This window comes from Curtobacterium sp. VKM Ac-2922, assembly GCF_022815645.1.
Lineage (GTDB): Bacteria > Actinomycetota > Actinomycetes > Actinomycetales > Microbacteriaceae > Curtobacterium.
In genome coordinates, this window is sequence record NZ_JALGRO010000007.1 from 1 (window position 1) to 56586 (window position 56586).

55 protein-coding genes and 1 tRNA gene (1 of these 56 only partly in view) are annotated in these 56586 nt (G+C 71.6%); 18 read left to right on the plus strand and 38 right to left on the minus strand.

Features of this window, described 5'->3' with window-relative positions; all coding sequences use genetic code 11:
• Window positions 1–520 precede the first annotated feature (520 nt).
• The 15 genes from tyrS to infC form a co-directional block, all read right to left on the minus strand.
• Window positions 521–1837 (minus strand): tyrosine--tRNA ligase, encoded by a 1317-nt coding sequence (tyrS, locus tag MT346_RS09400; RefSeq protein ID WP_243562806.1) that lies wholly within the window; start codon window positions 1835–1837, stop codon window positions 521–523.
• A 109-nt stretch (window positions 1838–1946) separates the two neighbouring features.
• Window positions 1947–2606, minus strand: coding sequence for a DNA-3-methyladenine glycosylase (locus MT346_RS09405; protein ID WP_243562808.1), 660 nt, complete (start codon window positions 2604–2606; stop codon window positions 1947–1949).
• Window positions 2603–4072: an argininosuccinate lyase gene (argH, locus tag MT346_RS09410; RefSeq protein ID WP_243562809.1), complete on the minus strand. Its 1470-nt coding sequence runs from the start codon at window positions 4070–4072 to the stop codon at window positions 2603–2605. The genes MT346_RS09405 and argH overlap by 4 nt, the downstream gene beginning before the upstream one ends.
• A gap of 139 nt (window positions 4073–4211) precedes the next feature.
• Window positions 4212–5408, minus strand: a complete 1197-nt coding sequence (locus MT346_RS09415; RefSeq protein ID WP_243562810.1) for an argininosuccinate synthase — start codon at window positions 5406–5408, stop codon at window positions 4212–4214.
• A 26-nt stretch (window positions 5409–5434) separates the two neighbouring features.
• Window positions 5435–6361: an ornithine carbamoyltransferase gene (gene argF, locus MT346_RS09420; RefSeq protein WP_243562811.1), complete on the minus strand. Its 927-nt coding sequence runs from the start codon at window positions 6359–6361 to the stop codon at window positions 5435–5437.
• On the minus strand, window positions 6358–7584 hold the full coding sequence (locus MT346_RS09425; RefSeq protein ID WP_308221885.1) for an acetylornithine transaminase: 1227 nt from the start codon (window positions 7582–7584) through the stop codon (window positions 6358–6360). Before MT346_RS09425 ends, argF begins: the two co-directional genes overlap by 4 nt.
• A complete protein-coding gene (gene argB / locus MT346_RS09430) occupies window positions 7581–8621 on the minus strand; it encodes an acetylglutamate kinase (RefSeq protein ID WP_243562812.1) in 1041 nt (346 codons plus the stop codon). Before argB ends, MT346_RS09425 begins: the two co-directional genes overlap by 4 nt.
• The gene (argJ, locus tag MT346_RS09435) at window positions 8621–9772 is read right to left on the minus strand and encodes a bifunctional glutamate N-acetyltransferase/amino-acid acetyltransferase ArgJ (RefSeq protein WP_243562992.1); all 1152 of its coding nucleotides are present in this window, start codon (window positions 9770–9772) and stop codon (window positions 8621–8623) included. Before argJ ends, argB begins: the two co-directional genes overlap by 1 nt.
• 62 nt (window positions 9773–9834) lie before the next feature.
• Complete coding sequence (locus MT346_RS09440; protein WP_243562813.1) at window positions 9835–10932, minus strand: N-acetyl-gamma-glutamyl-phosphate reductase; 1098 nt, start codon at window positions 10930–10932, stop codon at window positions 9835–9837.
• A 74-nt stretch (window positions 10933–11006) separates the two neighbouring features.
• Window positions 11007–13499 carry a phenylalanine--tRNA ligase subunit beta gene (pheT, locus tag MT346_RS09445; protein WP_243562814.1) on the minus strand — a complete coding sequence of 831 codons (2493 nt, stop codon included), beginning with the start codon at window positions 13497–13499 and terminating at the stop codon, window positions 11007–11009.
• Entirely contained in the window at window positions 13499–14539 is a 1041-nt protein-coding gene (gene pheS, locus MT346_RS09450; RefSeq protein ID WP_243562815.1) for a phenylalanine--tRNA ligase subunit alpha, read from the minus strand. The genes pheT and pheS overlap by 1 nt, the downstream gene beginning before the upstream one ends.
• Before the next feature lie 90 nt (window positions 14540–14629).
• A complete protein-coding gene (locus tag MT346_RS09455) occupies window positions 14630–15478 on the minus strand; it encodes an RNA methyltransferase (RefSeq protein WP_243562816.1) in 849 nt (282 codons plus the stop codon).
• Window positions 15479–15573: 95 nt separating this feature from the next.
• Window positions 15574–15960, minus strand: a complete 387-nt coding sequence (gene rplT, locus MT346_RS09460) for a 50S ribosomal protein L20 (RefSeq protein ID WP_243562817.1) — start codon at window positions 15958–15960, stop codon at window positions 15574–15576.
• Between the two features lie 28 nt (window positions 15961–15988).
• Complete coding sequence (gene rpmI / locus MT346_RS09465; protein WP_017887976.1) at window positions 15989–16183, minus strand: 50S ribosomal protein L35; 195 nt, start codon at window positions 16181–16183, stop codon at window positions 15989–15991.
• Window positions 16184–16244: 61 nt separating this feature from the next.
• Window positions 16245–16916, minus strand: coding sequence for a translation initiation factor IF-3 (gene infC, locus MT346_RS09470; protein WP_243562818.1), 672 nt, complete (start codon window positions 16914–16916; stop codon window positions 16245–16247).
• A gap of 284 nt (window positions 16917–17200) precedes the next feature.
• Between infC and MT346_RS09475 the strand changes: the two genes are divergently transcribed.
• On the plus strand, window positions 17201–17566 hold the full coding sequence (locus MT346_RS09475) for a DUF1844 domain-containing protein (protein ID WP_243562819.1): 366 nt from the start codon (window positions 17201–17203) through the stop codon (window positions 17564–17566).
• Window positions 17567–17699: 133 nt separating this feature from the next.
• Here the strand turns inward: MT346_RS09475 and MT346_RS09480 are convergent, their stop codons facing one another.
• Complete coding sequence (locus MT346_RS09480; RefSeq protein ID WP_243562820.1) at window positions 17700–19001, minus strand: phosphotransferase; 1302 nt, start codon at window positions 18999–19001, stop codon at window positions 17700–17702.
• 136 nt (window positions 19002–19137) lie between these two features.
• Between MT346_RS09480 and MT346_RS09485 the strand changes: the two genes are divergently transcribed.
• The 3 genes from MT346_RS09485 (at window position 19138) to MT346_RS09495 (ending at window position 23462) form a co-directional block, all read left to right on the plus strand.
• Window positions 19138–20226, plus strand: a complete 1089-nt coding sequence (locus tag MT346_RS09485; protein WP_243562821.1) for a MaoC/PaaZ C-terminal domain-containing protein — start codon at window positions 19138–19140, stop codon at window positions 20224–20226.
• 82 nt (window positions 20227–20308) lie between these two features.
• Complete coding sequence (locus tag MT346_RS09490; RefSeq protein WP_243562822.1) at window positions 20309–22180, plus strand: glycoside hydrolase family 2 protein; 1872 nt, start codon at window positions 20309–20311, stop codon at window positions 22178–22180.
• Window positions 22181–22244: 64 nt separating this feature from the next.
• Complete coding sequence (locus tag MT346_RS09495; protein ID WP_243562823.1) at window positions 22245–23462, plus strand: mannosyltransferase family protein; 1218 nt, start codon at window positions 22245–22247, stop codon at window positions 23460–23462.
• Between the two features lie 200 nt (window positions 23463–23662).
• Here the strand turns inward: MT346_RS09495 and MT346_RS09500 are convergent, their stop codons facing one another.
• The 6 genes from MT346_RS09500 to galU form a co-directional block, all read right to left on the minus strand.
• Window positions 23663–24715 (minus strand): amidase domain-containing protein, encoded by a 1053-nt coding sequence (locus tag MT346_RS09500; RefSeq protein ID WP_243562824.1) that lies wholly within the window; start codon window positions 24713–24715, stop codon window positions 23663–23665.
• 54 nt (window positions 24716–24769) lie between these two features.
• Window positions 24770–25180, minus strand: a complete 411-nt coding sequence (locus MT346_RS09505) for a VOC family protein (protein ID WP_243562825.1) — start codon at window positions 25178–25180, stop codon at window positions 24770–24772.
• Between the two features lie 163 nt (window positions 25181–25343).
• Window positions 25344–25419: transfer RNA gene (locus MT346_RS09510), tRNA-Ala, on the minus strand.
• Between the two features lie 51 nt (window positions 25420–25470).
• A complete protein-coding gene (locus tag MT346_RS09515) occupies window positions 25471–26583 on the minus strand; it encodes a hypothetical protein (RefSeq protein ID WP_243562826.1) in 1113 nt (370 codons plus the stop codon).
• 107 nt (window positions 26584–26690) lie between these two features.
• Window positions 26691–27350, minus strand: coding sequence for a GNAT family N-acetyltransferase (locus tag MT346_RS09520; RefSeq protein WP_243562827.1), 660 nt, complete (start codon window positions 27348–27350; stop codon window positions 26691–26693).
• 88 nt (window positions 27351–27438) lie between these two features.
• Window positions 27439–28329: a UTP--glucose-1-phosphate uridylyltransferase GalU gene (gene galU, locus MT346_RS09525; RefSeq protein ID WP_243562828.1), complete on the minus strand. Its 891-nt coding sequence runs from the start codon at window positions 28327–28329 to the stop codon at window positions 27439–27441.
• A gap of 122 nt (window positions 28330–28451) precedes the next feature.
• Between galU and MT346_RS09530 the strand changes: the two genes are divergently transcribed.
• The 3 genes from MT346_RS09530 (at window position 28452) to mscL (ending at window position 29962) form a co-directional block, all read left to right on the plus strand.
• Window positions 28452–29036, plus strand: coding sequence for a 5-formyltetrahydrofolate cyclo-ligase (locus MT346_RS09530; RefSeq protein ID WP_243562829.1), 585 nt, complete (start codon window positions 28452–28454; stop codon window positions 29034–29036).
• Window position 29037: 1 nt separating this feature from the next.
• Window positions 29038–29388 carry an FmdB family zinc ribbon protein gene (locus tag MT346_RS09535; protein ID WP_243562830.1) on the plus strand — a complete coding sequence of 117 codons (351 nt, stop codon included), beginning with the start codon at window positions 29038–29040 and terminating at the stop codon, window positions 29386–29388.
• Between the two features lie 73 nt (window positions 29389–29461).
• Window positions 29462–29962, plus strand: coding sequence for a large conductance mechanosensitive channel protein MscL (gene mscL, locus MT346_RS09540; RefSeq protein WP_243562831.1), 501 nt, complete (start codon window positions 29462–29464; stop codon window positions 29960–29962).
• A gap of 127 nt (window positions 29963–30089) precedes the next feature.
• Here the strand turns inward: mscL and MT346_RS09545 are convergent, their stop codons facing one another.
• Together MT346_RS09545 and MT346_RS09550 are read right to left on the minus strand one after the other, a co-directional pair.
• Window positions 30090–30680, minus strand: a complete 591-nt coding sequence (locus MT346_RS09545; RefSeq protein ID WP_243562832.1) for a CDP-alcohol phosphatidyltransferase family protein — start codon at window positions 30678–30680, stop codon at window positions 30090–30092.
• A gap of 310 nt (window positions 30681–30990) precedes the next feature.
• Window positions 30991–34671: an AAA family ATPase gene (locus MT346_RS09550; protein WP_243562993.1), complete on the minus strand. Its 3681-nt coding sequence runs from the start codon at window positions 34669–34671 to the stop codon at window positions 30991–30993.
• A 316-nt stretch (window positions 34672–34987) separates the two neighbouring features.
• Between MT346_RS09550 and MT346_RS09555 the strand changes: the two genes are divergently transcribed.
• The 4 genes from MT346_RS09555 (at window position 34988) to MT346_RS09570 (ending at window position 38776) form a co-directional block, all read left to right on the plus strand.
• The gene (locus tag MT346_RS09555; protein ID WP_243562833.1) at window positions 34988–35860 is read left to right on the plus strand and encodes a CoA ester lyase; all 873 of its coding nucleotides are present in this window, start codon (window positions 34988–34990) and stop codon (window positions 35858–35860) included.
• 9 nt (window positions 35861–35869) lie between these two features.
• Window positions 35870–36316: a DUF6264 family protein gene (locus MT346_RS09560; protein ID WP_243562834.1), complete on the plus strand. Its 447-nt coding sequence runs from the start codon at window positions 35870–35872 to the stop codon at window positions 36314–36316.
• Window positions 36317–36613: 297 nt separating this feature from the next.
• On the plus strand, window positions 36614–37864 hold the full coding sequence (locus MT346_RS09565) for an FAD-dependent oxidoreductase (RefSeq protein ID WP_243562835.1): 1251 nt from the start codon (window positions 36614–36616) through the stop codon (window positions 37862–37864).
• A gap of 33 nt (window positions 37865–37897) precedes the next feature.
• Window positions 37898–38776: an aldo/keto reductase gene (locus MT346_RS09570; protein ID WP_243562836.1), complete on the plus strand. Its 879-nt coding sequence runs from the start codon at window positions 37898–37900 to the stop codon at window positions 38774–38776.
• Between the two features lie 73 nt (window positions 38777–38849).
• Here the strand turns inward: MT346_RS09570 and MT346_RS09575 are convergent, their stop codons facing one another.
• The gene (locus MT346_RS09575) at window positions 38850–39314 is read right to left on the minus strand and encodes a hypothetical protein (protein WP_243562837.1); all 465 of its coding nucleotides are present in this window, start codon (window positions 39312–39314) and stop codon (window positions 38850–38852) included.
• 103 nt (window positions 39315–39417) lie between these two features.
• Here MT346_RS09575 and MT346_RS09580 point away from each other — a divergent pair, with 103 nt between their 5' ends.
• Window positions 39418–40395, plus strand: coding sequence for an NAD(P)H-quinone oxidoreductase (locus tag MT346_RS09580; protein ID WP_243562838.1), 978 nt, complete (start codon window positions 39418–39420; stop codon window positions 40393–40395).
• 125 nt (window positions 40396–40520) lie between these two features.
• Here MT346_RS09580 and MT346_RS09585 read toward each other — a convergent pair whose 3' ends face one another.
• From MT346_RS09585 to MT346_RS09615, 7 genes are all read right to left on the minus strand, one after another.
• Window positions 40521–41267, minus strand: a complete 747-nt coding sequence (locus tag MT346_RS09585; protein WP_243562839.1) for an amino acid ABC transporter ATP-binding protein — start codon at window positions 41265–41267, stop codon at window positions 40521–40523.
• Complete coding sequence (locus MT346_RS09590; RefSeq protein WP_243562840.1) at window positions 41264–42124, minus strand: amino acid ABC transporter permease; 861 nt, start codon at window positions 42122–42124, stop codon at window positions 41264–41266. The genes MT346_RS09585 and MT346_RS09590 overlap by 4 nt, the downstream gene beginning before the upstream one ends.
• A gap of 65 nt (window positions 42125–42189) precedes the next feature.
• Entirely contained in the window at window positions 42190–43044 is an 855-nt protein-coding gene (locus MT346_RS09595) for an ABC transporter substrate-binding protein (RefSeq protein WP_279396920.1), read from the minus strand.
• A gap of 119 nt (window positions 43045–43163) precedes the next feature.
• Window positions 43164–43640: a cupin domain-containing protein gene (locus MT346_RS09600; protein WP_243562841.1), complete on the minus strand. Its 477-nt coding sequence runs from the start codon at window positions 43638–43640 to the stop codon at window positions 43164–43166.
• Window positions 43641–43676: 36 nt separating this feature from the next.
• Window positions 43677–44969, minus strand: a complete 1293-nt coding sequence (locus tag MT346_RS09605) for an amidohydrolase family protein (RefSeq protein ID WP_243562842.1) — start codon at window positions 44967–44969, stop codon at window positions 43677–43679.
• A complete protein-coding gene (locus MT346_RS09610; protein ID WP_243562843.1) occupies window positions 44966–46669 on the minus strand; it encodes an adenosylhomocysteinase in 1704 nt (567 codons plus the stop codon). Before MT346_RS09610 ends, MT346_RS09605 begins: the two co-directional genes overlap by 4 nt.
• A 20-nt stretch (window positions 46670–46689) precedes the next feature.
• Window positions 46690–47637 carry a PrsW family intramembrane metalloprotease gene (locus MT346_RS09615; protein WP_243562844.1) on the minus strand — a complete coding sequence of 316 codons (948 nt, stop codon included), beginning with the start codon at window positions 47635–47637 and terminating at the stop codon, window positions 46690–46692.
• Window positions 47638–47719: 82 nt separating this feature from the next.
• On the opposite strand from MT346_RS09615, the gene MT346_RS09620 reads away from it, so the two are divergent.
• From MT346_RS09620 to MT346_RS09645, 6 genes are all read left to right on the plus strand, one after another.
• Complete coding sequence (locus MT346_RS09620) at window positions 47720–47983, plus strand: glutaredoxin family protein (RefSeq protein ID WP_243562845.1); 264 nt, start codon at window positions 47720–47722, stop codon at window positions 47981–47983.
• Window positions 47984–48052: 69 nt separating this feature from the next.
• Window positions 48053–48910, plus strand: coding sequence for an amidohydrolase (locus MT346_RS09625; protein WP_243562846.1), 858 nt, complete (start codon window positions 48053–48055; stop codon window positions 48908–48910).
• Between the two features lie 82 nt (window positions 48911–48992).
• Window positions 48993–49841 carry a fumarylacetoacetate hydrolase family protein gene (locus MT346_RS09630; RefSeq protein ID WP_243562847.1) on the plus strand — a complete coding sequence of 283 codons (849 nt, stop codon included), beginning with the start codon at window positions 48993–48995 and terminating at the stop codon, window positions 49839–49841.
• Window positions 49841–50632, plus strand: a complete 792-nt coding sequence (locus tag MT346_RS09635; protein ID WP_243562848.1) for an SDR family NAD(P)-dependent oxidoreductase — start codon at window positions 49841–49843, stop codon at window positions 50630–50632. Before MT346_RS09630 ends, MT346_RS09635 begins: the two co-directional genes overlap by 1 nt.
• A gap of 82 nt (window positions 50633–50714) precedes the next feature.
• On the plus strand, window positions 50715–51392 hold the full coding sequence (locus MT346_RS09640) for a FadR/GntR family transcriptional regulator (protein WP_243562849.1): 678 nt from the start codon (window positions 50715–50717) through the stop codon (window positions 51390–51392).
• A gap of 113 nt (window positions 51393–51505) precedes the next feature.
• Window positions 51506–51781: a GlsB/YeaQ/YmgE family stress response membrane protein gene (locus MT346_RS09645; protein ID WP_243562850.1), complete on the plus strand. Its 276-nt coding sequence runs from the start codon at window positions 51506–51508 to the stop codon at window positions 51779–51781.
• 102 nt (window positions 51782–51883) lie between these two features.
• Here MT346_RS09645 and MT346_RS09650 read toward each other — a convergent pair whose 3' ends face one another.
• The 6 genes from MT346_RS09650 to MT346_RS09675 form a co-directional block, all read right to left on the minus strand.
• Complete coding sequence (locus MT346_RS09650; RefSeq protein ID WP_243562851.1) at window positions 51884–52834, minus strand: aldo/keto reductase; 951 nt, start codon at window positions 52832–52834, stop codon at window positions 51884–51886.
• Entirely contained in the window at window positions 52831–53151 is a 321-nt protein-coding gene (locus MT346_RS09655; RefSeq protein ID WP_243562852.1) for an L-rhamnose mutarotase, read from the minus strand. The genes MT346_RS09650 and MT346_RS09655 overlap by 4 nt, the downstream gene beginning before the upstream one ends.
• Window positions 53151–54476 (minus strand): alpha-L-fucosidase, encoded by a 1326-nt coding sequence (locus MT346_RS09660; RefSeq protein WP_243562853.1) that lies wholly within the window; start codon window positions 54474–54476, stop codon window positions 53151–53153. Before MT346_RS09660 ends, MT346_RS09655 begins: the two co-directional genes overlap by 1 nt.
• A 22-nt stretch (window positions 54477–54498) precedes the next feature.
• A complete protein-coding gene (locus tag MT346_RS09665) occupies window positions 54499–55314 on the minus strand; it encodes a carbohydrate ABC transporter permease (protein WP_243562854.1) in 816 nt (271 codons plus the stop codon).
• 94 nt (window positions 55315–55408) lie between these two features.
• On the minus strand, window positions 55409–56383 hold the full coding sequence (locus MT346_RS09670) for a carbohydrate ABC transporter permease (RefSeq protein ID WP_243562855.1): 975 nt from the start codon (window positions 56381–56383) through the stop codon (window positions 55409–55411).
• Between the two features lie 107 nt (window positions 56384–56490).
• Window positions 56491–56586, minus strand: the 3' portion of a protein-coding gene (locus MT346_RS09675; protein WP_243562856.1) for a sugar ABC transporter substrate-binding protein. It continues 1140 nt past the right edge of the window; only the last 96 of its 1236 coding nucleotides appear in the window; its start codon lies beyond the right edge, outside the window — the gene reads right to left on this strand; it ends in the stop codon at window positions 56491–56493.

Below are 56586 nucleotides of genomic sequence, written 5' to 3' on the forward strand. Positions count from 1 at the left end.
ACAAGTGGAACGCCACGGGGTCAATAAATTGGCATTGACAATGTGCACGCTGTTGAGTTCTCAAGGACCAGACGCACTCCCCACTCGACCCCACGAAGAGGTTCCGCCAGAGAGGCATTCGTTCTTGGTTCGACCACCGGTGTTCGTCGACCCAGAGTCTGGGTCAGTGGCTCATCCCGAGGGAGAGAACCGGTGGAGTAGTCATCCTAGGCGTCGGAGCCGTCCAGCGCAAGGCCGGAGCTGATCTCCTGTGGAGGATGGTCCCACTTGAGGGCCGACGTGCTCTGGGCTTTCGCTCCAGCCGCTCCGCCGCACCTTTGGGGTGACGAGAGGAAACATTACGGGCGGGGGCCGGGTAGCGCCAACCCATGCCACATCCCGGGCGTGTCGCATCCTGCAACAGGTCCGAGCACGCAGGCATCAGGCCCGAGCGAGCAGGCACCAGGCCCGGGAACGCGACGACGCCCGGCGCCGCGGTGCGTGGGCACTGCGGGAACCGGGCGTCGTGGACGGGGACGGGTCAGCTCGTGAGGGTCACACCGGCCAGGGTCTTCTTGCCTCGGCGCAACACGACCACTCCCCCGGGCAGGGCGATCTCCGCCAGCACGGCGGTCGGGTCGTCGGCGCGGGTGTTGTTCACGTAGACCCCGCCCTGGTCGATCGCGCGACGGGCCTCGCCGAGGGACTTCACCAACGCGGTGTCGACGAGCGCCTTCGCCAGGTCGGCGTCGGGCGTCAGGGTCACCGACCCGGGGAGTTCCGCGACGGCCGCTCGGAGCGTGGGACCGTCGAGCGCCGCCAGGTCGCCGTTGCCGAACAGGGCCGCCGACGCATCGATCGCCGCCTGGGTCGCGTCGACGCCGTGCACGACGGACGTGACCTCGTACGCCAGCGTCCGCTGCGCTTCGCGCCGGAACGGTTCGTCAGCCACCACCTGTTCGAGCCGTTCGATCTCGGCACGGCTCAGGAACGTGAACTGCCGCAACCGGGCGATCACGTCGGCATCGGTGGTGTTGAGCCAGAACTGGTACATGGCGTACGGCGAGGTCATGTCGGCATCGAGCCAGATGGCGTTGCCCTCGCTCTTGCCGAACTTCGTGCCGTCCGAGTTCGTGATGAGCGGCGTCCCCATCGCGTGCACGGTCGCACCCTCGGCACGCCGGATCAGCTCGGTGCCCGACGTCAGGTTGCCCCATTGGTCGGACCCACCCGTCTGGAGCGTGCACCCGTACTGCCGGTACAGCTCGCAGTAGTCCATCCCCTGCAGGATCTGGTAGCTGAACTCGGTGTAGCTGATGCCCGAGTCGGAGTTCAGTCGCGCTGCGACCGCGTCCTTCTTGAGCATCGAGTTCACGCGGAAGTACTTGCCGACGTCGCGCAGGAAGTCGATCGCGGACATCGGCGACGTCCAGTCGAGGTTGTTGACCAGCCGCACGCCGTTGTCACCGTCGGGACTGAGGAAGCGCGACACCTGTTCCTGCAGCCGACTCACCCACGTGGCAACGGTCTCGCGCGTGTTCAACGTGCGTTCGGCCGTGGGCCGGGGATCGCCGATCAGGCCGGTCGACCCCCCGACGAGCGCCAGGGGCTTGTGGCCAGCGAGCTGCAACCGACGCATGGTCAGCAGCTGCAGCAGGTTGCCGCAGTGCAACGACGGCGCCGTCGGGTCGAACCCGCAGTAGTACGTGATCGGCGCACCGTCGAGAACCTCTTGCAGCGCGGTCTCGTCGGTCGAGACCTGCACCAGACCACGCCAGCGCAGTTCGTCCCACACCGAGGCGAAGGTGGGGTCGTTCTGCTGACGCGTCAGGACATCGGGAGCGGTATCACTGGACACCCGCCAATCGTAGCGGGGACCCACCGGCCCGGAGGCTCCCTGCACGGTGGGCCCCCGCCGCCGGTTCCGGCGCGACGCGCCAGCGGCGGGCCGGCCGTGCCGGCGCGGATCAGTCGAGGGCGCGTGGGTGCCGTCGGTACGCCGACACCGTCGGCTCGTCCCGCAGGGCGAACCGCCACGGGAAGGCGGTGCCGCCGGCGATGCCGGCCACGCCCGTACGCGGCGTGCGCAGGATCGCGGGGTCGGACGCGAGCTCGTCGAGGACCGCAGCCGGCCCGACGGCGCCGAGCCGGGCCTCCAGACCGGGTGCCAGGGTGAGTCGGAACGGTCCGGTGCCGTCGACGATCGACGTGCCGTCGTCCTCGCCCAGGACCGCCCCCGCCGCGCTGCCCAGGTTGCCCGGGCCGCGGGCGAGCTGGACGTCGGACACCCCTGGGCGTCGGGAGCGTGCGAGCGCGATGCCGTCGACGACCTCGGCCCCGCGCAGCAACGATCCCGACGACGTGCCCTGTGGCCCGCTCACCACGTTGATGCAGGTGTGGATGCCGTACGAGCGGTAGGCGTAGAGCGTGCCCGGCGGACCGAACAGGTGCCGGTTGCGCGGGGTCGGCCCGCGGTGGCCGTGCGAGCCCGGGTCACTCGCGCCGGAGTACGCCTCGACCTCGGTGATGCGCAGCGTGACGCCCCGGCCGGACAGGGTCGCGCCGAGGAGCGCCGGGGCACTGATCGGCGCGAGTTCGGCCAGCACCCCGAGCAGCGCGTCGTTCACCGCGTGAAGGGGGCTCCGGCGGCCAGGTCGTGCACGCGCTGGGTCAGGCCGGCGAGCTGTTCGGCGACCCGGTCCGGTGCGGTGCCGCCGGCACCGGTGCGGGACGAGACGCTGCCCTCGATCGTCAGGACGGCGCGCACACCGGGCGTCAGATGCTCGGAGACCGCGGCGTACTCGTCGTCCGTCGGGTCGTCGAGCTCGATGCCGCGCTGTTCGCAGTACTGCACGAGCGCGCCGGAGACCTCGTGCGCGTCGCGGAACGGCACCCCCTGGCGGACGAGCCACTCGGCGACGTCGGTCGCCAGCGAGAACCCCTGGGGCGCCAGCTCGGCCATCCGGTCGGTGTCGAAGGTCAGCGTCGCGATCATGCCCGTGAACGCCGGCAGCAGGACCTCGAGCGTGCCGACGGAGTCGAAGACGGGCTCCTTGTCCTCTTGCAGGTCGCGGTTGTACGCCAGCGGCAGGCCCTTGAGCGTCGCGAGCAGGCCCGTCAGGTTGCCGATGAGCCGACCGGACTTGCCCCGCGCGAGCTCGGCGATGTCGGGGTTCTTCTTCTGCGGCATGATGCTCGACCCGGTCGAGAACGCGTCGTGCAGCCGGACGAAGCCGAACTCCTTGGTGTTCCAGAGGATGATCTCCTCGGCCAGACGCGACACGTCGATGCCGATCTGCGCGAGGACGAACGCGAACTCGGCCACGGTGTCGCGGCCGGCCGTGGCGTCGATGGAGTTCTCGGCGGGTCGGGCGAACCCGAGCTCGTGGGCGATGGCCGTCGGGTCGAGTCCGAGCGAGCTGCCGGCCAGGGCACCGGCGCCGTACGGGCTGACGCCGGCGCGACCGGCCCAGTCGCGCAGCCGTTCGAGGTCGCGCACCAGGGGCCAGGCGTGCGCGAGCAGGTGGTGTGCGAGCATGACCGGCTGCGCGTGCTGCAGGTGCGTGCGGCCGGGCATGATCGCGCCCGGGTGCTCGCTGGCCTGCTGGCTGATGGCGTCGACGAGGTCGATCACGAGGTGTCCGATGCGCCGACCGTGGTCGAGCATGTGCATCCGGCCGAGGGTCGCGATCTGGTCGTTGCGGCTGCGTCCGGCGCGGAGCTTGCCGCCGAGCGCGGGCCCGACGTCGGCGATGAGCAGCCGTTCGAGCGCGCCGTGGACGTCCTCGTCGGTGTCGTCGGGCTGCAGGGTGCCGTCGGCGTGCGCCGCGTCGAGACGGTCGAGGCCCGCGAGCATCGACTCGAGCTCGTCAGCGGTCAGGTAGCCGGCGGTCTGCAGCGCCCGGGCGTGGGCACGCGAGCCGGCCAGGTCGTACGGCGCGAGCTGCCAGTCGAAGTGGGTGGACCGGGACAGGGCGGCGAGCTCGGGGCTCGGCCCGTCGGCGAACCGGGCGCCCCACAGCGCGCCCTGGTTGGTGCCGTCGGTCTTGGTGTGCTGGGGCTCCGGCCGGGAGGCCCCGCTTGCGTCCGTCATGTCGTCCTGCGTCGTGTCGTGGGCGGTCTGGTTCGTGGGTCGCGCGGAGCGTGGGTCGCGCGGAGCGTGGCGGAAGCGGGTCGGGCCTCCGGACCGGTCCGGACGTCGCGACCAGCGGGTCGCGCCGTCCGGGGTCGGCTCAGTTCGCCAGGTCGCGGCGTGCCGAGATCTTGGACGGCAGCGACCAGATCTCGATGAAGCCCTTGGACAGCGACTGGTCGAACGTGTCACCCGTGTCGTAGGTCGCCAGGTCGAAGTCGTACAGCGACTGCTCACTGCGACGGCCGGTGACGGTCGCGCGTCCACCCTGCAGCTGCAGGCGGATGTCGCCCGAGACGTACTGCTGGGTGTCGTCGATGAAGGCGTCGAGGCTGCGCTTGAGCCCACCGAACCACAGACCGTCGTAGACCAGGTCGGCCCACTCCGACTCGACACCGCGCTTGTAGCGGTTCACGTCACGCTCGAGGGTCAGGCTCTCGAGCTCCTCGTGCGCGGCGATGAGGGCCATCGCGGCCGGGGCCTCGTAGACCTCGCGCGACTTGATGCCGACCAGGCGGTCCTCGACGACGTCGATGCGACCGACACCGTGCTTGCCGGCCAGGGCGTTCAGTTCCTGCACGATGCGCAGGACGCTGAAGCGCTGCCCGTCGATCGCGACCGGCACGCCCTGCTCGAAGGTGATGGTGACCTCGTCGGCCTCGCGCGGGATCGCCGGGTCCTGCGTGTACGCGTACAGGTCCTCGATCGGGGCGTTCCACGGGTCCTCGAGGAACCCGGTCTCGACCGCGCGACCCCAGACGTTCTGGTCGATCGAGTACGGCGACTTCTTGCTCTGCAGGATCGGCAGGTCGTGCTCTTGCGCGTACACGATCGCCTTGTCGCGGGTCAGCGCGAGGTCACGGACCGGAGCGACGCTGGTCAGGTCGGGGGCGATCGCGGCGACCGCTGCTTCGAACCGGACCTGGTCGTTGCCCTTGCCGGTGCAGCCGTGCGCGACGCTGTCGGCGCCGAGCTGCTTGGCCGTCAGGGCGAGGTGCTTCGCGATGAGCGGGCGGCTCAGCGCGGACACCAGCGGGTAGCGCTTCTGGTACAGCGCGTTCGCCTTGAGCGCCGGCACGAGGTAGTCGTCCGCGAACTCGTCCTTGGCGTCGATGACGACCGACTCCACCGCACCGCAGTCGAGCGCGCGCTGACGGATCGCGTCCATGTCCTCGCCGCCCTGGCCGACGTCCACCGCCAGCGCGACGACGTCCTTGCCGGTGGCGTCCTTCAGCCATCCGATACCGACGGAGGTGTCGAGGCCTCCGGAGTACGCCAGTACGACGCGATCTGCCATGGGTCTTCTCCTTGGGGTGGTGGTTGTCAGTTGTTGGCGGCGAGGAGCCAGGCGAGCAGTGCCTTCTGGGCGTGCAGACGGTTCTCTGCCTCGTCCCAGATGATGCTGCGCGGGCCGTCGATGACCTCGGCGGTGACCTCGAAGCCGCGGTCGGCCGGCAGGCAGTGCATGAACACGGCGTCGTCCGCGGCGTGCGCCATCATCGCGTCGTCCACGCGGTAGTCCTTGAACGTGTCGAGTCGCTGCTGCTTCTCGGCTTCCTTGCCCATGGACACCCACGTGTCGGTCACGACGACGTCGGCGCCGGCGACCGCGGCCACCGGATCGGTCACGACCAGGACGGACCCGCCCGTCTCGGCCGCTCGGTGCTCGGCGTCCGTCACGACCTGGGGCGCAGGGCTGAACGCGACCGGGCTGCCGACCCGGACGTGCATGCCGGCCGTGGCCGCCGCCAGCAAGTAGGACTGCGCCATGTTGCTCGCGCCGTCGCCGACGAAGGCGATGGTCTGGCCCGCCAGCGCGCCGCGGTGCTCGCGGATGGTGAGCAGGTCGGCCAACAGCTGGCACGGGTGGAAGTCGTCGGAGAGCGCGTTGACGACCGGGACCGTGGTGCCCTCGGCCATCTCCTCGAGCCCGGCCTGGCCGTAGGTGCGCCAGACGATCGCCGACACCATCCGCTCGAGCACGCGGGCCGTGTCGGAGGGGGTCTCCTTGCCGCCGAGCTGGCTGTTCGCCGTCGAGATGATGAGCGGGCTGCCGCCCAGGTCGCTGATGCCCACGTGGAAGGACACCCGCGTGCGGGTCGACGACTTGTCGAAGATCACCGCGACGCTCTGCGGGCCGGCCAGCGGCTTCGCGCCCCAGCGGTCGCGCTTCATCTCGACCGCCAGGTCGAGGACGGCGGACTGCTCCGCCTGGGTCAGGTCGTCGTCACGGAGGAAGTGGCGGGTCATGCGGAGGTCTCCTGGTGGGCGTCCTGGACGGAGGCCATGCTCTGGGCGAGGATCGCGAGGAACTCGTCGATCTCGGCGTCGGTCACGATGAGCGGCGGCGCGATGCGCAGGCTCGACTCGTTCGGGGCGTTCACGATCAGGCCACGCTCGAGCGCGGCCGCGGCGATCGCGGCTGCGACCGGACGGTGCAGTCCCACGCCGATGAGCAGACCGCTGCCGCGCACCTCTTCGACCAGCGGCGAGCCGATCGCACCGATGCCGGCACGGATGCGCTCGCCCTTGGTGACAGCCGACTCGACGAGCCCGGCGCGCTCGATCTCCTCGAGCACGGCGTTCGCCACGCGGGTGCCGAGCGGGTTGCCGCCGAACGTCGAGCCGTGCTGGCCGGCCGAGAACAGGTCGGAGGCCCAGCCGAACGTGACGAGCGCCGCGATCGGGAACCCGCCGGCGATGCCCTTGGCCACCGTGATGGCGTCCGGGACGACCCCCTGCTGCTGGAACGCGAACCACGATCCGGTGCGTCCGACACCGGTCTGGATCTCGTCGAGGATCAGCAGCGCGTGGTGCGCTTCGGTCAGACGCCGTGCGGCCGCCAGGAAGCCCTCGGGCAGGTCGACCACGCCGGCCTCGCCCTTGATCGGCTCGATGATGATCGCGGCCACGGTGTCGTCGATGGCGTGCTCGAGTGCTGCGATCGAGGTCTCGATGTGCTCGACACCCGGCAGCATCGGCAGGAAGTCCTCTTGCAGCGCGGGCTTGCCGGTGAGCGCGAGCGCACCCATCGTGCGGCCGTGGAACGCCTGCTGCAGCGCGAGGATCTTGGTCTTGCGGCCGTCCGGGCCCCGGTTCAGCCGGGCGAGCTTGAACGCCGCCTCGTTCGCTTCGGCGCCGGAGTTGCCGAAGTACACGCGGCCCGCGTCGCCCGCGCCCGAGATGCGCTTGAGGCGCTCGGCCAGTTCGAGCTGCGGGGGCGTCGCGAAGTAGTTCGAGACGTGCACGAGCTTGGCGGCCTGGTCGGCGATCGCGTCGACCAGGACCGGGTGGGCGTGCCCCAGCGAGTTGACGGCGATGCCCGCCAGGAAGTCGAGGTACTCGTTGCCGTCGACGTCCCAGACGCGGCAGCCCTGGCCGCGCTCGAGCATGATCTTCGGCGGTGTCAGGGATCGCATGAGCGACGCCCCGAACCGGTCGTTCCAGGTTGCGGTCTGCGTCTCGGTGGTCACCGTGCGGTCCCCTTCGTGTCGATGGTGTCAGCGTGCTGCGGGTCGTTCGGGTGCTGGATCGGGCTGGCTGGGCCGCGTCGGCCGATCTCGGCGTGGGTGTTCTGGTTCTCGGTCCGTCGGCTCGGGTCCGGGATCACCTCGGTGCCCGCGCCGCGGAGCGTGAAGACCTCGAGCAGGATCGAGTGCGGGATCCGGCCGTCGATGATCGTGGCGCCGCCGACACCGCCGACCACGGCGTCGAGGCAGGCGGTCATCTTCGGGATCATGCCCGACTCGAGCGAGGGCAGGAGTGCCCGGAGCTCCTCGACCGCGATCAGGTCGATGATCGAGTCGCGGTCGGGCCAGTTGCGGTACAGCCCGGGTACGTCGGTCAGCATCATGAGCTTCGACGCCCCGAGCGCGATCGCCAGGGCCGCGGCCGCCGCGTCGGCGTTCACGTTGAGCGCCTGGTCCGGGTGGGCGTCATCGACGGCGATGCTCGACACGACGGGGATCTGGTTCGCCCGGATCGCCGCCAGGACCCCGGACGGGTCGACATGGGTGATGTCGCCGACGTGGCCCAGGTCGAAGTGCTCGCCGTCCACGACGACGCCCTTCTTCTCGCCGGTGAACAGCGACCCGCCGTCGCCGGACACCCCGACGCCGATGCCCGAGCCGTGCTCGTTCATCAGGTCGACGATCTCGCGGTTCACCTCGCCGGCCAGGACGTCACGCACGACCGTGATCGCCTCGGTCGTGGTGACGCGGTACCCGCCGCGGAACTCGGACTGGATGCCCTGCTCCTTGAGCGCAGCGGAGATCTGCGGCCCGCCGCCGTGCACCACGACCGGGTGCAGGCCGGCGTAGCGCAGGTAGACCATGTCCTCGGCGAAGGCCCGCTTGAGGTCGTCGTTCACCATCGCGTTGCCGCCGAACTTGACGACGACGATCTTGCCCGAGAACCGCTTCAGCCACGGCAGGGACTCGATGAGGGTCGCGGCCTTGACGGCGGCGAACTCGTGTTCTTCCTGTTTCGACAGGGCGTCTCCGGTGCTCATCAGCTGGAGTACGCGCTGTTCTCGTGGACGTAGTCGTGCGTCAGGTCGTTCGTCAGGATGGTCGCCGCGTACGGCCCCACCCCGAGGTCGATCAGCACGTCCGTGTCGCGCGGAGTCAGGTCGACCTGGTCGCTCGGACGGTCGGGGGCGCCGGCGTGGCAGACCCGCACGCCGTTCATCGAGACGTCGACCGCATACGGGTCGAACTCCGCGTCGGTGGTGCCGATCGCGGCCAGGACCCGGCCCCAGTTGGGGTCGTTGCCGAAGACGGCTGCCTTGAACAGGTTGTTGCGCGCGACACTGCGGCCCACGGTGACCGCGTCGTCCTCAGACGCAGCACCGACCACGTGGATCGCGATGTCGTGGCTGGCACCCTCGGCGTCCTGCTGCAGCTGGCGGGCCAGGTCGGCGCACACGACGGTCAGGGCTTCTTGGAAGTCGCCGACCTCGGGGGTGGTGCCCGAGGCGCCGGACGACATCAGCACGACGGTGTCGTTCGTCGACATGCAGCCGTCCGAGTCGACCCGGTCGAAGGTCACCCGGGTGGCCGCACGGAGTGCCTGGTCGAGTTCGTCGGAGCTGAGCAGCGCGTCGGTGGTGATCACGACGAGCATCGTGGCCAGACCCGGGGCGAGCATGCCCGCGCCCTTGGCCATGCCGCCGACGGTCCAGCCGTCCTCGGTGACCTCGGACTGCTTGGCCCGGGTGTCCGTCGTCATGATCGCGGTCGCAGCGTCCGGTCCGCCGGTGTCCGACAGGGCGTCCGTGGTCAGGGCGACCCCGTGCAGCACGTGGTCGCGGAAGGTCTGGTCGCCGACGCCGATGAGTCCGGTGGAGCACACGACGACGTCGCCGGCCCCGATGCCGAGGGACTCGCCCACGGCCTCGGCGGTCAGGTGCGTGGTCTGGAACCCGAACGGCCCGGTGAAGCAGTTGGCCCCGCCCGAGTTCAGGAAGACGGCTCGCGCGACACCGTCACCGACGACCTGGCGCGACCAGATGACGGGATGGGCCTGCGCGCGGTTGCTGGTGAACACCGCAGCGACCGCCGCCTGCGGGCCGTCGTTCACGACGAGCGCCACGTCCGGGGTGCCGCTCGCCTTGAGCCCGGCGGTCGCGCCGGCAGCGCGGAAGCCCGCCGCTGCGGTCACGCCCTGTGTGCCGTTGACGGACTGGAGGCTCGTGGGCACGTCGGCCCCGTTCGTTGCGTCGGTCACGGTGCGACTCCGTCCACGCTGAGGCCGAGGGTCTCGGGCAGGCCGAGTGCGATGTTGGCGGACTGCACCGCAGCGCCGCCGGTTCCCTTGGCGAGGTTGTCGAGGGCCGTGATCGCCACGACCCGGCCCGCTGCTTCGTCGACGGCGATGCCGACGAGCGCGGTGTTCGCCCCGATGGTGTCCGCCACCCGGGGGAACTCGCCCTCGGGCAGCAGGTGGACGAAGGGCTCGTCGGCGTAGGCCTGTTCCCAGGCGAGCCGCACGTCGCGCGCGCTGACCCCCGGCGCGAGCTTGGCCGTCGTCGTCGCCAGGATCCCCCGCGCCATCGGGACGAGCACCGGCGTGAACGAGATCGTCACGTCCGAGGCACCCGCGGCCCGCAGGTTCTGTTGGATCTCCGGGACGTGCCGGTGGGTGCCGCCGACCGCGTAGGCGCTGGCGGAGCCCATGATCTCGGCGGCCAGGTACGTCGGCGCGAGCTTCTTGCCGGCACCCGAGGGGCCCACGCTGAGCACGGCGACGATGTCGTCGGACTGCACCAGGCCGGACTGGATGCCCGGTTGGATGCCGAGTGTGACGGCGGTCACGTTGCACCCGGGCACCGCGATGCGCTTGGTCGTGGCGAGCTCGGCCCGCTGCCGGCTCTGGGCCACGATGTCGTCGACGTCGCGCCACTCGTCGGCGGAACCCGGAGTCGGTGCCGCGTGCAGGAGCTCGGGCAGGCCGTAGGTCCATGCGCCGAACCAGTCGCCCCCGTAGAACGCTTCCCACGCAGCCGGGTCGGTCAGCCGGTGGTCGGCACCGCAGTCGACGACCAGGGTGTCCGCGTCGAGCTCGGCGGTGATCGCCCCGGACTGGCCGTGCGGCAGGGCGAGGAAGACCACGTCGTGCCCGCGCAGCGTGTCCGCCGTGGTCTCGACCAGCGTCAGGTGCGCCAACGAGCGGAGGTGGGGCTGCGTCGCGATGAGCGGCTGCCCGGCGTTCGAGAACGCGGTCGCCGTCCGGACGTCGAACTCGGGATGCGCCGACAGGATGCGCAGCAGCTCACCGCCTGCGTAGCCGCTGGCTCCCGCCACGGCGACGGATACGGACATGGGATTCCACCTTTGGTCGGACGATTCGTCGAGGATCGGAGGCGGCGGCCCCGTGCGGTGCTGTCCCAGGGGGATCAGTCGCGCAGGGTCGCCCCGAATCGCTCGCCGGCACGTCGGACGGCGCCGTCACGGGCCACGGAGGCCTCGGCAGCGGTCAGGGTGCGGTCCGTGGCACGGAAGCGCAGCGCGAACGTCAGGGACTTCTGTCCCTCGTCCACGCCGGAGCCCCGGTAGTCATCCACGAGGCGAGCATACTCCAACAGCTCTCCGGCGCCAGAGCGCACCTCGTGCAGCACGTCGCCGGCGGGGACGTCGACCCCGACCACCAGGGACAGGTCCTGCGTGGCCGCGGGGTAGGTGACGATCGGTGCGACGGAGACCGACTCGGGGACGGCGGCGATGACCGCGTCGAGGTCGATCTCGACGACGGCGACCACCCGCGGCAGGTCCGATGCGGCAGCCAGTTCGGGCAGCAGTTCGCCCGCGACACCGACCACCGTGCCGTCGACGAGCAACGCGGCAGCGCGGCCCGGGTGCAGCGACGGGTGCGACGTCTGCGCGACGGTCAGCTCGGTGCCTGCGGCCCACGCGATCGTGCGTGCCACGTCGAGGGCGTCCGCGATGCCGAAGGGCTCGGGCAGGACCCCCGGCTGCTTGACGAGACGGTGCCCGAGGAGCAGTGCCGACACGTGGAACGGCTGGGCGGGCAGGGCCGCGTCGAGGCCGGACAGCACCTCGGCGCCCGGGTGTGCGGCACCTGCGGGCACCTGCGCCGTGCCGAGTTCGGCATCGGCGACCGGCAGGAACACCCGCGAGGTCTCGTACACCGCCACGTCGACCAGCCCGCGCGAGGTGTTGCGTCGCGCGACGTCGACCAGGGCCGGCAGGCCGCTGCGGCGGAGCAGGTTCTGCTCGCTGTCCAACGCGTTCGCGAGCACGACGGCCGGCCCGCCAGCCGGGTCGATGCCCGGGTAGGCGGCGGTCGTCGTCGCCGAGACGAACGGCGCCGTGACGACCTCGACCAGACCCGCGGCAGCCAGTGCGGCCGCGACACGACGGCGCGCCTGCTGGTGGGCGGTGAGGCCGCGCCCGGGAGGGGCGACCGGCAGCACGCTCGGGATGCGGTGGTACCCGACGATGCGCGCGACCTCTTCGACCAGGGTCGTGTCGTCCGTCAGGTCCGGGCGCCAGGTGGGCGGGGTCACCATGAGCTGCTGGCCGTCAGCGTCGACCGTGGCCCCGATGGCGCGCAGCGTGTCGACCACCTCGGACTCGGTGTACTCGACGCCGACCAGCTCGGCCGGACGCGACCGGCGCATCGACACCGGGGGGCGACCCGTGGTGTCGACGAGCGTGGAGCCGAGGGGGTCCGCCGTGCCGCCCGCGAGCTCGACGAGGAGCTGCACGGCCCGGTCGGCGGCGGCTTCCGCCACCAGCGGGTCGACCCCGCGCTCGAAGCGCTTGGATGCCTCGCTCGGCAGCTTGTGTCGCCGTGCGGTCCGGGCGATCGACACCTGGTCGAACCCGGCGGCCTCGATCAGGACGTCGGTGGTGCTGGCGGTGATCTCGGTGCGCGCACCACCCATCACGCCGGCCAGGCCGACGGGACCGTCGTCGTCGGTGATGACGAGGTCTTCCGGGTCGAGCGTGCGGGTGACGTCGTCGAGTGTGGTGAGGGTCTCGCCGGCGGCAGCGCGACGGACACCGAGTCCGCCGGAGACCGTGTCGAGGTCGTACCCGTGCAACGGCTGGCCGAGCTCGAACATGACGTAGTTGGTGATGTCGACGGGGAGCGAGATCGAGCGGACGCCCACCAGTGACAGGCGCGACACCATCCACGCCGGTGTCGGACGCGCGGCGTCGATCCCGCGCACGACCCGCGTGACGAAGGTGCTGGAACCGACGCGGCCCCGGATCGGAGCGTCGTCCGTGATGGTCACGTCGAAGCCACTGGCGTCGTGACGAGGCACGCGGTCGGCCGGGTCGTGGAACGAGGCACCGGTGGCGTGCGCGTACTCACGTGCGACACCGCGCAGGCTCATCGCGTAGCCGCGGTCCGGCGTCACGTTGATCTCGACCGCGGCGTCGTCGAGGCCCAGGAGCGCGATGGCGTCCTGTCCGACGTCGGGGTCCATGCCGAGGTCGGCGAACCGCAGGATGCCGTCGTGCTCGTCGCCGAGGCCGAGTTCGCGCGCGGAGGCGATCATGCCGTCGGACACGTGCCCGTACGTCGTGCGTGCGGCGATCGGGAACGGCCCGGGCAACACGGCACCGGGCAGCGTCACGACGACCTTGTCGCCGACGTCGAAGTTGTGCGCGCCGCAGACGATGCCGCGGGACTCGGCTTCGCCGACGTCCACCTGGCACCAGTTGATCGTCTTGCCGTTCTTCTGCGGCTCGGGGACGCGCTCGAGCACCCGGCCGACGACGACGGGGCCGGTCAGGTCGAACGTGTGCACCGCTTCTTCTTCGAACCCGACGGACACGAGCGCCGCGTGGACGTGCTCGAGCGTGACGTCGTCGGGCAGGTCGACGGATTCGCCGAGCCAGCGGAGTGGGACGCGCATCAGACCACCGTTCCGAACTGCTGCGAGAAGCGGAGGTCGCCCTCGAGGAAGTCACGCATGTCGTTCAGGCCGTTGCGGAACTGCAGCGTCCGCTCGATGCCCATGCCGAAGGCGAAGCCCTGGTACTCGTCCGGGTCGATGCCAGCCGATCGCAGGACGTTCGGGTTGACCATGCCACAGCCACCCCACTCGACCCACCGTGCGCCGCCCTTGGCGTTCGGCTGCCAGACGTCCATCTCGGCGCTGGGCTCGGTGAAGGGGAAGTAGTTCGGGCGGAGCCGGATCTGCGCTTCGGCACCGAACATCTGGCGCGCGAAGTGCTCGAGCGTGCCGCGCAGGTGCGCCATCGTCAGGCCCTTGTCGATCGCGATGCCCTCGACCTGGGTGAAGACCGGCAGGTGCGTGGCGTCGAGCTCGTCGGCGCGGTAGACCCGGCCCGGTGCGATGACGTAGAGCGGCAGCTCGCGCGACAACAGCGAGCGCACCTGCACCGGCGAGGTGTGCGTACGCATGACCAGGTGCCGGTCGACGGGCTCGACGAAGATCGTGTCGGCCATCGCCCGCGCCGGGTGGTCGGGGTCGAAGTTCAGCGCGTCGAAGTTGAACCACTCGTGCTCGAGCTCGGGGCCTTCTGCGACTTCCCACCCCATGCCGACGAAGATGTCGGCGACGGTCTCGTTGAGCAGCGACAGCGGGTGCCGCGAACCGGGCGTCCGGGTGGACGGCAGGGCGGTGACGTCGACGCGCTCGGCGTCGAGTCGGGCGCGTTCTTCGGCCTGGGCGAGCACGGACTCCTGCTCGGCGACCGCACCGTTGACCCGTCCGCGCGCCTGTCCGACGAGCTTGCCCGCCTGCGCCTTCTGCTCCGGCGGAACACTGCGCATCGAGGCGTTCATGCGCGCGAGCGTCGACTGCTCACCCGTGTGCTCGGCCCTGGCCTGCTTGAGCTCGGCGACCGTCGTGGCGGCACGGACTGCGGCGAGGGCCGCGTCGACCGCGTCGGCGACGGCCGATTCGCTGATCTCGAGAGGTTCTGACACGGTACCCAAGCCTACCGGCCCCTGGGATACCGCTGTCCTGTACTGCACGGACGGTGGAGCGACGGCGACCGCGCCCCTGCTGTGGAGGAGTCAGGCCGAGCGGAGCGCGAACGCCGACTCGTACAGACACACCGACGCCGCGGTCGCCAGGTTCATCGACTCGGCCGCGCCGTAGATCGGCACCTTGACCGCGCGGTCGACGGACGCCAGGTCCTCGTCCGTCAGCCCGCGGGCCTCGTTGCCGAACACCCACGCCGTCGGCCCGTCCAGCAGCCCCTCGGCCCGGACCGCCGGCAGGTCGTCGCCCGACACGTCGGCCGCCAGCACCGTGTAGCCCGCGGCCTTGGCCCGCGCGACGGCGTCCTGCAGCGAGACGCCGACGGACACCGGCACGTGGAACAGCGAACCCGTGGTCGACCGGACGACCTTGGGGTTGTAGGGGTCGACGCTCCGCCCGGTCAGGACGACCGCGTCGGCGCCGGCGGAGTCGGCGGCACGGATGATCGTGCCGGCGTTGCCCGGGTCGCGCACCTCTTCGAGGATCGCGACCAGTCCCGGCAACGGACGGTTCGTTGCGGGGTCGACCCGGGCCTCCAGGCCGGTTGCGCCCGGGTCGGGGAAGACCTGCCGCACCGACGTCGGGAACTGCTGGCACACCGCGACGACGCCCTGCGGCGTGACCGTGTCGGCCATCGCGGCGAGGACCTGCTCGGTCACGAACCAGGTGTCGACGGGCGCGTCCCCGAGGTCGTAGCGCTCGGCCGCGGTCGGCGTGACGTAGAGCTCGCGCAGCAGTTCGGGCGCGTACGCGATCGCCTCGCGCACGGCCTGGGGCCCTTCGAGCAGGAACAGCCCCGTCTCGGCGCGGACGTCCTTCTTGGACAGGGCAGCAACGGCCTTGACGCGTCCGGCACGGGGGTTCTCGAGGAGATCAGTCACGGCACCAGTGTCGCAGCACGTCGGGGGCTCCGCGCGCCCGCATGCACGAAGCCCCCGTTCCGCGGACGGAACAGGGGCTTCGGTGGACGCGATGACTACGCGGCGGCCTTGGGGGCCGAGGTGTCGGCCGGCAGGGCCTTCTTGGCGGTCTCGACGAGCGCGGCGAAGGTGTCGGCGTTGTTGACCGCGAGGTCGGCCAGGATGCGACGGTCGACCTCGACGCCGGCCAGGTTGAGACCCTGGATCAAGCGGTTGTAGGTCAGGCCGTTGGCACGGGACGCAGCGTTGATGCGCTGGATCCACAGGCGACGGAACTCGCCCTTCTTGGCGTGACGGTCACGGTACGCGTAGACGAGGGAGTGGGTGACCTGCTCCTTCGCCTTGCGGTACAGACGCGAACGCTGGCCGCGGTAGCCCTCGGCGCGCTCGAGGATGACGCGGCGCTTCTTGGCGGCGTTGACCGCTCTCTTCACTCTTGCCATTGCAGTGTTCCTTTACGAATCCGGGGGCTCAGTGGCCGAGGAGCTTCTTGACGTTCTTCGCGTCGCCCTTGGAGAGGACCTGGTCCTCGTTGAGGCGGGCCTTGCGCTTGGACGACTTGACCTCGAGGTTGTGACGCATACCGGCCTGCTGCTTCATGATCTTGCCGGTGCCGGTGACCTTGAAGCGCTTCTTCGACCCGGAGTGGGTCTTCTGCTTGGGCATGGTGGTGCCTTTCCGTGGGATGGATGGGGAGCCGCGTCGTTGCGGTGGTGGTCGGGAGGACCTATTCGGCCGCGGACTCGGCGGTGGCCGGTTCCTGCGACTCGGCCGGGGCCGCGTCGTCCGGCTTCGCCTTGGTGGCGTGCTCGGTCGCCCGGCGCTCGGCCTTCTCGGCTGCGCGCTTGGCGTTCTGCTCGCCCTTGACGTCGGACTTGTTCTTGAGCGGAGCGATGATCATCGTCATGTTCCGGCCGTCCTGCGTGGGTCGGGACTCGACGACGCCGAACTCGGCGATCTCCTCCGCGAACCTCTGCAGCAGTCGGACACCCTGTTCCGGACGCGACTGCTCGCGGCCACGGAAGAGGATCATCGCCTTCACCTTGTCGCCACCGAGGAGGAATCCCTCGGCGCGCTTGCGCTTCGTCTCGTAGTCGTGCACGTCGATCTTCAGGCGGAAACGGACCTCTTTCAGGTCGGTGTTCACCTGGTTGCGGCGGGCTTCCTTGGCCTTCTGAGCGGCTTCGTACTTGAACTTGCCGTAGTCCATGATCTTGGCCACGGGCGGCTTCGAGTTCGGCGCGACCTCGACCAGATCCAGCTCGGCTTCCTGCGCGAGGCGCAGTGCGACGGCGATGGGGACAACGCCGACCTGCTCGCCCTGGGGTCCGACAAGACGGACCTCGGGGACGCGGATACGGTCGTTGGTACGGGGATCGGGAATGCGGAGCTCCTTCAATCAGTGGTGGCCGTCCGGGGCGTTTGCCTGGACGACGGCACGAGAGGAGATCTGACGCACGGATCGAGACCCGTTCGGCAGCCGCCCGACTCCTGCTCGTGACTGCAGCAGGACTGTCGGACGCTGACGCCCGACGGAGCGGTGGTGACCCGGTAGCCTGGTGGTTCGCGGCCGCGGGTGGGAGTGACTCCTCTTCGTGATGCTGTCAGGAGTCCGGACCGATCCAGAGGAACGATCAGGGCGCACGGCAGCATCTGCCGCGTCGAGTCTAGCAGAGGAGCACCGTGACCGACACCCCATCCACCGACCCCACGACCGCCGACGCCGTCGACGACGCCGCCCGGGACATCTCCGAGGTGCCCGCGGTCGAGCTGATCAACACCGTCGCGGTGCACCTGCTCAGCGCCGCGGCCGTCAAGGTCGGCCTGGCCGACGACCCCGAGCAGCAGACCGACCTGGACGAGGCGCGCAAGCTCATCACCGCCCTGGCCGGGTTGGTCACCGCTGCGGCGACCGAGATCGGCGACCAGCACGCCCGTCCGCTGCGCGACGGCCTGCGGTCCGTGCAGCTCGCCTTCCGCGAGGCCTCGGCCATCCCCGATGCGCCCGGCGCGGGTCCCGGCGAGAAGTACACCGGACCGGTCAACTGACCTGACCGACCGACCGACTGGCGCGGCCCGCTCAGCGGTGACGCGCCAGCGTCACGCGGGCCGCGCCGACCGAGCATGCCGGGAGGCCCGTGGCGGAGTCGCCGCGGGCCTCCCGTCCGTCAGGGGGTCGGGTCTACCGCGTCGCGAGCCGCTCGACGGCGGCCACCGGGATGCCGACCCAGGTCGGCCGGTTCCGGGCCTCGTAGACGACCTCGTACACGGCCTTGTCGAGCTCGAAGGCGTCGAGCACCGCGCGGTGCGACCGCACGTCCGCCCCGATGCCGCGGGCGTAGCCGTCCAGGAACGCCTCGCGGGCCTCGTGCGCCCAGGCCGCGGCGTCCACGGGGTCGGGGTCGTGGGCCAGCGCGCCGGCGACGTAGTCGAACGAGCGCAGCATGCCGGCGACGTCACGCAGGGGGACGTCGGGCAGCGAGCGCTCGTGCAGGGGGCGGAGCGGTTCGCCCTCGAAGTCGAGGAACACCCAGCCGCGGGGCTCCGGTGCGGAGAGCACCTGCCCGAGGTGCAGGTCGCCGTGGATGCGCTGCAGGTCGGGCCACCGGGCGTCGGCGGCACGTGCGTAGACGGCGCGGACGGCGTCGGCGTGCTCGGCGATCGCCGGGACCTCGGCCGCGGCCGTCTCGAGGCGCTGCAGCATCGTCGTGCGGGCCTGCTCGATCCGCTCGGCGGTGGCGGGTTCGGTCGGCATCGCGCCGGCCAGGGTGACGTGCACCTCGGCGAGCGCCGCACCGAGCCGGTCCGCTCCGGCGGCGAACGAGTCACCGCGGCGGGCGTCGTCGAGCGCGACGCGCCAGGCGTCGTCGAGCCCGGGCAGGAACTCCTGGGCGAACGCCAGGTGGCCACTGGCGGTGCCGTCCGGGCGTCCGGTGTCGGGCCAGACACCGCGCAGGGCGCCGAAGACACGGGGCACACGGGCTGACCCGGCGGCCGAGAGCGCCTGCTGCGTCGTGACGTCGGGGTTGTCGCCGTGGTGCAGCACGCGGAAGACCTTGACGATGACGGTGCCGTTGTCCTCGGTGTCGCAGATGATCGAGGTGTTGGACTGCTCGCCACGCAGCACCCGGGCGCTGCGGACCGTCCCCATCGGCGCGAGGGACTCCGCACCGTGGTCGATCGCCCCGAGCAGCCACCGCGCGTACGCGGGGTCGTGCGGACCGTCGTACGAGGGCAGCACGTCGGCGTCGGCGTCGTCCGTGGTGATGCGGGCGTGCTCGAGCTCGGGGACGGGCTGCTCGTGCTCGGTGACGGGCACCTGGTACAGCACGGAGCCGGTCGACGCGTCGTCGATGACGAAGCGGGTCAGCACCCGGGCCTCGTCGGTGCGCTCGTCGAGTTCGGCGATCGTGCGGAGGGCGGGGACACCCCCCTTCGATGCGTACCAGCGTTGCCGGGACATCCACTGCGCGACGTCGGTCATGGATCAGGAGGCTACGCGAGGGCGGAGCGCCGAGTCTCAGGCTCTCCCTCCTCCACAGTCAGTCGAGACCGTCGAGCGGTCCACAGTCCGGCCCGTGCCGCCGTCCCGCCGGATGCCCGAGACGACACTGATCCGCATGGAGACCACCACCCTCGACCCCCTGGCCGACCCACGACGGACCTGGCGGATCCCGGACGACCGGCGACTGCCCGTGCTCGAGCACCACGCCGACGACGTCCGTCGTCTGCCCGCTGTCACGGTCCGCGAGACCCTGTGGGACACACCCGACCGGGCCCTGGCGTTCGCGGGCATCGAGCTGCTGCGGGCGGAGCCGGACGACGACGCCCCCGCCGCCGACGGGTGGAGCGTCGATCGCGGCCGGGGCCCGACGCCGGTCGACGGTCCGCGAGACCGGCCCCCGCGAGACCCGGTCGAGCGGGTGCTGCGCGGGCGGACGCTCGAGGTCGTCCGGATCCGCCAGACGACGACCACGCTCCTGCGGGCCCACGGACGCGACGGCCGGTTGCACGCGGAGCTGGCGGACGTCCGCGTGGACGAGGGCGATCCGGGGACGACCATGCTGCGCAGTGCCCGGTGGTGGGCGCTGACCGACGACGGCGCCCCGTCGTCGGTCCTCCGGGCGATCGAGCGTGCGGTCACCGAGGCGGCGGACGACGACGGCCGCGGTCCGGACGACCCGGTCCCGACCCTGGCCCCGGTCAGGCGCCCGGCGCCGACGGATGCATCGGGTCGGTGCGAGGATGAACGCGTGCCGCACTACCTCGAGGACCTCGCCGCCGGACAGACCTTCACGACCCCGGGTCGCACCATCACCGAAGCGGACGTGGTGTCCTTCGCCTCGTGGACGAACGACAACAACCAGGTGCACACCGATGTGGAGTTCGCGTCGCGCACACGCTACGGCCGGCGGATCGTGCACGGCATGCTCGGAGCGTCGCTCTGCGTGGGCCTCATCGCCCGCACCGGGGTGTTCGAGGGCTCGGCAGTGGCCCTGCTCGGCATCGACCAGTGGCGCTTCACGGCTCCGGTGTTCATCGGCGACACCGTGACGTGCCAGGTCGAGGTGCTGTCCACCCGCCTGACCAGCTCCGGCACGACCGGGATCGTCGAGCGGATGGTGACGCTGCGCAACCAGCACGACGAGGTCGTCCAGCACGGCCGGATGGACGTCATGGTGCTGACCCGCGCGGCCGCCATCGCCTGAGGCACAGGTCGGGTCGGGTCGGGTCGACGACAATCGATGGCATCCTCTTTACAACGATGTACACAGTTGCCAGCATGGAGGCATGAGCATGCTCGACGGCATCGTCGCCGCCCCCACCAGCACCCCGGACCGGACCCTGCCGCGCGCGAGCCGCCAGGACGGCTCGTACCCCCGCCCCCAGATGCTCCGTCCGGACTGGGCCGACCTGGACGGCACGTGGTCGTTCCGGAACGACGGCGACGACCCGGCCTGGCGCTCGGGCTTCCCCGGCGCCCGCGACATCGTCGTGCCGTTCCCGCCCGAGTCGGTCGCGTCGGGCATCGACGAGCCCGGCTTCCACCCGGTGGTCTGGTACTCGCGCACCCTGTCGCGCGCTGACATCGACGCCGCCGGCTCCGGCCCCGCGGCGCCCAGGCTCGTGCTGCACTTCGGTGCGGTCGACTACCGCGCGACGGTCTGGATCGACGGTGTGCTGATCGGCACACACGAGGGCGGCCACACCCCCTTCTCGTTCGACGTGACCCAGGCGCTGACCCCGGGGGCGACCGAGGGGGACCTGCACACGCTGGTCGTCCGCGCCGAGGACGACCCGCACGACCTGACCCAGCCCCGCGGCAAGCAGGACTGGCACGAGGACGCCCACGCGATCTGGTACCGCCGCACGACCGGCATCTGGCAGACCGTCTGGCTCGAAGCCGTCCCGGCGGTGGCGGTCGAGTACCTGCGGTGGACGAACCTCGACCAGGCGACGCTGCGTCTCACCGTCCGTCTGCACGGCGTCCGGACCGGAGGCGAGCGCCTGCGTGTCGAAGCCGTGTGGCACGACGACGACCGGGTCGAGCACCTGGCGACGGTGGAGTCGACGATCGGCGACACCGCGACCGAGTTCGACGTGCTCGTCCCCGTCGCGCGCCAGGCGAACGGGCAGGCGCAGGACGAACTCTTCTGGACGCCCGACACCCCGCGCCTGGTCGATGCGACCGTCACCCTGCTCGGCCCGGGCGGCGCGGTCGTGGACACCGTCGCGACGTACTTCGGCGTCCGCACGGTCGGCATCGACGGTCCGCGGTTCCTGCTGAACGGCCACGCGCAGGACGTCCGGAGTGTGCTCAACCAGGGCTACTGGCCGGACTCGCACCTGGCGGCGCCCTCGCGACAGGCGCTCCGGCGCGAGGTCGAGCTCATCAAGGAACTCGGGTTCAACGCCGCGCGGAACCACCAGAAGATCGAGGACCCGCGGTTCCTGTACTGGGCCGACCGCCTGGGACTGATGGTGTGGGGCGAGACCGCGGGCGCGTACGAGTTCTCGCCCCGCGCGATGCACCGGCTGATGCGCGAGTGGATGGATGCCGTCGAGCGTGACGCCTCGCACCCGTCGATCATCACCTGGGTCCCGGTGAACGAGAGCTGGGGTGTGCAGGAGATCCGGACGAACGCGGCGCAGCAGGCCTACGCCCGCTCGCTCGCCGACGTCACGCGGGCGCTCGACCCGACCCGACCGGTGGTGTCGAACGACGGGTGGGAGCACGTGTCCTCGGACATCATCACGATCCACGACTACGAGGGCGTCGGCGAACGACTGGCGCGCACGTACGCGGACGATGCCGCACGCTCCGCGCTCGTCGGCGGGATCGGTCCGGCCGACCGCCGGGTGCTGGTCGGCGGCGCCCAGGACCACGGCCAACCGGTCATGCTGACGGAGTTCGGTGGCGTGGACTACCAGCCGGGTGGACGCCGCGAGGACGGTTGGGGCTACACCTCGGCGACCGACGGGGACGACTGGGTCGAGCGCATCACCGCGCTGTACGACGCGGTCCGCGCGAGTTCGTTCCTGGTCGGCTCGTGCTGGACGCAGCTGACCGACACCATGCAGGAGACGAACGGACTGCTGAACGCCGACCGCACCCCGAAGGTGCCGATCGAGCAGATCCGGCGCGCGGTCACGGGGCACTAGCAGCCACCAGGCCCGTGCCGGCACACACGCGAGGTCACGGTCGGTGGTCTGAGAGGATCAGGCCGTGACGAGCGTGTCGGAGTCGAGCCGGGCCTCCCGTGCGGACCGCACGCGACGGACGCTCCTGCACGGCCTGCACAGCCGCTGGACGGCGCCGCTGGCGATCTGGGCGGCCTCGCGCGTCGTCAGCACCGTGCTGCTGGCGACGGTGTTCGTGCTGGCGACCGCGAACGGGTGGCCCTTCGCCTCGCACCGCCAGGATCCGTCGTTCTTCACGTTCTCGGGGTCGTGGGACGCGTCGTTCTACCGGACCATCGCCGAACACGGGTACCCGAGCTCGTTGCCGACCGATGCCGCCGGGCACGTGCAGCCGAACCCGTGGGCGTTCCTGCCGGTGTTCCCCGCGGTGGTGCGGGCGCTCATGACGGTCACGGGCGGGTCGTTCTGGGTCGTCGGCGTGGTCGTGTCGACGCTCGCGGGGGCCGCCGCGTGCATCGTGCTGTACCGGCTGGTGCTGGCGGTGGGGTGCTCGCACCGGGCGCGGTGGGCGACGGCGCTGTTCGCGTTCGCCCCGACGGGGTTCCTGCTGCAGGTCGCCTACGCCGAGTCGACACTGCTGCTGCTGGTGTTCGCGGGGCTGCTGGCGCTGGTCCGGCGTCGCTACTGGCTGGTCGGTGTGTTCGGCGTCGTCGCGGCCTTCACGAAACCCGGGGTGCTGGCGCTGGCCGTCGCGCTCGCGGTGCACCTGGTCGTGCGGTGGACGCGGGAACGTCGGGCGATGCCCGTGCGGGACGCGGTCACGATCGCCGTCGTCGGGGTGGTCGTCGCCGCTGCCGGGCTGGCGTGGCCGGTCGTCGCCTCGGTCGTGACGGGCCGACCGGATGCCTACCTGGACACGGAACTGTCCTGGTGGGTCGGTTACATCGGACGGCAGCACTTCGCCCCGCTCACGCCGTGGTTCGTGATGGCGGGGACGTGGCTCGGACCGGTCGGCATCGGCCTGGTCGTCGTCGTGCTGCTCGGTGCGGTGTGGTTCTTCCGGCGACGGGACGTCCGCGCGCTCGGGCCGGAGGTGCTCGGGTTCACGGCCTCGTACGCGCTGTACCTGGTCGCGGTGTTCCTGCCGCAGCAGAGCCTGCCGCGACTGCTGATGCCGATGGCGCCGCTGCTCGGGTCGGACGTGTTCGTGCGGACGCGGCGGCGGGCGGTGACGTGGCTGCTCGTCGGGGTCGGGCTGCAGCCGGTGGCGATCGTGCTGCTCTGGTTCCTCGGGTACCCCTGACGCGGGCGGCCGGTCAGTGCCGGTGCCAGTGCCGGTGCCGGCGCGGGTTCGCACCCCCTGGACGACATCGCGCCCCGGTGCGAGGGGGCGCAGTGTCCGCAGAGGGGTGCGAACCGACCAAGGCGGCGGCCGACGAACGCCCGCCGCCGCAGCCGGGCGCCGCCGCAGCCAACCGGCGCGGCCAACCGGCGCGGCAGCCGCTACGCGTCGAACGTGTGGAACCAGGCCGTGCCGCCGGGGTGCTGCACGGTGATCATCTCGTCGAGGTCGCGGTACGGGCCGTCCTGGTTGTGGCTCGCCGACTTGATGCGGATCGTGCCGTCCGGTTCGGTGAAGACCTCGGACACGATCGTGGTGTGGTCCGGCGAGTCGTTGTGGTTCCAGTCGAAGAACACGATGTCGCCGACCTTCACCTTGTCGCGCTCGTCACTCGACCGGCGCGTCAGCCCGAACGTCGCCGCGTTGGCGTCGAGCCACGGGTCCATCGCCGGACAGTACGTCCACGTCGCGGAGTGCGCCGCCCCGCCGGAGCGGCTGTACCAGTCGTCGCGCTGCTGCCACCCGCGGGCGATCAGCGTCTGGCTGACGTAGTTCGCGCAGTCGCCGCCGATCGGGTTCATGGTGCCGTACTCGGCGAGGTTGTAGTCCTTCCAGTGCTGCATCGCGTACGCCAGCTGCCGGTCGACGTCGGTCAGGGCGGCGTAGGCGAGCGAGGTCGTCGCCAGCGCGGTCGATGCCGTCGGGACAGCAGGAGCGGTCGGTGTCGGCGTGGACGACGCGGAGTCCTGCGTGGTGCCGCTCTGCCCGTCGTTGGCAGCACTGCCGTTGCCGTCCGAGCTCTGGTTCGCGGACGCGGTCGGCGTCAGCTCGGAGTCGAACAGCGCGACGTCGGCCGAGCCGGCGGTGTACATCGCCTGGTGCGGCGCGGTGAAGGTGACCTTCGTCGCCGTCGACTTGACGTCGCGCGCGACGATGCCCCCGACAGTCACGCCGCGCACCGCACCGAGCGCCGTTCCGGTCACCGTGACGGTCACCCCGCCGGCGAGCGGCACCTGTGCCGGTGCGAGCGAGGCCGCACGAGCGGCTGCGGAGGACGCGGACGATCCCGTCGACGAACCGGCAGCGGTTCCGGACGACGACGTGCCCGAGGCCGCCGGAGCGTCCGAGGCCTTCGAGCACGCGGCAGCCGCCAGCCCCACTCCGGCGACTCCGGCGAGGGACAGCAGGGAACGGCGCGTGAAGGAAGCAGTCATGACCGACCCAGCGTACGTGACCCGGTCCGACAGACCGAGATCGCCGAGCCCGTGTCAGGCGCCCGCGACGTTCACCAACCAGGTCACGCCGAACCGGTCGGTCAGCATGCCGAACTCGTCGCCCCACGGTGCCTTGGTGAGCGGCTCGAGGACGGTCCCGCCCTCGGACAGCCCGGCGAAGAACCGGCGCAGGTCGTCCGCGTCGTCGCCGGACAGCGACACCGAGATGTTGCTCGTCGACGAGTACTGCATGCTGCTCGGGGTGTCCGAGCCCATGATCAGGTAGCCGTTCGGCGTCTCGAGCTGCCCGTGCATGATCTTGTCGGCGTCGGCCGGGTCGTTCGACGCGTGCATCTCGGCGAAGGTGCCCAGGTGCAGGTCACCGCCGAACACCGACTGGTAGAACTCCATGGCCTGGCGGGCGTCGTCGCGGAAGCCGAGGTAGGGGTTGAGGCGCGAGGTCATGGCGAACTCCTTCGTCCGGTCCGGGGCGGGTGGTCCCGGTGCTCGTCGCCATCGTGACAGTGCGCGACGACGGAAGCAACGGATCGCTGCGACGAACCCGTCAACGACGAAGGCCACCCGAGCGGGTGGCCTTCGTCGTCGTGCTTGGTGGAGCTGTGCTTCCTGGTGGAGCTAAGGGGATTCGAACCCCTGACCTTCTCATTGCGAACGAGACGCGCTACCAACTGCGCCATAGCCCCAAGTGCTCGACCACAGTAGCACCAGCCTCAGGCCGATCCGAAATCGACGCCTCAGACCGCGCGGCGCCGACGCATGATCGCGTCGAGGTCCGCCTGCTGGTAGTCGTCGTCGCCGATGACCCCCATGCCGGCCCATCGGCTCGGGGCCGACGGGGCGTCCGAGTCGGCAGGAGCAGACGACGATGCGGACGCCGCACGGGTCGCGGGAGCAGCCGGTCCGGACGCGCGCAGTCCGAGCCGCTCGGCCAGTCGACCCTGGTCGTGGGCGGACAGCGACGCGACCGCCTCTTCGACGTCGGGGCGCATCCGCGACACCGTCGCCAGCGCCGGATCGGACTCCCCCGCGCGGATGGCGGCGGCCTCGGCGTCGGCCTCGGCCTTCGCCGCGGCGACGCGCTCCTTCAGCCGCGCCGCGAGTTGGGCGGACGACTCCGGCGACGCAGCGGGTGCGGTCGGCCGTTCGACGTACAGGGGCTTCGGCACACGTGCCGGCGTCCAGGTCCGGTCCGCATCGGCGGTCGGTGTGGCCTGGTCACCGGAGAGCGGCGGGGCCGGGTCGGTCCACGCGGTGGCCGGACGGGAGGCCCGGGGCGCGCTCGGCGTCGATGCTGCGGCACGCGCCTTCCGCGCCTGGGCGACCTGGTGCAGCTGCGCCAGGACCGCTGCGGACGCACCCGCAGCGACGAGCCCGGCGACGGCGACCAGCCACGCGGCGGGTGCGACGACGACCACCACGAGCGCGACGACCAGCCCGGCGGCGCCGAGCATCGTCGCGCCGAGCCGCGAACGGCGCATGCGCATGGCGGTCAGCGCGGGCATCGACGACGCCCGCTCGAGCGCGGGGGCCTGCTCCGCGAGTCGGCGGGTGATCTCGCGCTGTCGGGCGGCTTCGTGCGCGCGGACGATGGCGGACCGCTTGGCCTCTTCGGACTTCGCCACACGTTGCGCCTCGGCGAGGGACCGGGCGTTCATCTCGATGCGGACCTCGTCCGGCAGTTCGGCGGTCTGCGCCAGGATCCGCAGGGTCTGCTGCAGGCGGATCGCGTTCCGTTCGGTCGCCAGGTACTGGCGTCGGGCTGCCCATGCGGGCATCAGGTACACGACCCAGAGCACCGCGGCCACGAGCAGCACGACGCCACCGCCCCACGACCCGATACCTGCCATGGGGAGAGGCTAGGGGCGCGGCTTCCCGCGGCCCGTGATTGCGGGACGCGTGTTGCGCGAGTCGTGAGCGGATCGGCGGGGCCGAGCCGGGCCTCCAGGCCGACCGCTCAGGCGCGCGGACCCGTGATGATCGGCATCGCCGCTTCGTCGCGGGCGGCGAGCGGCACGCTCCCGACGCCCGGCGGGACGGCGCCACGCACCCAGCGCTCGAGGACGCCCTCGCGGACCTCTTCGGCGACCAGGCCGAAGCAGAAGTGGTCGCGCCAGTCGCCGTTGATGTGGATGTACCGGCGACGCAGGCCCTCGTACCGGAACCCGAGCTTCTCGACCACGCGCAGCGACGGGGCGTTCTCCGGGCGGATGCAGATCTCGATCCGGTGGATGCCGACGGACCGGAAGCAGTGGTCGGTGGCCAGGGCGACCGCGATCGGCGTGACGTTGTGACCCGCGGCGCTCTCGACCACCCAGTACCCGATCGAGGCGCTGGCCAGCGAGCCGTAGGTGACGCCGGAGACGTTGAGCTGCCCGACGAACCGGCCGTCGAGCTCCATCGCGAACGGCAGTCCGAGTCCCGCGCGGGCGTTGGCCTGCAGCGCCCGGATGCTGCCGCGGACGTCGGTGGAGACCGTGCCGGAGGGGTTCGTGGCCTCCCACGTGCGCAACCAGGACCGGTTGGTCGCGAGGGCAGCGTCGAGGTCGCGACCGTCGCGGAGCCGGAGGGGGCGGATGGTGACCCGTCCGTGGGACAGGGTCGGGATGGTCGTCATCGGGCGGTTCCTCCGGTGTCCCGGTGATCACCGGGACGGGTGTCCCGCACGGGCCCGGTGGTCCGGTCCCGTGCGGGATTGGGTCGACTCATTCGCCCGCGTTGAACTCCTTGAGCCACGACTTCAGGTCGGGTCCGAGGTCCGCGCGGTCCGAGGCGAGCTGCACGATCGCCTTGATGTAGTCGAGTTTGTCACCGGTGTCGTACCGACGTCCACGGAACACGACGCCGTACACGCCGCCGGTCCACTCCTCGGCGCTCGCCATCTTCATGAGCGCGTCGGTGAGCTGGATCTCGCCGCCCTTGCCGGGCTCCTGCTTCTCGAGGACGTCGAAGACCTCGGGGCGGATGACGTAGCGGCCGATGATCGCCAGGTTGGACGGCGCTTCACCCTGGGCCGGCTTCTCGACCAGGCCGGTGATCTTCACGACGTCGTCGGTGTCGGTCGGCTCGACCGTGGCGATGCCGTACAGGTGGGTCTGCGACTCGGGGACCTCGAGCAGGGCGACGACGGTGGCGTTCTTCTCGCCCTGGACCTCGATCATGCGCTTGAGCAGCGGGTCACGGGCGTCGATGATGTCGTCGCCGAGCAGGACCGCGAAGGGCTCACGACCGACGTGCATCTTGGCGCGGAGCACCGCGTGGCCGAGGCCCAGCGGGTCACCCTGGCGCACGTAGTGCATGTCGGCCAGGTCGGTGGACTGGTTGACCTTCTGCAGCTTCTCGTGGTCGCCCTTCTTGCGGAGGGTCTCCTCGAGCTCGGACACGTGGTCGAAGTGGTTCTCGAGCGCGTTCTTGTTGCGCCCGGTGATCATCAGCACGTCGGTGAGACCGGCGTCGACCGCTTCTTCCACCACGTACTGGATGGCTGGCTTGTCGACGACGGGGAGCATCTCCTTCGGCATCGCCTTGGTCGCGGGGAGGAAGCGCGTGCCCAGCCCTGCCGCTGGGATCACCGCCTTGGAAATCTGGAAGCCCATGCCCCAGACCGTATCCGATGGGCTCCGCCAGGTCATGTCGCCGGAACGGAGGACACCGAGTTGCGCGCGGGTCTGGCGGCTTCCCGCAGGGACCGGACCTGGCGCTCGTTAGACTCCTGCGCATGATCCCCGATCTCGGCAACGAGAAGCGAGCGCTGCGGGCCGAGCTCCGGCAGCGGCGACGAACCCGGACCACCACCGAACGCGACACCGACACCCAGGCCCTCACCCGGACGCTGCAGCGCTTCGCCGAGGAGCGCCAGGTCGAGTCGATCGCGCTGTACCTGTCGGCGTCGGACGAACCGAACGTGCGCCCCTTCCTGGACTGGGCGCACGAGCAGGGCATCCGCGTGCTGCTGCCCGTCACCCGCGAGGACGGCCTGCTCGACTGGGCGGTCGGCGACGGGTCGAGCGAGCACGAGGGACTGTTCGGGATGCCCGAGGTCGTCGGCGAGGTGCTGTCCCCGTTGGCGATCAACGACGTCGACGCGATCCTGACACCGGCGGCCGCCGTGGGGCACGACGGCGTCCGGATGGGCTGGGGCCGGGGCTACTACGACAAGACCCTCGGGTCCATGGCGAAGCGCCCGCCCGTCTATGCTGTGATCTTCGACGCGGAGTACCTGGACCAGGTCCCGCGCGAACCCCACGACGAACCCGTGGACGGCATCATCACGCCGTCGCGCATCATCACGTTCCGGAGCTGACGTGCCCACCTACTCGTACCGCTGCACCGAGTGCGACACCGCGTTCGACATCAAGCAGTCGTTCTCCGACGCCACGCTCACCGAGTGCCCCACGTGCGGTGGTGTGCTGCGCAAGGTGTTCTCGCCGGTCGGGGTGACGTTCAACGGCGGTGGGTTCTACCGGACGGACTCCCGCCCGAAGCCGGCGTCCGAGGGTTCCGGCTCGTCCGGCTCCGGCTCGTCAGGCTCCGGCGCCGGCTCCGGCTCGTCCGGCTCCGGCGCGTCCGGCTCCGGCTCGTCCGGCGGCCCGTCGTCGACACCCGCGAAGTCCGGCAGCAAGCCGAGCAAGCCCAGCACGCCCGCCGCATCCTGACCAGGACTCCGCTCCAGCGGTAGGTTGAGGCCGTCGCCGACCGGCGGCCGTCCCGACCCGGAAGGAGACCCGCATGAAGGGCTTCAAGGAGTTCCTGCTCCGCGGCAACGTGATCGACCTGGCCGTCGCAGTCGTCATCGGTGCTGCGTTCACCGCGATCGTCACGGCCATCGTGAGCTCGCTCATCAACCCCTTGATCGGTGCGGTCTTCAACGCGTCGAGCCTGGACAAGGCGCTGATCTGGGAGATCCCGACCGTGTCCGGCGGCAGCGCGAAGATCCTGTTCGGTGCGATCATCGGCGCGGTGATCAACTTCGTCATCGTGGCGGCGGTCGTGTACTTCGCGCTCGTGGTCCCGGTGAACCACCTGAAGAAGGTCGCGTTCGAGCGGGTCAAGAACGACGAGGAGCAGACGCCGCAGGACGTCCCGCCGACCGACGTCGAGGTGCTGCTCGAGATCCGCGACTTGCTCCGATCGCAGAACGGCGTGACCGCGAACGCCGGCGGTGGCGCGCACGTCGCTCCGTCGGACGCTCCCGAGGGTCCCGGGATCGCCGGCACGACCAAGCTCTAGGCCGCCGAGGTCGTTCGCACCCCGTCACCGACATCGCGCCCCGCCCTGGTGGGGCGCGATGTGCGTCAGGGGGCGCGATCGGCGGCAACCGACGCGACTAATTGTGCGAACGGCCGGGGCCGCGGCGCTACGCCAGCGCGGAACGCGCCGACCGGCGCTTGCGGACCATCGCGGCGACGTACTGCGCGCCGGCGAGCAAGTGTCCGGCCGTGCCGAGCCACACGAAGACCAGCGCGGTGATGCGGATCCAGGAGTGCTCCGACGCCCAAGCAGTGGACGAGAACAGCAGCACGGGCAGCCCCACGAACAGCAGCGCCGACCGGATCTTGCCCGTCCACGACACGTCGAGGTCCGGGTCACCGCCGAACCACACGCTCGACAGCACCGCGAGCACGACGTCGACCGCGACGACCAGCACGACGACGATCCACGGCAGCAGGCCGACGAGCACGAGTGACAGCACGATCGCGATGATCGCCAGCCGGTCGGCGATCGGGTCGAGCACCTTGCCGAGCTTGGAGCCCTGGTCGAACCTGCGGGCGATGAAGCCGTCCGCCCAGTCGGAGACCCCCAGCACCACGAGCGACACGAGCGCCCACCCGGGGTGACCCTGCACGACCAGCACCACGTAGACCGGGATGAGCAGGAACCGCACCATCGTGATGAGGTTCGGCCAGGTCTGCCAGTCGGGGCGCTGGCGCACTGCGGGGAGGGTCATCACGTGCTTTCGTCGAGGTCGGACCTCCAGGGTACCTACCCCCAGTGGGGAGGCCGGTCGCCCAGCAGCCGTGCGTCGTTCTCGCCGCGGTCGTGCCGCGGCGGTTCCGGGGCCGGGGCGGGGTCGGAACCCGGCACCGGCGCCGTGGTGACGCGCCTGTGGACGCGAGTGGGGCCTCCCGTCCGGTGGGTTGTTCCGGACACCCGCTCAGGAGGCTCGGGTGCGGCCGCGTCGTCGGCCCGCGTCCACGTGCCCACCAGGTGGTCCGTGTCCGGCGTGACCGGTCCGGCGGGCCGGGAGGCCCGCCGACTCATCGGCGCGCTGGGATCGGTGGTATCGAGATCTCTTGCGTCGCGCCGCGGTCGACGCCGAGCACGGCAGCGACCGTGTTCGCCACGCGGTCCGGGTCGGAGAACAGCTGGAAGGCGTGCACGCGCACGTAGTGCCAGCCGAGTCGGCGGAGCACCTCGGGACGCAGCCGCAGCGACTCGCGCAGGGACCCCTGCACGAGCGACGCGTCGGTCTCGATCGTGACGCAGACCCCGCCGTGTGCCGCGACCAGGCCGAGCTTGCCGCGGTGGCCCAGGGCGACCGGGATGCCGCGCATCTCGAGTCGGCGTGCCAGGTCCACCAGCAGCGGGTCGGAGTCGTCCGGCACGTACTCGGCCGTGGTGCGGGCGCGGACCTCGGCCAGGATCTCGGCCAGCGCGACGGTGCCGTGGCCCATGCGCTCGGCCTCGATGTCGGACGGCTGGAAGCACGTGACGATGACCATCGAGCGACGGGCGCGCGTCATCGCGACGGCCAGCAGTCGCACGCCGCCGGGTTTGCCGAGCGGACCGAAGTCGCGCAGGACACGGCCGTGCGGGGTGCGGCCGTAGCCGATCGAGAACACGACGCGGTCACGGCTCTGCGCCACGGACTGCTCGAGCGTGGCGACGATGAACGGTTCGGCACGGTCGCCGATGACGAACTCGGTCAGGTCCTTGTGGCCCTGGGCGGCGGTCAGCACGGCCTGTTCGACGCGCACGGCGTGCTTGGCCGACGCGGTGATCACCATGAGCGACTCGGTCGGGCGGGTGCGGGCGTGGTCGATGACCAGGCGGACGACGCGGTCCACCTCGGCGTCGACGCTCTCGACCGCGCCGGACTCGGGATCGGGCACGGCCTTGCCGTCGCTGACGTAGTCGAGCGCGATCGAGCCGTGGCCGAGGAACGAGCCGGCCCACGGCAGGGACTCGATCCGTCCGCCGTAGAAGCGTCGGTTGACCAGCTCGGCCAGGTCCTCGCCGCCGGCGCGGTACGACGTGGTCAGGGACAGCGTCGGCAGGAGCGTCGACAGCTTCGCCAGGGCCGAGTCGGCGTGCAGGGCGTCGAGGGTCTCCTCGTCGACCTGCAGGGCGCGGTGCGCGGGGTCGACGGCGATGCGGAACGGCGACGGCGTCTGCGTGACCGGGTCGCCGAACACGACGGTCTGCCGTGCGCGGCGGACGGCGTCGACGGTCTCGGCGATCGTGACCGCTCCGGCGTCCACCAGTATCACCGTGTCGAAGGGCATGGTGTCGGCGATCTGCGGGACCTCGTACGGGCTCGCGAGCCAGACGGGTGCGATCGCGCGCGACAGGTGCGGGGCGGAGTCCTGCAGCAGGCGCGACGTGATGGCGCCGTCCTTCAGCTGGCTCTTCAGCGCCGCCGCTTCTTCCGGCCAGTCGACGAGACCGACCTTCCAGTTCTCGGCGAGCTGCCACGCCAGGCCCTGTGAGACGCCGGCCGCGTGCGCGTCGTCGACCAGGCGGAAGTCGGCCTCGACCCGGTCGAGCATGTCGGTGTTCGCCCCGAGCAGTGCCCGGTCGGACTCGAGCATGGTCTCGAGCGCGGACTGCCACCACGCCAGCTCGAGCTCGGCGGGGACCTGCGTGTCCGGCACGTGCCGGTTCGCCAGGTCGGTGATCAGGGGCTGCAGCTGCAGGTCGCGCAGGGTCTGCATGAGCTCGGTGCGCTCCTGCAGGTTGTGCAGCACGTCGGACTCGGCGGCCAGGGACCCGATGTAGGGCAGCAGGTCGTCGACGGGCATGTTCGCGAGCTGCTCGTCGCGGGCCGTGCGGCCGAGGGGCTCGTCGAGGCGTGCCAGGTCCTCGACCACGTTCGAGAACAGCACCTGCACGTCCGCGATGCCCGTGGGGACCTCGGGTGCGACGCCGGCGGCGACGTAGCGCTGCCAGAGCACGCGCTGCTGCTGCACGCGGGTCAGTGCCTCGTGCAGGTCGGACACGTGCACGCCGGGACGGACGTACTCGCGCGCCAGCTTCTTGAGCCGACGCCGGTTGGTCGAGGACATCGGGGCACCCTCGCCGCGCGGGGCGGTCGCCGCGACGAGCTCGGACACCGAACGGTCGAACACGACGGGCAGGAAGCGGTCGAGGGTGTCGCGGATCTCGGTGAGCAGGCGCAGGTAGATGCCGAGCTCGTTGATGGTCGTGAACTGGCGCATGCGCGTCGTCGCGATGAGCTCGTGCGCGCGCTGCAGCAGCGTCGGCAGCGCACCGCCGTGCAGCTCCTGCGCGATCGCGTGGGCGCGGTGGGCACCGTCGCTCGAGGCGAACTTCGCGCCGTACCAGGGCGAGTCGTCCGGGCCGTAGCGGAACTCGCCGAGGTTGGCGGCGCTGACCATCGTCTCGGCGACGCGGGAACGCCCGGTGACCATGGCGCTGACCGACTGCTTCGACAGGCGCGCGGTGGTCGACGGCGGGACCGGCAGCAGGGACAGGCGTGAGAGTTCGACCAGGCAGTCGAGCACGCTGACGCGGAAGTCGGGGTCCGTGCGGGTCAGACCGCCGCGGTAGTCGGTCAGGACCTTGCGCAGGCGCACCAGGGCGTCGTCGACCTCGCGCAGGTTCGGCCGCGAGGCCTTCTCGTTGCGGGCGATGGCGCGCACGACGTCGCGACGCAGGGTGGCGGGTGTCACGGCGACGCCGGGCAGCTGGACCTCGCCGAAGCGGGCGGCGATCCCGCGCAGCGTGGCACGACGGGGGCTGACGACCAGGACGCGCTTGTTCGCGGCGACCAGGCCACCGAGCGCGTTGACGATCGTCTGGGTGCCGCCGGTGCCGGGCAGGGTCTTCACGACGATCGAGTTGCCGGCCGTGATCTGCGCGATCACGTTCTCCTGCTCGTCGTCGGCGTCGAGCAGCAGCGTGTCGGTGTCCGGGCTGCGCTCGTCCGAGGGGGTCTGCTCGACCGGGTGGTAGGACTGCTCGACCTGCCACTTGGCGCTCGGGTTGCCGGCGAGTGCGTCGAGCACCGGGTGCGACAGGTCCTTCGTGTCCTCGACCAGGCCGGAGGCGACCTCGGCGAACGTCGACACGACCAGGCGGGCGTGCACCGAGAACCCGGGGATGTGCGCGGTCAGGGATCGCAGACGGTCGATGACCGGGTTCGGTGTGAACGAGCCGTCCTGTCGCGCCAGCGCCACGAAGGCCTGGGCGTCGAGGGTCACGCCGAACTGCTCGCGCAGGGCATCGGCGAGCCCCGCGTTCAGCACGGGTTCGCCGAGCAGCCGGACCTCGAAGTCGCGGCCGTGGCGACGGATCGCGAGCGGGCGGAGCAGGACCGGGCCGCGGAACTGCTCGTCGCCGGCCCTCCAGTCTGCCATGCCGATGCCCAGGTGCACGGCGTCGATGCCGCGCACGGTGGCCAGTTCGGTGCCCTTGGCCTCGACGTGGCCGGCCGCGATCCGGGCGGCGCGCAGGGCGACCTCGTCGCGGATCAGGCTCGACAGCAGCGTGGTCTTGCCGGTGATGAACTGGGCCAGACCACCGGGATGGGTCGTGGACAGCTCGATGCGGGCGCGAGGGTGGTCCGCGAAGTGCACGAGCGGGCTGGAGCCACCGACGCCGGAGAGCTGCGCGCGCCAGGCGTCCCAGACGGGCTCGGCGGCGTTGGTGGCGGTCAGCCGCGGGTCACCCAGGCTGATCGCGTGCGGGCTCGTCATCTGCAGCTCCGGGCGGAGCACGTCGGAGTCGTCCGGGCTGTCGGTCGTGGCGTCGGGAGTGCTCGTCGTCTCGTCCTGCTCGTCGCGGTGGTCATCGCGCGCACCGGCCTGGTGCGCATCGCCCCCAGGCGCGCGGTTCTGGTCGGCCGGGACGTCGTCGTTCACGTCGCCCTCGCCGTCCGTCACCCTGTCCGCACGCCACACAACGCCCACTGTAGGCGGAAGCGCCCCGGCACTCTGGCAATGACCCGAGGTTTCCGGCAATCCGGCCGCCCGGTGGTGCATCCGCCGACGCCGACTGTGGTACCAACGTGGCATGGCCATCGACGACCGCTCCGCCCCGCCCACCACCGCTGTGTCACGGCGTCGATCGGTCCCCGCCGAGATCTCACGCTCGTGGCTGCTGGTGTCCGGTACCGCGTCCGAACGCTTCGAACCGTCCACCCGGTCGCGCGCCGACCAGGTGATCCTGGACATCGAGGACGCGGTCGACCCGGCGATGAAGCCCTCCGCCCGCGCGACGGTGGCCGAGTGGCTGACCGGGGGCGGCGACGCCTGGGTGCGGATCAACGACGTCACGACCGACTTCTGGGCGGACGACGTCGAGGAACTGCGCGGTCTCCCCGGGCTGCAGGGCGTCATGCTTGCGAAGACCGAGAGCCCGGCCCAGGTCACCGACACGTGGCACCGGCTCGGTGGACAGACCCCCGTGATCGCCCTGGTCGAGTCGGCCGTGGGGATCGAGGAGGCGACGAGCATCGCCAAGGCGCAGGGTGCGTTCCGCCTGGCCTTCGGCAGCGGCGACTACCGCCGCGACACCGGCACCTCGGCCGACACGCTCGCGATGGCCTACCCCCGGTCGAAGCTCGTCGTCGCATCCCGCGTGGGCAACCTGCCCGGCCCGATCGACGGTCCGACCGTCGGCTCGTCGCACCCGATCCTGCGCGAGCAGTCGCAGGTCGCGGTGTCCCTCGGCCTGACCGGCAAGCTCTGCCTGGACACCGAGCAGCTGCCCGTCATCAACGAGGTCATCTCCCCCACGCCCACCGACGTCGCCTGGGCGCAGGACTTCCTCGACGACTTCGAGGCCCGGGGCCGCGTGATCCGCGACGGGTCCGACCTGCCGCGCCTGGGTCGCGCGCAGAAGATCCAGCGCCTCGCCGAGGCCTTCGGCGTCGAAGCACGATAAGGGACCCACATGACCTGGTCAGCTCCAGAGCCCAGCCCGCAGTCCTCGCCCTCGGCGTGGGAGCGCGGCGGCACGACGCTGTTCCCGCCCGGCAAGCTGGCGGACCGCATCTCCACGGTGCTGCTGCTGGTGTTCGGCGCGCTCCTGACGGTCGTCGCCGCGGTCGTCGCCGTCATCGCGACGATCTCCGCCACCGCGTCGTGTGACGCGGCCGCGGGGTGCTCCCCCGGCGGGTTCTTCGGCGGGGCGGCGATCGCCGTCGGCGGCGCGTTCGTGATCGGCGTCGCGACGGTCGTGCTGGCGGTCGGCGCGTGGATCCGCCGACGCCGTTCGTGGTGGATCGCGGCGATCGGGTTCGTGCTCGCGGTGGCGTGCATCACGTGGGGCGGGGTCGTGTTCGCCGGGGCCGCCGACGGTGCCGCCTCGACGGGGTCGAGCAGCAGCACGACGGCCTGACGCGGTCGGTGCGGCCCTGGGGCCGGTGCGCACCGGACGGGAGGCCCGTGGCGGCACCGCCACGGGCCTCCCGTCCGGTGGCGGGTCGCGTTCTGTCGCTGCGCCCGCGCCGAGTGGGCGCAGTCTGTGGCTGCGCCCGCGCCGAGTGGTCACGTCCTGTCGCTCGGGCGGCGACCAAGCGACAGGACGTGACCGGTCGGCGGACGTGAGCGGGGTGTTGCGACCGGTCAGCCTTCGACGGAACGTGACCGGTGGACGGCCGGAGCACGGCTCGGGCTGCGGCGTACGCTCGGCGGCATGGTGCGGGTGAGCCGGACGGGCGTCGCGATCGTGGGTGGTGGGCCCGCCGGGGTCGTCCTCGGACTGCTGGTGGCCCGGGCCGGGATCGCCGTCCGCGTGATCGAGAAGCACGACGACTTCAACCGGGACTTCCGCGGCGACACCGTGCACGCGTCCACGATCCGTCTGCTCGACGAACTCGGCCTGGGTGCGGCGTTCCGGGCGCTGCCGCAGTCGCGGCTCGACGACTTCTCGCTCCCTCGAACCGACGGCAGCACCGTGCTGCTCGGGGACTTCTCGCGGCTGCGACCCCCGTACGACCACGTCGCGATGGTGCCCCAGTGGGACCTGCTGGCGATGTTGGTCGACGCTGCGCGGCAGGAGCCGTCGTTCGACATCGTGATGGGATCTGCGGCGACGGACCTGATCGTCGAGAACGGCCTGGTCGTCGGCGTCCACCTGCACCCGTCCCGGGGCACGGGCGAGCCGGAAGAGCTGCGTGCGGACGTCGTCATCGCGTGCGACGGCCGCGGGTCGGTGCTGCGGGCGGCGGCCGGCCTGCACCCGACGGCGTTCCCGGTGCCCTTCGACACGTGGTGGTTCCGGTTGCCGAAGCGTCCGGGCGACGCCGACAGCGCGCTCGTGCCCGCGTTCGACGACACCGACGTCGTCCTGAGCTTCCCGCGGCCGGACTACCACCAGGTCGCCTACTTCGCACCGAAGGGCTCGGATGCGCGGCTGCGTGCCGAGGGCCTGGCGGCGTTCCGCGACCGGATCGCGCGCATCCGACCGGACTTCGCGGACCGCGTCGACACGATCGCGTCGATGGACGACGTGCACGTGCTCGACGTCCGGATGGACCGACTGTCGCGGTGGTGGCGCCCGGGGCTGCTCTGCATCGGGGACGCGGCGCACGCGATGTCGCCGGCGGGCGGTGTCGGGATCAACCTGGCGGTGCAGGACGCCGTGGCGACGGCCGCCGTCCTCGGGCCGGCGCTCGTCGGGGGTGTGCGGGGACGGGCACTCGACCACGCCCTCGCGGCGGTGCAACGGCGACGGAAGCCCCCGGCGATGGTCGTGCAGGCAGCGCAGCGGTTCCTGCACCGGGTGGTCTTCGAGCGGGCGTTCGCGGGGAACCTGCAGGACGGACCACCGCGCGTGCCCGTGTTCCTGGCCGAGCACGTGCCCCCGGTGCGTGGACTGTACGCGCGGGGCATCGCCTTCGGCCCGCTGCCGGAGCACGCGCCGGCCTGGGCGCGCCGAGCCTGAACGTCGCCGGACGGGCCAGCGCATGCTGGGCACATGAAGCAGCGAATGATCGGCGACACCGACGTCAGCGCGATCGGTCTCGGCGGGATGCCCATGTCCATCGAAGGTCGACCCGACGAACGGCGGTCGATCGCCACGATCCACGCCGCCCTCGAAGCGGGCGTGACCCTCATCGACACCGCGGACGCGTACCACCTGGCCGCCCACGACGAGGTCGGACACAACGAGGAACTCATCGGCCGCGCGGTGCGGGAGTACCACGGCGTCGCGGACGACGTCCTCATCGCGACCAAGGGCGGGCACCTGCGGCCCGAGGCCGGCGCGTGGGCCCAGAACGGCGACCCGGCGTACCTGAAGCAGGCGGCCAAGGCGTCGGCGAAGCGCCTGGGCGTCGAGGCGATCGGGCTGTACCAGTTCCACCGTCCGGACCCCGCCGTGCCGTACGCCGACTCGATCGGGGCGCTCGCCGAGCTGCTCGACGAGGGCGTCATCCGGATGGCGGGCATCTCGAACGCCGACGTGGACCAGATCCGGCAGGCCAACGAGGTGCTGGACGGCCGCCTGGTGTCGGTGCAGAACCAGTACTCGCCGAAGTTCCGCTCGAGCGAGGCCGAGCTCGAGCTCTGCGACGAGATGAGCATCGCGTTCCTGCCGTGGAGCCCCCTGGGCGGCATCGCCGGCGCGTCGGACCTCGGCACGACCTACCAGGACTTCGCCACCGTGGCGCGGGCCCACGGGGTCACCCCGCAGGTGGTCGCCCTGGCATGGGAGCTGGCGAAGAGCGACGTGGTCATCCCGATCCCGGGTGCCTCGCGCCCGCAGTCGATCCTGGACTCGGTGACCGCGGCGACGGTCCGGCTGCGCCCCGAGGAGATCGACCGGCTCGACCGCTCGCTGGCCACGGCGGGCTGAGCAGCACACGGACCAGAGACGGACGGGCGCCGGGGATCTTCCCGGCGCCCGTCCTGGTGCAGGACAGAACCGGTCAGCTGCAGAGCGACGAGTAGGCGTCGATGGCCGACTGCGCCCGAGCGCCGGCCTGCGCGAACGCCGGGTCGTCCAGCCCCGACACACCGCGCAGGGTCTCGGCTGCGGCCGTCCACTCGTCCTCGACGGTCTGCACGGCAGCATGGACCTGGTCGTTCGTGACGTCTGCGTTGGCCGAGCGCAGCTCGCCGACGAACGCGGTCAGCCGGTCGGCCATCGCACTCGGCTCGGTGGGTCGCCCACTCGCGGTCAGGGTGTCGGTCGCCTGTGCGATGTCCGACTCGACGCTCGCGCACGCCTCGGCGGTCGTCTGCGCCGGTGTGCTCGACTCCGCCGGCGCGGTCGCCCGGGTCGTGCCCGACGCGGACGGTGCATCCGCGGACGACGCTGCGTCGCCGCCGGAACACCCGGACAGCAGGGCGACGGCGAGCAGTGCGGTGGTGATGGTCAGGGTCTTCTGCATGGTCTCCCCCAGGTTCGGTGCAGCAGTACCCCAGGAACGGTACACATGCACGGACGGACAGCGTGCGTCGCGGGTGACGAACGCAGGCGCGTAGCGTCGAGGGATGCACGCCATCACCTTCGACGCCCCCGGCGACGAGCACGTCCTGACCCTCTCCGAGCTTCCCGACCCCACGCCCGCCGACGGCGAGGTCCTGGTCGAGGTCGCCGCCGCCGGCGTCAACAACGCCGACCTGCAGCAGCGCCAGGGGCACTACCCGCCGCCGCCCGGCGCGTCGGACGCCCTCGGCCTCGAGGTGTCCGGCACGATCCGGGCGCTCGGCCCGGGCGTCACGGGCTGGGCCGTCGGCGACCGGGTCTGCGCCCTGCTCGCCGGTGGCGGGTACGCCTCGATGGCCGTCGTCCCCGCGTCGCAGCTGCTGCCCGTGCCCGACGGGCTCGACCTGGTGCAGGTCGCGGCGCTGCCCGAAGCCGCCTGCACGGTGTACTCGAACATCGGCATGATCGCCGGGCTGCGCCCCGGGCAGACGCTGCTGGTGCACGGCGGCACGGGCGGCATGGGCTCGCACGCCGTGCTGTGGGCGAAGGCCCTCGGCGCGCGCGTCATCGCGACGTCGGGTGGGGAGCGCAAGGTCGCCGCGTCCCGCGAGCTCGGCGCGGACCTGGTGATCGACCACCGCACCGAGGACTTCGTCGCCCGCGCCCGGGAGTTCACCGACGGCGCCGGGGTCGACGTCGTGCTCGACGTGGTCGGGCCGGCGTACCTGCAGCGGAACCTCGAGGTGCTCGCGAAGAACGGGCACCTGGCCGTCATCGCAGCGGGCAGCGGCTCCGAGGCCACGCTGCCCTTCGGCCTGATGATGCAGCAGCGCGCGACCATCAGCGGTACGACCCTGCGCGCGCGTCCCCTTGCGGAGAAGGCCGCGATCGTCGCTGCCGTCCGCCAGCACGTCTGGCCCTTCGTCGAGGACGGCAGCGTCCACCCGGTGGTCGACGCGGTGCTGCCGCTCGCCCAGGCGGGCGACGCGCACCGGCGGATCGCGAGTGGTGACGTGATCGGCAAGCTGCTGCTGACGCCGTAGTCCGCACGGTCTGGAGGCCCGGGGCCGGTCCGTCGGGCCGGCACCAGGCCTCCAGGCGGTCGCGTCGCGCCCCGGTGCGGACATCGCGCCCCTGCCTGCGCGGGCGCGACGTGCGCGCCGGGGTGCTACGCGCCGACGCGCGCCAGGAACTCGACCAGCGCCGGGTGCTGCGGGGCGTCGAGCACCGCGGACGGCGGTCCCTGCTCGACGACCTCGCCGCGGTGCAGGAAGACGATGCGGTCGGCGACGTTCCGCGCGAACTGCATCTCGTGCGTCGTCATCAGGATCGTCGAGCCCTGCTGCCGCAGCTCGCGCACCAGGTCGAGGACCTCGCCGACGAGCATCGGGTCGAGTGCACTCGTGACCTCGTCGAGCAGCAGCAGCTCGGGGTCGGACGCGATCGCCCGCACGATCGCCACGCGCTGCTGCTGCCCGCCGGACAGCCGGTCCGGGTACGCGCCCGCGAAGTCGCCCAGACCGATCCGGTCGAGCAGTCGTCGGGCGGTCGTCTCGGCGGCGGCGCGGCGGACGCCGTGCACCCGGCGCGACGCGAGCGTGACGTTGTCGAGCACGGTCATGTGCGGGAACAGGTTGAACTGCTGGAACACGACGCCGATGCGGGCGCGGGTGGCGTCGACGTCGACCCGGGGGTCCGACACGTCGATGCCCTGCAGCAGGACCTGGCCGTCGTCGATGCCCTCGAGCAGGTTCACGGTCTTGAGCAGCGTCGACTTGCCCGAGCCCGAGGCGCCGATCACGCAGATCACCTGGTGGCGCTCGAGCGTCAGGTCGATGCCGCGCAGCACCTGGTGCTCGCCGAACGCCTTGCGGAGTCCCCGGAGTTCGAGCACGGGGACGGTCCCGGTGGTCATACGGTGCCGCCGATCTGTTCGCGACGCTGCTGGCGCCGGGCGATGGCGTCCGTGACGCGGATGAGCGGCAGGCTGATCACGACGAACAGCAGGCCGGCCACCAGGTACGGGGTGAAGTTGTAGGTCTCGGCCTGGGCGATCTGCGCACTCCGGACCGCGTCGACCGCGCCGAGGATCGACACCAGACCGACGTCCTTCTGCATCGAGACGAAGTCGTTCATGAGCGCGGGCGTGACCTTGCGGACGGCCTGCGGCAGGACGACCAGCCGCAGCGTCTGGGTGTGGGACAGGCCGAGGGACCGGGCGGCCAGGCGCTGGGAGGGGTGGACGGCCTCCATGCCGGCGCGCAGCACCTCGGCCACGTACGACGAGTACGTCAGCACGATCGCGATCGTGCCCCAGAACTCCGGCGCCAGCCGGGGGAAGACCCCCAGGCCCGGCAGCCCGAAGCCGACCAGGTACAGCACGATGATCAGGGGCAGACCGCGGAACAGGTCGGTGTACCCGGTGGCGAGCATCCGCAGCGGGAAGAACACCGGGCTCTGCAGACCGCGCACGACTGCCAGCAGCGTGCCGAACACCGCGACGCCGATGGCTGCGAAGAACAGGATCCGGACGTTCAGCCACAGCCCGAGCAGGATCTCCGGGAACGTCGAGGCGGCGACACCCGGGTCGAAGAACGACTGCTGGACTGCGGCCCAACCGGGGGTGTTCACGACGCCGAAGTACACGACCGCCGCCACGACCAGTGTCGACGCGACCGAGGCCAGGACCGCCCGGCGGCCTCGCTGGCGACGGTAGATCCGGCGCTCGAGCTCTACCGGGCTGGGCGGGACCGGTGCCGACGCGTCGGTCACGGGCGCTCCAGCTCCGGCTCCTGCTCCTGCTCCTGCTCCTGCTCCTGCGGGGACGGACACGCGCGCTACTTCAGGACCGGGGTGTTCGTCGCGGACGACAGCCACTGCTTCTGCAGCGCCGCGAGCGTGCCGTCGTCGTCGAGCGCCTTCAGGGCCTTGTCGACCTTGGCGGTCAGGGCCGAGTCCTTCGGCAGCACGAAGCCGAACTGGTCGCCCTTTCCGTCGGCGGGGAACTGCGCCGAGACCGCGCCGTCGTCGAGCTGCGCGCCGGACATGGTGAAAGCGGTCGGTAGGTCGGTGACGATCGCGTCGATCTGGCCGGACTTGAGCGCCAGCACCGCGTCGTCGTTCGAGTTGAAGACCTGCGGGGTGACGCCGAGCACCTGCTTGACGCTGGCGATGCTCGTCGACCCGGCGGCCACCCCGATGGTGTCCTGCTTGAGCGCGGCGACGGTGGTGTCGTCCTTCGCCTTGGACTTGGCGGTCGTCACGACGGCCTGCGTGGTCGTGTAGTACGGCGACGACATGTCCACGGCCTTCTTGCGCTGGGACGAGATCGAGAACTGCTGCAGGTTGAGGTCCCAGTCCTTCGGGCCCGGAGCCACCGCGCTGTCGAAGGTGCTGCGCTTCCACACCACGTCGGACTTCGCGTAGCCCATCTGCTTCGCGACGGCGTAGGCCACGGCGGACTCGAAGCCCTTGCCGGACTGCGGCTTGTTGTCCTCGACCCAGGGCGAGTACGCGGGCTGCCCGGTCGCGATCGTGAGCTTGCCGTCGGTGACGGTGCCGTCCGAGCCCGTGCTGCCGCCGGCCGAGCAGGCGGTGAGCGCGAGGGCAGCGACGACGGTGGTCGCGAGGGCGAGGGAGAGACGGAACGATCGAGTCACGGTCGGGCCTTCGTGCTGGGGGCGTGGGGGCAAGGACGAATTGTACCGGCAGGTGGGATACCAGCACGTGTCGGGCGTCGCGCGACGTCGCACACGGGCGTGGTCGAGGGGCGGCGGGGGCTGCGGGGGCGGGCGCGAGGGCACCCGGGCGCTCAGGCCAGGGTGAAGTCCTCGAACGAGAAGCCGGGCGACACCAGGCAGCTCAGCAGCACCTCGCCGTCGCCGGGGAGCGTGCGCTGCCAGACCCCGCCGCGTACGAACGCCTGCGCGTCGTTCACCCGGTCGCGCCCGGCGTCCGGCCCGAGGGTGATCGTCGCGCCCGGCTCCGGGGACTCCCCCGACCCGCCGAGCTGCAGGTCGACGGTGTCCGGCCCGTGCCACATCCAGACCTCGTCGCTCGTGACCCGGTGCCACGCCGATGCCTCGCCCGGGGGCAGCAGGAAGTGGATGAGTGTCGCCGCGGGCCGCTCGCCACCGCGCACCTGCACCGTCGCGGGCGAGGTCCAGGTGCGGACGTACCAGCCGCCCTCGGGGTGGGGTTCCATGCCGAGCGCTGCTGCCCGCTTCGGGACGTCGAGCCACTCGATGAGCTCGCCGTCGACCGTCCGTCGCGCCATCTGTCCGTTCATCCGACCATCATCCCGCGCGGACGGCCTGGTCTGCGATCACCGGGCGACCAGCACGCCGTCCTGGGCGCGGACCCGCCCGCGCACCACCGTCGCGACGGCCCGCCCGGCACCGTCCTCGACGAGTTCGGCGAGCGCGTCGGGCACGGTCCGCGCGTCGACGTCGAACACGGCCAGGTCTGCCCGGGCCCCGACGGCCAGGTGCCCGATCCGGTCCGGGCCCACCGCCAGCCCCATCGCGTGCGCTCCGCCGAGCGTCGCCGCCGCCAGCAGCCGCTCGTGCAGGTCGTGGTCGCCGTATCCCTGCGCGCGGGCGATCCGGTGCAGCGCGGTGACGTCGGCCATCAGGTCGAGCGACGGGGACGAGGACAGTGAGTCCGTGCCGATCGCGACGGGGCTGCCTTCGCGCAGGTAGTCGGCGACGGGTGGCGGGTCGAGTCCGATGACGGCGTTCGAGCGTGGGCAGAGCGCGACCGCGGTCCCCCGGGCACGCAGCAGCGCGCGGTCGGCGGCCGTCATGTAGACGCCGTGCGCGATGTGGCAGTCCGGCCCGAGCACGCCGAGCCGGTCGACGAACGAGGTCGCGCTCGCGCCGAACCCGAGCGCGCGCATGGCCCGGAACGACGGCACGTTCGCCAGGTGCCAGTCGGTGCCGTGCTCGAGCGACGAAGCCAGTCGTTCGCCCTCGAAGGCGGCCTCGCCGAGGTGCAGGTGCAGCCGCAGGCCACGCTGGCGGACGATGTCCGGCAGCTCGAGCAGCGGGGCGACGTCGAGGGAGTACGGCGCGTGCGGGGACAGGCCGGCGCCGGGGCTGGTCGGGATGCGCGCGAGCTCGTCGAGCACCTGGTCGCGCCCGTGTTCCTGCCACGCCGCGTTCTCCCAGTCCATCACCTCCCAGTAGGCGATCCCGCCCAGACCGGCGTCCTGCAGGGCCGTCGCTGCCTCGATGTCGGTGACGATGTCCGCGATGCTCGTCACCCCGGCGGCGATCGACTGCGCGGCGCCGGCCGCCGCCTCGGCGCGCCAGTCGTGCTCGCCCGCGTAGACGTCGTTGAACGCGCTGGCCCAGTCTTCGAATCCCCCGTACTGGCCGCGCCCGACACTGGCCATGCCGGTGTACTGCAGGTGCGAGTGCGCGTTCACGAGCCCGGGCAGCAGCGCCCCACGCCAGCGTCGTTCGGTCCACGTCGAGCCGTCCAGCTGGTCGACGACCCAAGAGCGCTCGCCGACGTGCAGGATCCGGCCGTCGCGCACCGCCACGGCGCCGTCGGCAATCGGCGGCGCGGTCATCGGCACGACGATGCGCGCGGAGTGGACGGTCGTCTCGCTCATGCGGGGGCTCCGAAGCGGGTCGTCCGGACGTCCGGCTGGCGGTCGGCCGGCTGCGCGGCGACCGGGACGGGAGGCTCGGCTCGGCTGCCGAACGCGGCCAGCGCCGCGCGGGCGGTCGCGTCGTCCACCGCGGGGTCGACGGGCACGACGGCCCGGTCGAGTTCGTCGCCGCGCTCGAGCAGCATCCGGACGGCGCCGAGCTGCACCGCGAACGACAGGTCCATGATCTCGATCGGGTTGCCCTCGGCGGCGGTGATGTTGATGCACCCGCCGTCGTCGAGCACCAGGACGCCGTGCTCGGCGCCCGGGAAGGTGAAGCGTTCGGCCTTCCGTCCCACGACGACCCGCTCGGCGCCCGTCGCGAGCGCGGCGTCGATCGCGATCTCCTGGTCGACCCCGCCCGCGACCGCGACGACCGCATCGGCAGCGCAGGCGCGGAGCACCTCGACCGTGATGGTGTCCGCGACCCCCGTCGCACTCATCACCAGGTCGGCATCGCGGACGGCCTCGATCAGCGGCGCGACGGCGTGTCCGGCGAACCGGGCCTGCAGCGCACGCACCGGGTCGGTCTCGGCGACCGTCACATGGAAGCCGAGCGCGCGGAGCACCAGGGCGACCCCCTCGCCGACGTGCCCGTACCCGACGACGACCGCCGAGCCTCCAGGCCGGACCGTGTGCGTACCGGACGGCAGCGCGTCGACCAGGTCGAGCACCGCGAACACCGTCGACTGCCCGGTGCCGTACCGGTTGTCGAAGAAGGTCTTGGTGCGGGCGTCGTTCACGGCGACCACGGGGATGCCGAGCTGCCCTCGGTCGGCCAGCACGCGCAGGGCCGTCAGGCCGCTCGTGGTCTCCTCCGCAGCGCCGACCATCGTCGGCAGCAGGTCCGGGCGTTCCTGGTGGGCGAGTCGGATGACGTGCGCGCCGTCGTCGAGCAGGACGTGCGGCCGCGTGTCGAGCATCGCGAGCGCCAGGGCCTTCTGCTCGTCCAGCGTGGCGGAGCTGTCGGCGAAGACCGGCAGGCCGGTCCGGCGCAGCACCGCGGCGACGGCGTCGTCGGTCTCGTCGGCGTGCGCGTAGACGACGACCTCGGCGCCGGCCTCACGCAGCAGCAGGGACAGCACGGCGGTCTTCGGCTCGAGCACCATCGCGACGCCGATCCGGGTCCCGCGCAGCAGTCCCTGGTCGCGGAGCTCGGCGGCGACCGCACGCGAGACCGGCATCGCGCGGCGGGCCCAGCGCAGGCGGGCCTCGGCGGCGGGGTCGTCCTCGGGCTCGCGGCCTGTCGACACCAGGGACACGTCGTCCGAGGTCATCGGCACGCCGAGCACACCGGGACGGACGGGGGTGACGGGGCCGAAGGCGTCCTCGTCGACGGCGGGCTGGTGGCGTCCGGCGTCGATGACCACGAGCGTGTGGCCGCGAGGCTGGTCCGCCGCCGGCACCGCGATCGCGCTCTGCACCGCGGTCGCGCTCTGCTCCGGCGTGCCGAGACACCAGAGGTGGTCGATGCGCTCGTCTGCTGCTGCGGCACGGGCACCCAGGGCGGTCAGCAGTGCGTCGAGGGCTGCGGCGTCGCGCGGGTCGCCGCCGATGATGCGGAACCGGCGAGCCGCGATGAGCAGGTTGGTCGTGCGGGCGAGGTGCCGGACGGCCGCCGAGGCCCACGCCAGCGTGTCGGGGTCGGGGCGCATCGGCATGGGTCCAGCGTAGGGGCGCGTCAGCGCAGCGCGTGGGGCGGCGGTGCGTCGTACCAGCCCGGCACCCGGGGCTGCGGGGACGCGGCTCGGGCCCGTCGGCGGAAGTGCACCTGCACGCCGATGAGCACCGCGACGCCGATCGCCGACACGACGGCGAGTCCGACCAGGTAGAGCGTCGTGACCAGCCCGGCGACCGAGGACGGCACGACACCGTTCTGCGCGGCGGACAGCGGGGTGCCGGTCAGGACGAACGCCAGCACGGTCGAGATCGTGGAGTTCGAGTCGTACAGCGCGTGCAGCACCGACACCGCCACGTAGGTCACCGGCACGGCCCAGGTCCAGCGGAAGCGCGGTCGGCCGTGTGCGACGCCGAACAGCACCGCCCCCAGGATCGCGGTCCACAGCACGTGTCCCACGGGCGACAGGATCGCGCGGAGCACCTCGGTCTGCAGCAGCGACGCCAGGTCGATCCCGCGCGTGGTGATCGCGGCGTTGAAGGCGTAGCCCGCCGACTCGAACGCGGCGAACCCGGCCCCCACCGTCGCACCGAGCAGCGCACCCTGCCGCGCGGTCTTCGGCTGGACGCGCCACCCGACCACGACGAGCAGCACGCCCTTCACGAGTTCCTCGGCCAGACCCACCGCCAGGTACACCAGCGCGCCCTGCCGCAGGTTCGACTCGAGCAGCGACGCCCCGAGCACGCCGAGGATCCCGCCGACGAAGAACGCCGTGACGAGCTGCATCGTGCTCACGGTGCCGGTCACCCGCTCGATGACGAAGAGCACGACCGTGAACGGCACGAGGAAGCTGCCGAGCAGGATGATCGTCGGCACGAGGTTGGTGTTGCTCGTGTACACGGTGACGACGATCGTGACGACCCACAGCGCGAACCCGACCAGCAGGGTCTTCCACCACCAGCCGTGGCGGTGGTGCGGGTGGTCCACGGGGACGTCGGCGATCGTGCTCATGCACCCAGGATGCTCGCCGGTGCGGCCGCTGTTCCGAGCCGGGACGGGAATGTCCTGGTGGTGTCCGACGTACTCTCTCAGCATGACCGACACGACGTTCGACCAGGTGACCATGTTCGGCGCTGACTGGTGCCGCGACTGCCGGCGCTCGAAGGCGCTGCTCGACGGGCTCGGGATCGACTACACGTACGTCGACGTCGAGCAGGACCTGTCGGCGGCCGAGCGTGCCGAGGCGATCAGCGGGCGCAAGAACATCCCCGTCGTGGTGCTGCCGAACGGCAAGCACTTCGTGGAGCCCTCGGACGCCGAGCTGCGTGCCGAGCTCGAGGCGTCCGGCATCGTCTGAGCCGGGCGCTGCGCGCGCTGATCGGCCCGCACCCGGGCAGACGTCGGATGGGTCCGGCATGATGGCGGCGTGATCCTCGACGCGCACCACCACCTCTGGGACCCCGCCGACCGCGACTACGCCTGGTTGGACGACTCCGTCGCGCCCATCCGCCGCCGGTTCGACGTGGACGACCTGCGAGCAGCCGTCGACGGCACCGACGTGCAGGCCACGATCGCCGTGCAGGCCGTGCACGACCCCGCCGAGACCGCGTGGTTGCTGTCGCGGCCCGCCCCCGTGGCCGGCGTCGTCGGATGGGTCGACCTGACCGCGCCGGACGTCGTCGAGCAGCTGGCGGCGCTGGTCGACCTGGAACGACCTGGTGGCCCGCGCCTGGTCGGCATCCGGCACCTGGCGCACGACGAGCCCGACCGCGACTGGCTCGCCCGCGACGACGTGATCGCCGGGGTGCGGGTCCTCGCCGCTGCCGGCATGCCGTTCGACCTGCTGGTCCGCGACCGCGAACACGCCGCAGCGGTGACCCTGGTCGACGCGGTCCCCGACGGCGTCTTCGTCCTCGACCACGCCGGCAAGCCCGACATCGCGCACGACGACACCGACGTGCGCATCGCGTGGCGTGCCCGGATGGACGACCTGGCTGCGCGTCCCAACGTGCTGTGCAAGGTCTCCGGCCTGGTGACCGAAGCGGGTGCGGACTGGCGCGACCGGCCCGTCGCCCACTACGCCCGCCAGGTGGTCGAGGCCTTCGGCCCGGACCGCTCGCTGTTCGGGTCGGACTGGCCGGTCTCGACCCTGCAGGGCGAGTACGCCGAGGTGCTCCGCACGGCGTCCGACGCACTGGCGGACCTGTCGGACGACGAACGCGACGCCGTCTTCCACCGGACGGCCGAGCGGGTCTACCTTGCCGCGGTCCCACCGCAGACATAGGATGTCTGCGCGGTCACGGCGACCGCGCAGCGGCTGAACGGTCGCATGCGCTGCGACGCAGCAGCGCGGAGAGCGAGGAACGATGCGGTTCGCACGACTCGGCCCGGCCGGTGGGGAGATCCCCGTGGCCATCGATGCCGACGGTCGGACACACGACCTCAGACCGGTCACCACCGACATCGACGGCGGTTTCCTGGCGGACGACCCGGTCGGCCGCGTGCAGCGGGCACTCGATGCCGGCGAGCTGTCCGTCCTGCCCGACGCCGACACCCTGCGCCGCGGCGCCCCCGTCGTCCGTCCCGGCAAAGTCGTCTGCATCGGCCTGAACTACCGCGACCACGCTGCCGAGACCGGCGCGGACATCCCGACCGAGCCGATCGTGTTCATGAAGGACCCGATGACGGTGATCGGCCCCGACGACCAGGTGCTGGTCCCCCGCAAGAGCACGAAGACCGACTGGGAGATCGAGCTCGCCATCGTGATCGGCTCGACCGCCCGCTACTGCGAGTCCGAGGACGAGGCCGCCACGCACATCGCCGGCTACACCATCGCGAACGACGTCTCCGAGCGGGAGTTCCAGATCGAGCGCGGCGGGCAGTGGGACAAGGGCAAGTCCTGCGAGACGTTCAACCCCCTGGGTCCGTGGCTGGTCACCGCCGACGCCATCGAACCGGCAGCGCTCGCACTGCGTCTGACCGTCAACGGCGAGGTGCGCCAGGACGGCTCCACCGCCGACATGATCTTCCGCCCCGCCGAGATCGTGCACTACCTGTCGCAGTTCATGGTCCTGTACCCGGGCGACGTCATCAGCACCGGCACTCCCGCTGGTGTCGCGCTCGGCAGTGGCGCCCCGTACCTGCAGCCCGGCGACGTCGTCGAGCTCACCGCGGACGGCCTGGGGTCCCAGCGCCAGACGATGGGTGCCGCCTGATGGCCGCCGCACCGTCCACGCCCACCACCGCGGCCACGCCCGCGGTGCCGGGTCAGTCCCACCACGGCCTGCGCGCCGTCGTCACCGGCGGCGCCTCCGGCATCGGCGCCGCGATCGCCGTCGCCCTGCGTGACCGTGGGGCGACCGTCGCCGTCCTCGACCTGCGGCCCTCGGCCGACTTACCGTCCTTCACGTGCGACGTCAGCGACGACGCCTCGGTCCGTGCGGCCGTGGCAGCAGCCGCCGACGCCCTGGGCGGGATCGACGTCCTGGTGAACAACGCCGGCATCGGCGCCCAGGGCACCGTCGAGGACAACCCGGACGACGAGTGGCGCCGGGTCTACGAGGTCAACGTGCTCGGGGCGGTCCGGCTGTCCCGCGCCTGCCTGCCGTTCCTGCGGGAGTCGGGCGCAGCCTCCATCGTGAACACCTGCTCGATCGCCGCGACCGCCGGGCTGCCCCAGCGCGCGCTGTACTCCGCCACCAAGGGCGCGATCGCCGCGTTGACGCGCGCGATGGCCGCCGACCACCTGCGCGAGGGCATCCGTGTCAACGCGGTCAACCCGGGCACCGCGGACACCCCGTGGGTCGGCCGGCTGCTCGAGTCCGCCGACGACCCCGCGGCCGAGCGCGCAGCGCTCGAGGCACGGCAGCCGCACGGCCGACTCGTCGCCCCGGAAGAGGTCGCCGAGGCCGTCGCATACCTGACGAGCCCCCTGGCCGCGTCGACCACGGGCGTCGACCTGGCCGTCGACGGGGGGATGCAGGCGCTGCGGCTCCGACCCGCCTGATGGCCGGCTGCCGCGTCCAGGAGGACCGGTGCGGATATCGTCGTCAGGTCCGGTACCAGCCGGCGCAGGAAGAGGGCATCGCATGGCTTCGCTGACCGACGACGCGATCGCGCGCATCCAGCAGATGATCGTGTCCGGCGAACTGACGCCCGGGCAGCGGCTGCCGCCGGAGAAGGAACTGAGCGAGTCGCTCGGGCTGTCGCGGAACAGCCTGCGCGAAGCGGTGAAGGCGCTCGAGCTCATCCGCGTGCTCGACGTCCGGCGCGGCGACGGCACCTACGTCACGTCGCTCGAACCCTCGGTGCTGCTCGAGGCGGTGTCCTTCGTCGTGGACATGCACCACGACCGATCGCTGGTCGACCTGCTCGAGGTGCGGCGCATCCTGGAGCCGGCGTCCGCGGTGCTGGCCACGGCGAGGGCATCGGAGCAGCAGATCGACGAGCTCGCGACGCTGATGGCGAGCGTGGACGACGCCACCGGGGTCGAGGAACTGGTCGCGCACGACCTGCTCTTCCACTCCACGATCGCGGGCATCGGGGGCAACCAGTACCTGTCCGGGCTGCTCGACGCCCTGTCGAGCAAGACCGTGCGCGTGCGGGTGTGGCGCGGGCTGACGCAGAACGGCTCGGTGCAGCGCACGCTCGACGAGCACGCGGCCATCGTCGACGCGATCCGCCGCCGCGACCCGCAGCTCGTGCAGGCCCTGGTCGTGGCGCACGTCGAGGGTGTCGAGCGGTGGCTCCGGCGGTCGCTCGACTGACGATCGGGGTACACGCGGTGTGAGCGCGGTCAGCCGCCACCGGGTTCACTCAGGGACTGGCCCGGAGCCGACACCCGTCGGCAGCAATCCGGACGCATCACCAGGAGGACACCGTGCTCGGTCTCATCGTCAGCTTGATCATCGTCGGACTGATCGCCGGTGCGCTCGCGCGCCTGATCGTCCCCGGGAAGCAGAGCATCTCGATCCTCATGACCATCGTCCTCGGCATCGTCGGGTCGTTCGTCGGCGGGTTCCTCGGGTTCCTGATCTTCCAGCACGACCCGATGGACGGCTTCTTCCAGCCGGCCGGCATCATCGGCTCGGTCATCGGCGCCATCATCGTGCTGCTGCTCTACACGCGCTTCGCCGGTCGCGGCGCGCGCAACTAGGGTTCGCCCCTCGGCGCGGATCGCGCCCGCACACGAACAACGCGCCCCGTCTCGACGGGGCGCGTTGTTCGTTGTGGGGTGCGACGCTCCCCGCGCTGGCGGTCAGCTCGCGAGCAGGCCCTCGGCGCGCAGGTCGTGCCACAGCGCCTCGGGGACCACCGCGGCGGCACGGGCGGCGTTCTCGCGCACCTGGTCCGCCGACTGCGCTCCGACCGCGACGGCACGGACGGCCGCCGCACGTCGGGGGAAGGCCAGCGCGGCCTCGGGGAGCGTGACCCCGTGCCGCGCACACACCGCGGCGAGCGCACGGGCCCGGTCCAGCAGCTCTGCCGGCGCGGGGGCGTAGTCGTACGTGGTGTCCTCGGCGGGCAGCGGACGGCTCAGCAGCCCGGAGTTGTAGACCCCGACCGCGACGACGTCCACGCCGCGCTCGGCACAGGTGGCGACGAGCCCGGCCGCGGGCTGTTCGAGCAGCGTGTACCGGCCCGCGAGCATCACCACGTCGCACAGCCCCGTGTCGACCGCTGCCGTCAGTGCGGCGACCGAGTTCGACCCGACGCCGACCGCGCGCACGACGCCCTCGTCCCGCAGTGCGGCGAGCGCCGGCAGCGCCTGGGTCAGCCCGGCGTGCAGGTCGTACACGTCGGGGTCGTGCAGGTAGGCGACGTCGACGTGGTCGAGCCCGAGCCGCCCGAGGGACTCGTCGAGCGAGCGGCGCACTCCGTCGGGGGTCGGGTCCCACCGCCGGACCAGGTCGTTCAGCACCGCGAACCCGTCGTCGTCCGTGCCGTCACCCGGTCCGGGCACCAGCCGACGTCCGACCTTCGTGGACAGCGCGTAGGCATTCCGGGGCCGGTCGGCGAGCGCCGCGCCGAGGCGCCGCTCGCTCAGCCCGAGGCCGTAGTGCGGGGCCGTGTCGAAGCCGCGCACGCCGACGTCCCACGCCGCATCGACCGTGGCGCGCGCGTCGTCGTCGGACACCTCGCGCAGCAGGTTCCCGATCCCCGCGCCGCCGAACCAGAACGGTCCGCGGTCGAACTCGACGTCGCTCATGCCTGCCCTTCGAGCGTCCACACCAGCGGCACGCCGTCGTCGTTCCCCGAGTAGTCGTCGTCGGCCTCGAGCAGCGGGTTGATCACGGCCTGCCAGTCGGCGTTCACCGGGTCGTCCGCCAACGACCGACGCATGGCACGGTGGTCCTCGACCTCGATCAGGTGGATCAGGTCCTGGCCGTCGCGCCAGATGCTCCAGTTCGCCACCCCGGCGGCACGCAGGCGTTCCACCAGGGCGTCCGGGATGGCAGCGTGTGCCTGCTCGTAGTCGTCCTCGCGCCCGGCCCGCAGGCGGGTGCGCGACAGGATCCGCTGCATCAGTCGCGCAGGAAGAGCTCGACGACGGGCAGCGCGACGTCGGGTCGCTGGATCGGCAGCGTGAGCGTCAGCGTCCCCGCGGGCTGGCCGCCGAGTCCGGTGGTCAGTGCCCGGACCGAGGGGTCGATCGAGCGGAAGAACACCTCGGACGCGTCGTTCAGCAGCTGGGCGTACTCGACGCGTCCCGCCAACCCCGCCAGGTGCACGTGCTCGAACGGCCAGGCGAACAGGTGCAGGTACAGCCGGTTGCCGTTCTGCGTGTAGACGGCGTTCGGCGGTGCCTGGAACTCCGAGGGGCCGGCGCCGTACACCGAGCGGCCGTGCTGGTGCATCCACGCCCCGAAGCCGTCGAGCGTCGCACGCGAGACCCCGTCGAACTCGCCCCGGCCGGTCGGGCCGATGTTGAGCAGCATGTTCCCGTTGTTCGACACCCCGTCGACGAGCATGCGGACCAGCAGGTCGACGCTCTTGACGTTCTGGTTGTCGCGGTCGTAGCCCCACGAGCCGTTGAGCGTCTGGCACGCCTCCCACGGCACCTGCACGCCGTCGACCTCCATGGGCTTGTCCGGCTGGTACTGCTCGGGCGTGACGATGTCGCCGGGGATGTCGAGCCGGTCGTTGACGATGATGCCGGGCTGCAGGCGCCGGGTGAGCGCCATCAGCTCCGAGGAGCCCCAGTCCTCGCGGCCCTTGCCGCCCCAGACGTCGTGGTGGTCGTCCTCGCGGTACGAGAAGTCGTAGAACAGGTAGTCGACCTGGCCGTAGTCGGTCAGCAGCTCGGTGACCTGCCCGTGCAGGTACTCGCGGTAGCGAGCCATGTCGCGGCCCTCGTTGAGCGCGGCGATCGCCTGGTCGCCGTCGTTCCGCCGCGGGTGGTGCCCGTCGATCGTGAAGTCCGGGTGGTGCCAGTCGATCAGCGAGTGGTAGAAGCCGACCTTGAGCCCCTCGGCGCGGACGGCGTCGACGAACTCACGGACGATGTCGCGGCCGAAGGGCGTGTTCGTGGACTTGTAGTCGGTGAGCGCGGAGTCCCACAGGCAGAAGCCCTCGTGGTGCTTCGTGGTGAGCACGACGTACTTCATGCCCGCCAGTCGTGCCCGACGCGCCCAGTCGGCGGCGTCGAACAGGTCCGGGTCGAAGTGGTCGAAGTACCGCTGGTAGGCGTCCTCGGTGATGTACTCGCGGTTCTTGATCCACTCGTGCCGGGCCGGCAGCGCGTACAGGCCCCAGTGGATGAACATGCCGAAGCGGTCGTGGGTGAACCAGGCGGGCAGGCCGGACGGGTCGGTCGCGGTCTGCGGCTGGGCCGGTGCGGTGATGGTCACGGTGTTCCTTTCACGGGGGCGACTACCGGCCACCGAGGCCGGAGGTGACGATGCCCTTGACGAGGTGCTTCTGCAGCAGGATCAGCAGGATGACGGTCGGCAGCATCGAGATCACCGACGCGGCCATGACGAGGTTCCACTCGCTGCCCTGCTGTCCGAAGAACTGCTGCAGACCGAGTGGGATGGTGCCGTGCGCCTCGACGTCGTTGACGACGACCAAGGGCCACAGGAACGAGTTCCAGTAGGAGATGAACGAGAAGACGGCCAGGACGGCGAGCGTCGGCCGGGCGAGCGGCAGCATCACCGAGAAGAAGGTCCGGACGGGGCCGGCGCCGTCGACCCGGGCCGCGTCGTCGAGCTCCTGCGGGATGGTGAGGAAGAACTGCCGGACCAGGAACGCGCCCAGCGCGGTGAACGCCCACGGGATGATGAGCGCCTTGAAGGTGTCGACCCACCCGAGGCCCTGCATCATCACGTACATCGGGATGACCAGGACGTCCTGCGGGATCATCAGCGTCGCCAGGAACAGGACGAACACGCCGTTCCGCCCGCGCCACCGGAGCCGCGAGAACGCGTACCCGGACAGCACCGCGACGGCGACGTTGATGGCGGTGCCGACGGCGGCGACGAACACACCGTTCAGGATGAACCGCGCGAAGGGCAGGTACGTGAACGCCTGCACGTAGTTGTCCCACTCGAGCGACCGCCCCCACAGCGTCGGCGGGGTGGTGAACACCTGGTCGGCGGGCTTCAGGCTCGTCGCCACCATGTACACCAGCGGCGAGACGAACAGCAGCGCCACAAGGCACAGCAGCACGTACCCGATCGCACGTCGCACGCGACCAGGGCGGGGCGCCGACCGCGTCCGGGCGAGCGACCTGGGGTTGACCGTCCGGTTCGCCGTGGTGGCACCGAGGCCACTCCGCACCGCTTCACTCATAGTGCACCCACCGCTTCTGCCCGAGGAACTGCACGGCCGTCACGCCGAGGATGATGACGAACAGCACCCAGGCACCGGCGGACGCCAGCCCGAGCTGCTGGTTCTGGAAGCCCGTGTTGTAGATGTACTGCACCAGGGTCTCGGTGGCGGTGCCGGGTCCGCCCTTGGTCAGGACGAAGGGCTGCACGAAGACCTGGAACGACGTGATGAGGGTCATCATCGCGGCGAAGAACACCGACGGCGAGATGAGCGGGAACTTGATCGCCCAGAACATCTGCCACGCGTTGGCCCCGTCGAGCTCGGCGGCCTCGAGCTGGTTCTCCGGCACCGAGTCGAGCGCGGCCGAGAAGATCAGCATGTTGTAGCCGAAGCCCTGCCACACGCTCATCGTGACGATGGCGAGCATCGCCCAGTGCTCGTCGGCCAGGAAGTTCGGGGCGTGCACGCCGAGGGTCGACTGCAGTGACGCGTCGATGGCACCACCGGGCTGGTACAGCATGCGCCAGACCACGACGTTGGCGACGATCGGCGTGATGGTCGGGATGAAGAACAGCACGCGGAACACGTGGCGTCCGCGGATCCGCGGGGTCAGCCACGCGGCGAGCCCGAGCGACACGACCAGGTTGAGCGGCACGTAGAGCACCACGAACAGCACGGTGTTCAGCGTGACGGTCCGGAAGACCGGGTCGCTGAAGAGCTTCGTGTAGTTCTGCAGGCCGGCGAACGATCGGTCCCCGAGCGTCGGCCAGTTCATGAAGCTCACGACGAGCGAGGCGAGGATCGGGAATGCCGTGAAGACGACGAGCCCGAGCGAGTGGGGTGCGGCGAACGCGGCGCCCCACCACGAGCGGCGCCCGACCTCGACGGCGGCGCCGTCCCGCTGCTTCGGCCCGGTGGTCCCGGCCGCGACCGCGGTCGCGACCGCGGGGACGGCCGATGCGGCCGGTGGGTCCTGGATGGTGGTCATGCGACGACCTCCTGATCGTTCGCGCGGTCCTGGGGGTGGGTGGTGTCGGACTGGAGGCGCGGGGCGGGGTCGCCCCGAGCCTCCCGTCCGTCACCGGGTCGGGTCGGTCACTGGGTGCCGAGCTGGCTGGCGATCGAGGACATGGTCTCCTTGCCCGTGGACTGCCCGTTCACCGCCTGCAGGGCGTACTGCGTGAACAGCTG

Excerpts from the sequence above, each read along its gene's own strand:
- argH (WP_243562809.1), bottom strand. The coding sequence starts at position 4,072 with ATGACGGACGCAAGCGGGGCCTCCCGGCCGGAGCCCCAGCACACCAAG.
- MT346_RS09415 (WP_243562810.1), bottom strand. The coding sequence starts at position 5,408 with ATGGCAGATCGCGTCGTACTGGCGTACTCCGGAGGCCTCGACACCTCC.
- argF (WP_243562811.1), bottom strand. The coding sequence starts at position 6,361 with ATGACCCGCCACTTCCTCCGTGACGACGACCTGACCCAGGCGGAGCAG.
- argB (WP_243562812.1), bottom strand. The coding sequence starts at position 8,621 with ATGAGCACCGGAGACGCCCTGTCGAAACAGGAAGAACACGAGTTCGCC.
- MT346_RS09440 (WP_243562813.1), bottom strand. The coding sequence starts at position 10,932 with ATGTCCGTATCCGTCGCCGTGGCGGGAGCCAGCGGCTACGCAGGCGGT.
- pheT (WP_243562814.1), bottom strand. The coding sequence starts at position 13,499 with ATGCGCGTCCCACTCCGCTGGCTCGGCGAATCCGTCGACCTGCCCGAC.
- rplT (WP_243562817.1), bottom strand. The coding sequence starts at position 15,960 with ATGGCAAGAGTGAAGAGAGCGGTCAACGCCGCCAAGAAGCGCCGCGTC.
- rpmI (WP_017887976.1), bottom strand. The coding sequence starts at position 16,183 with ATGCCCAAGCAGAAGACCCACTCCGGGTCGAAGAAGCGCTTCAAGGTC.
- MT346_RS09480 (WP_243562820.1), bottom strand. The coding sequence starts at position 19,001 with ATGACCGACGTCGCGCAGTGGATGTCCCGGCAACGCTGGTACGCATCG.
- MT346_RS09485 (WP_243562821.1), top strand. The coding sequence starts at position 19,138 with ATGGAGACCACCACCCTCGACCCCCTGGCCGACCCACGACGGACCTGG.
- MT346_RS09490 (WP_243562822.1), top strand. The coding sequence starts at position 20,309 with ATGAGCATGCTCGACGGCATCGTCGCCGCCCCCACCAGCACCCCGGAC.
- MT346_RS09500 (WP_243562824.1), bottom strand. The coding sequence starts at position 24,715 with ATGACTGCTTCCTTCACGCGCCGTTCCCTGCTGTCCCTCGCCGGAGTC.
- MT346_RS09505 (WP_243562825.1), bottom strand. The coding sequence starts at position 25,180 with ATGACCTCGCGCCTCAACCCCTACCTCGGCTTCCGCGACGACGCCCGC.
- MT346_RS09515 (WP_243562826.1), bottom strand. The coding sequence starts at position 26,583 with ATGGCAGGTATCGGGTCGTGGGGCGGTGGCGTCGTGCTGCTCGTGGCC.
- MT346_RS09520 (WP_243562827.1), bottom strand. The coding sequence starts at position 27,350 with ATGACGACCATCCCGACCCTGTCCCACGGACGGGTCACCATCCGCCCC.
- galU (WP_243562828.1), bottom strand. The coding sequence starts at position 28,329 with ATGGGCTTCCAGATTTCCAAGGCGGTGATCCCAGCGGCAGGGCTGGGC.
- MT346_RS09530 (WP_243562829.1), top strand. The coding sequence starts at position 28,452 with ATGATCCCCGATCTCGGCAACGAGAAGCGAGCGCTGCGGGCCGAGCTC.
- mscL (WP_243562831.1), top strand. The coding sequence starts at position 29,462 with ATGAAGGGCTTCAAGGAGTTCCTGCTCCGCGGCAACGTGATCGACCTG.
- MT346_RS09545 (WP_243562832.1), bottom strand. The coding sequence starts at position 30,680 with ATGACCCTCCCCGCAGTGCGCCAGCGCCCCGACTGGCAGACCTGGCCG.
- MT346_RS09550 (WP_243562993.1), bottom strand. The coding sequence starts at position 34,671 with ATGACGAGCCCGCACGCGATCAGCCTGGGTGACCCGCGGCTGACCGCC.
- MT346_RS09555 (WP_243562833.1), top strand. The coding sequence starts at position 34,988 with ATGGCCATCGACGACCGCTCCGCCCCGCCCACCACCGCTGTGTCACGG.
- MT346_RS09560 (WP_243562834.1), top strand. The coding sequence starts at position 35,870 with ATGACCTGGTCAGCTCCAGAGCCCAGCCCGCAGTCCTCGCCCTCGGCG.
- MT346_RS09565 (WP_243562835.1), top strand. The coding sequence starts at position 36,614 with ATGGTGCGGGTGAGCCGGACGGGCGTCGCGATCGTGGGTGGTGGGCCC.
- MT346_RS09570 (WP_243562836.1), top strand. The coding sequence starts at position 37,898 with ATGAAGCAGCGAATGATCGGCGACACCGACGTCAGCGCGATCGGTCTC.
- MT346_RS09575 (WP_243562837.1), bottom strand. The coding sequence starts at position 39,314 with ATGCAGAAGACCCTGACCATCACCACCGCACTGCTCGCCGTCGCCCTG.
- MT346_RS09580 (WP_243562838.1), top strand. The coding sequence starts at position 39,418 with ATGCACGCCATCACCTTCGACGCCCCCGGCGACGAGCACGTCCTGACC.
- MT346_RS09585 (WP_243562839.1), bottom strand. The coding sequence starts at position 41,267 with ATGACCACCGGGACCGTCCCCGTGCTCGAACTCCGGGGACTCCGCAAG.
- MT346_RS09600 (WP_243562841.1), bottom strand. The coding sequence starts at position 43,640 with ATGAACGGACAGATGGCGCGACGGACGGTCGACGGCGAGCTCATCGAG.
- MT346_RS09605 (WP_243562842.1), bottom strand. The coding sequence starts at position 44,969 with ATGAGCGAGACGACCGTCCACTCCGCGCGCATCGTCGTGCCGATGACC.
- MT346_RS09610 (WP_243562843.1), bottom strand. The coding sequence starts at position 46,669 with ATGCCGATGCGCCCCGACCCCGACACGCTGGCGTGGGCCTCGGCGGCC.
- MT346_RS09615 (WP_243562844.1), bottom strand. The coding sequence starts at position 47,637 with ATGAGCACGATCGCCGACGTCCCCGTGGACCACCCGCACCACCGCCAC.
- MT346_RS09620 (WP_243562845.1), top strand. The coding sequence starts at position 47,720 with ATGACCGACACGACGTTCGACCAGGTGACCATGTTCGGCGCTGACTGG.
- MT346_RS09630 (WP_243562847.1), top strand. The coding sequence starts at position 48,993 with ATGCGGTTCGCACGACTCGGCCCGGCCGGTGGGGAGATCCCCGTGGCC.
- MT346_RS09635 (WP_243562848.1), top strand. The coding sequence starts at position 49,841 with ATGGCCGCCGCACCGTCCACGCCCACCACCGCGGCCACGCCCGCGGTG.
- MT346_RS09640 (WP_243562849.1), top strand. The coding sequence starts at position 50,715 with ATGGCTTCGCTGACCGACGACGCGATCGCGCGCATCCAGCAGATGATC.
- MT346_RS09650 (WP_243562851.1), bottom strand. The coding sequence starts at position 52,834 with ATGAGCGACGTCGAGTTCGACCGCGGACCGTTCTGGTTCGGCGGCGCG.
- MT346_RS09655 (WP_243562852.1), bottom strand. The coding sequence starts at position 53,151 with ATGCAGCGGATCCTGTCGCGCACCCGCCTGCGGGCCGGGCGCGAGGAC.
- MT346_RS09670 (WP_243562855.1), bottom strand. The coding sequence starts at position 56,383 with ATGACCACCATCCAGGACCCACCGGCCGCATCGGCCGTCCCCGCGGTC.